The sequence below is a fragment of the Lentzea sp. NPDC092896 genome (genome assembly GCF_044754905.1).
Lineage (GTDB): Bacteria > Actinomycetota > Actinomycetes > Mycobacteriales > Pseudonocardiaceae > Lentzea.
Genome location: NZ_JBIVPX010000017.1, coordinates 115,343 through 162,937 on the forward strand (window position 1 = coordinate 115,343; position 47,595 = coordinate 162,937).

At 69.5% G+C, this 47,595-nt stretch carries 58 protein-coding genes (1 of these 58 running past the window's edge); 23 read left to right on the forward strand and 35 right to left on the reverse strand.

What is annotated here, in order from left to right; all coding sequences use genetic code 11:
* Positions 1 to 12 carry the 5' end (the start) of an integrase core domain-containing protein gene (locus ACIQF0_RS46395; protein WP_401041266.1) on the reverse strand. The gene continues 1,059 nt to the left of window position 1, outside the view, so the window shows 12 of its 1,071 coding nt (coding positions 1-12); it begins with the start codon at positions 10 to 12; its stop codon lies beyond the left edge, outside the window.
* A gap of 56 nt (positions 13 to 68) precedes the next feature.
* Here ACIQF0_RS46395 and ACIQF0_RS46400 point away from each other — a divergent pair, with 56 nt between their 5' ends.
* The gene (locus tag ACIQF0_RS46400) at positions 69 to 674 is read left to right on the forward strand and encodes a transcriptional regulator (protein WP_401041267.1); all 606 of its coding nucleotides are present in this window, start codon (positions 69 to 71) and stop codon (positions 672 to 674) included.
* Here the strand turns inward: ACIQF0_RS46400 and ACIQF0_RS46405 are convergent.
* The 5 genes from ACIQF0_RS46405 to ACIQF0_RS46425 form a co-directional block, all read right to left on the reverse strand.
* On the reverse strand, positions 650 to 874 hold the full coding sequence (locus tag ACIQF0_RS46405) for an Atu4866 domain-containing protein (RefSeq protein ID WP_401041367.1): 225 nt from the start codon (positions 872 to 874) through the stop codon (positions 650 to 652). The two genes, ACIQF0_RS46400 and ACIQF0_RS46405, sit on opposite strands and share 25 nt — an antisense overlap.
* A gap of 153 nt (positions 875 to 1,027) precedes the next feature.
* Positions 1,028 to 2,368, reverse strand: a complete 1,341-nt coding sequence (locus ACIQF0_RS46410; RefSeq protein ID WP_401041269.1) for an adenylosuccinate lyase family protein — start codon at positions 2,366 to 2,368, stop codon at positions 1,028 to 1,030.
* A complete protein-coding gene (locus tag ACIQF0_RS46415; RefSeq protein ID WP_401041271.1) occupies positions 2,368 to 3,819 on the reverse strand; it encodes an NAD-dependent succinate-semialdehyde dehydrogenase in 1,452 nt (483 codons plus the stop codon). Before ACIQF0_RS46415 ends, ACIQF0_RS46410 begins: the two co-directional genes overlap by 1 nt.
* A 1-nt stretch (position 3,820) precedes the next feature.
* Positions 3,821 to 4,522, reverse strand: coding sequence for a type 1 glutamine amidotransferase domain-containing protein (locus tag ACIQF0_RS46420; RefSeq protein ID WP_401041273.1), 702 nt, complete (start codon positions 4,520 to 4,522; stop codon positions 3,821 to 3,823).
* Positions 4,523 to 4,546: 24 nt separating this feature from the next.
* Positions 4,547 to 5,398: an SDR family oxidoreductase gene (locus tag ACIQF0_RS46425; RefSeq protein ID WP_401041275.1), complete on the reverse strand. Its 852-nt coding sequence runs from the start codon at positions 5,396 to 5,398 to the stop codon at positions 4,547 to 4,549.
* A gap of 127 nt (positions 5,399 to 5,525) precedes the next feature.
* Between ACIQF0_RS46425 and ACIQF0_RS46430 the strand changes: the two genes are divergently transcribed.
* On the forward strand, positions 5,526 to 6,407 hold the full coding sequence (locus ACIQF0_RS46430; protein WP_401041277.1) for a helix-turn-helix domain-containing protein: 882 nt from the start codon (positions 5,526 to 5,528) through the stop codon (positions 6,405 to 6,407).
* A 218-nt stretch (positions 6,408 to 6,625) separates the two neighbouring features.
* Here the strand turns inward: ACIQF0_RS46430 and ACIQF0_RS46435 are convergent, their stop codons facing one another.
* Positions 6,626 to 7,399 (reverse strand): NADPH-dependent F420 reductase, encoded by a 774-nt coding sequence (locus ACIQF0_RS46435; RefSeq protein ID WP_401041279.1) that lies wholly within the window; start codon positions 7,397 to 7,399, stop codon positions 6,626 to 6,628.
* A gap of 70 nt (positions 7,400 to 7,469) precedes the next feature.
* Between ACIQF0_RS46435 and ACIQF0_RS46440 the strand changes: the two genes are divergently transcribed.
* Entirely contained in the window at positions 7,470 to 8,336 is an 867-nt protein-coding gene (locus tag ACIQF0_RS46440) for a LysR family transcriptional regulator (protein WP_401041281.1), read from the forward strand.
* 248 nt (positions 8,337 to 8,584) lie between these two features.
* Complete coding sequence (locus ACIQF0_RS46445; RefSeq protein WP_401041283.1) at positions 8,585 to 9,016, forward strand: FadR/GntR family transcriptional regulator; 432 nt, start codon at positions 8,585 to 8,587, stop codon at positions 9,014 to 9,016.
* A 142-nt stretch (positions 9,017 to 9,158) separates the two neighbouring features.
* On the opposite strand, the gene ACIQF0_RS46450 is transcribed toward ACIQF0_RS46445, so the two are convergent.
* Together ACIQF0_RS46450 and ACIQF0_RS46455 are read right to left on the reverse strand one after the other, a co-directional pair.
* Positions 9,159 to 9,809 (reverse strand): hypothetical protein, encoded by a 651-nt coding sequence (locus ACIQF0_RS46450; protein ID WP_401041285.1) that lies wholly within the window; start codon positions 9,807 to 9,809, stop codon positions 9,159 to 9,161.
* 150 nt (positions 9,810 to 9,959) lie between these two features.
* Positions 9,960 to 10,412, reverse strand: coding sequence for a hypothetical protein (locus ACIQF0_RS46455; RefSeq protein ID WP_401041287.1), 453 nt, complete (start codon positions 10,410 to 10,412; stop codon positions 9,960 to 9,962).
* Between the two features lie 103 nt (positions 10,413 to 10,515).
* Here ACIQF0_RS46455 and ACIQF0_RS46460 point away from each other — a divergent pair, with 103 nt between their 5' ends.
* The 4 genes from ACIQF0_RS46460 to ACIQF0_RS46475 all read left to right on the forward strand — a co-directional run bounded on the left by ACIQF0_RS46460 (position 10,516) and on the right by ACIQF0_RS46475 (position 13,564).
* Positions 10,516 to 11,205: a response regulator transcription factor gene (locus ACIQF0_RS46460; RefSeq protein ID WP_401041289.1), complete on the forward strand. Its 690-nt coding sequence runs from the start codon at positions 10,516 to 10,518 to the stop codon at positions 11,203 to 11,205.
* Positions 11,202 to 12,470, forward strand: a complete 1,269-nt coding sequence (locus ACIQF0_RS46465) for a HAMP domain-containing protein (protein ID WP_401041291.1) — start codon at positions 11,202 to 11,204, stop codon at positions 12,468 to 12,470. Before ACIQF0_RS46460 ends, ACIQF0_RS46465 begins: the two co-directional genes overlap by 4 nt.
* Before the next feature lie 85 nt (positions 12,471 to 12,555).
* Complete coding sequence (locus ACIQF0_RS46470) at positions 12,556 to 12,915, forward strand: hypothetical protein (RefSeq protein ID WP_401041293.1); 360 nt, start codon at positions 12,556 to 12,558, stop codon at positions 12,913 to 12,915.
* Positions 12,916 to 13,108: 193 nt separating this feature from the next.
* Positions 13,109 to 13,564, forward strand: a complete 456-nt coding sequence (locus ACIQF0_RS46475) for a hypothetical protein (protein WP_401041295.1) — start codon at positions 13,109 to 13,111, stop codon at positions 13,562 to 13,564.
* A 230-nt stretch (positions 13,565 to 13,794) separates the two neighbouring features.
* Here the strand turns inward: ACIQF0_RS46475 and ACIQF0_RS46480 are convergent, their stop codons facing one another.
* The gene (locus tag ACIQF0_RS46480; protein ID WP_401041297.1) at positions 13,795 to 15,342 is read right to left on the reverse strand and encodes an ATP-binding protein; all 1,548 of its coding nucleotides are present in this window, start codon (positions 15,340 to 15,342) and stop codon (positions 13,795 to 13,797) included.
* A 351-nt stretch (positions 15,343 to 15,693) separates the two neighbouring features.
* On the opposite strand from ACIQF0_RS46480, the gene ACIQF0_RS46485 reads away from it, so the two are divergent.
* From ACIQF0_RS46485 to ACIQF0_RS46495, 3 genes are read left to right on the forward strand one after another with little or no spacing between them, the layout of a single operon-like run.
* Positions 15,694 to 15,906 carry a hypothetical protein gene (locus tag ACIQF0_RS46485; protein ID WP_401041298.1) on the forward strand — a complete coding sequence of 71 codons (213 nt, stop codon included), beginning with the start codon at positions 15,694 to 15,696 and terminating at the stop codon, positions 15,904 to 15,906.
* Complete coding sequence (locus tag ACIQF0_RS46490) at positions 15,903 to 16,337, forward strand: YkvA family protein (protein ID WP_401041300.1); 435 nt, start codon at positions 15,903 to 15,905, stop codon at positions 16,335 to 16,337. Before ACIQF0_RS46485 ends, ACIQF0_RS46490 begins: the two co-directional genes overlap by 4 nt.
* A 50-nt stretch (positions 16,338 to 16,387) precedes the next feature.
* Positions 16,388 to 16,603, forward strand: a complete 216-nt coding sequence (locus ACIQF0_RS46495) for a LuxR C-terminal-related transcriptional regulator (protein WP_401041302.1) — start codon at positions 16,388 to 16,390, stop codon at positions 16,601 to 16,603.
* Positions 16,604 to 16,732: 129 nt separating this feature from the next.
* On the opposite strand, the gene ACIQF0_RS46500 is transcribed toward ACIQF0_RS46495, so the two are convergent.
* The 7 genes from ACIQF0_RS46500 to ACIQF0_RS46530 form a co-directional block, all read right to left on the reverse strand.
* Entirely contained in the window at positions 16,733 to 16,981 is a 249-nt protein-coding gene (locus ACIQF0_RS46500; protein ID WP_401041304.1) for a hypothetical protein, read from the reverse strand.
* Positions 16,981 to 17,973: an ornithine carbamoyltransferase gene (gene argF, locus ACIQF0_RS46505; protein ID WP_401041306.1), complete on the reverse strand. Its 993-nt coding sequence runs from the start codon at positions 17,971 to 17,973 to the stop codon at positions 16,981 to 16,983. The genes ACIQF0_RS46500 and argF overlap by 1 nt, the downstream gene beginning before the upstream one ends.
* A gap of 13 nt (positions 17,974 to 17,986) precedes the next feature.
* Positions 17,987 to 19,231: an arginine deiminase gene (locus tag ACIQF0_RS46510; protein ID WP_401041308.1), complete on the reverse strand. Its 1,245-nt coding sequence runs from the start codon at positions 19,229 to 19,231 to the stop codon at positions 17,987 to 17,989.
* The gene (locus ACIQF0_RS46515; RefSeq protein WP_401041310.1) at positions 19,228 to 20,601 is read right to left on the reverse strand and encodes an APC family permease; all 1,374 of its coding nucleotides are present in this window, start codon (positions 20,599 to 20,601) and stop codon (positions 19,228 to 19,230) included. The genes ACIQF0_RS46510 and ACIQF0_RS46515 overlap by 4 nt, the downstream gene beginning before the upstream one ends.
* A gap of 193 nt (positions 20,602 to 20,794) precedes the next feature.
* The gene (locus ACIQF0_RS46520; RefSeq protein WP_401041311.1) at positions 20,795 to 21,013 is read right to left on the reverse strand and encodes a PLDc N-terminal domain-containing protein; all 219 of its coding nucleotides are present in this window, start codon (positions 21,011 to 21,013) and stop codon (positions 20,795 to 20,797) included.
* Positions 21,013 to 21,633, reverse strand: a complete 621-nt coding sequence (locus tag ACIQF0_RS46525) for a CBS domain-containing protein (RefSeq protein ID WP_401041313.1) — start codon at positions 21,631 to 21,633, stop codon at positions 21,013 to 21,015. Before ACIQF0_RS46525 ends, ACIQF0_RS46520 begins: the two co-directional genes overlap by 1 nt.
* Before the next feature lie 7 nt (positions 21,634 to 21,640).
* On the reverse strand, positions 21,641 to 22,327 hold the full coding sequence (locus tag ACIQF0_RS46530; protein WP_401041315.1) for a CBS domain-containing protein: 687 nt from the start codon (positions 22,325 to 22,327) through the stop codon (positions 21,641 to 21,643).
* Positions 22,328 to 22,488: 161 nt separating this feature from the next.
* Here ACIQF0_RS46530 and ACIQF0_RS46535 point away from each other — a divergent pair, with 161 nt between their 5' ends.
* From ACIQF0_RS46535 to ACIQF0_RS46555, 5 genes are all read left to right on the forward strand, one after another.
* A complete protein-coding gene (locus tag ACIQF0_RS46535; RefSeq protein ID WP_401041317.1) occupies positions 22,489 to 22,908 on the forward strand; it encodes a universal stress protein in 420 nt (139 codons plus the stop codon).
* 98 nt (positions 22,909 to 23,006) lie between these two features.
* Entirely contained in the window at positions 23,007 to 24,002 is a 996-nt protein-coding gene (locus ACIQF0_RS46540) for an Acg family FMN-binding oxidoreductase (RefSeq protein WP_401041319.1), read from the forward strand.
* The gene (ppsA, locus tag ACIQF0_RS46545; RefSeq protein WP_401041321.1) at positions 23,999 to 26,245 is read left to right on the forward strand and encodes a phosphoenolpyruvate synthase; all 2,247 of its coding nucleotides are present in this window, start codon (positions 23,999 to 24,001) and stop codon (positions 26,243 to 26,245) included. The genes ACIQF0_RS46540 and ppsA overlap by 4 nt, the downstream gene beginning before the upstream one ends.
* A gap of 166 nt (positions 26,246 to 26,411) precedes the next feature.
* Positions 26,412 to 27,422, forward strand: coding sequence for a type I glyceraldehyde-3-phosphate dehydrogenase (gap, locus tag ACIQF0_RS46550; RefSeq protein WP_401041323.1), 1,011 nt, complete (start codon positions 26,412 to 26,414; stop codon positions 27,420 to 27,422).
* Positions 27,419 to 27,874 carry a Crp/Fnr family transcriptional regulator gene (locus ACIQF0_RS46555; protein ID WP_401041325.1) on the forward strand — a complete coding sequence of 152 codons (456 nt, stop codon included), beginning with the start codon at positions 27,419 to 27,421 and terminating at the stop codon, positions 27,872 to 27,874. The genes gap and ACIQF0_RS46555 overlap by 4 nt, the downstream gene beginning before the upstream one ends.
* Before the next feature lie 40 nt (positions 27,875 to 27,914).
* Here ACIQF0_RS46555 and ACIQF0_RS46560 read toward each other — a convergent pair whose 3' ends face one another.
* On the reverse strand, positions 27,915 to 28,439 hold the full coding sequence (locus ACIQF0_RS46560) for a flavodoxin domain-containing protein (RefSeq protein WP_401041327.1): 525 nt from the start codon (positions 28,437 to 28,439) through the stop codon (positions 27,915 to 27,917).
* Positions 28,440 to 28,547: 108 nt separating this feature from the next.
* On the opposite strand from ACIQF0_RS46560, the gene ACIQF0_RS46565 reads away from it, so the two are divergent.
* Entirely contained in the window at positions 28,548 to 29,042 is a 495-nt protein-coding gene (locus tag ACIQF0_RS46565) for a flavodoxin domain-containing protein (protein WP_401041329.1), read from the forward strand.
* Positions 29,043 to 29,046: 4 nt separating this feature from the next.
* On the opposite strand, the gene ACIQF0_RS46570 is transcribed toward ACIQF0_RS46565, so the two are convergent.
* The 3 genes from ACIQF0_RS46570 to ACIQF0_RS46580 are packed head-to-tail and all read right to left on the reverse strand — an operon-like array spanning position 29,047 to position 31,823.
* Entirely contained in the window at positions 29,047 to 29,349 is a 303-nt protein-coding gene (locus ACIQF0_RS46570) for an HPF/RaiA family ribosome-associated protein (RefSeq protein ID WP_401041330.1), read from the reverse strand.
* Between the two features lie 12 nt (positions 29,350 to 29,361).
* The gene (locus ACIQF0_RS46575) at positions 29,362 to 30,939 is read right to left on the reverse strand and encodes an ABC transporter permease (RefSeq protein ID WP_401041332.1); all 1,578 of its coding nucleotides are present in this window, start codon (positions 30,937 to 30,939) and stop codon (positions 29,362 to 29,364) included.
* Positions 30,936 to 31,823, reverse strand: coding sequence for an ATP-binding cassette domain-containing protein (locus tag ACIQF0_RS46580; protein ID WP_401041333.1), 888 nt, complete (start codon positions 31,821 to 31,823; stop codon positions 30,936 to 30,938). The genes ACIQF0_RS46575 and ACIQF0_RS46580 overlap by 4 nt, the downstream gene beginning before the upstream one ends.
* 109 nt (positions 31,824 to 31,932) lie before the next feature.
* On the opposite strand from ACIQF0_RS46580, the gene ACIQF0_RS46585 reads away from it, so the two are divergent.
* The gene (locus tag ACIQF0_RS46585) at positions 31,933 to 32,289 is read left to right on the forward strand and encodes a spore germination protein GerW family protein (protein WP_401041335.1); all 357 of its coding nucleotides are present in this window, start codon (positions 31,933 to 31,935) and stop codon (positions 32,287 to 32,289) included.
* Between the two features lie 9 nt (positions 32,290 to 32,298).
* On the opposite strand, the gene ACIQF0_RS46590 is transcribed toward ACIQF0_RS46585, so the two are convergent.
* Positions 32,299 to 32,550 carry a hypothetical protein gene (locus ACIQF0_RS46590; RefSeq protein ID WP_401041336.1) on the reverse strand — a complete coding sequence of 84 codons (252 nt, stop codon included), beginning with the start codon at positions 32,548 to 32,550 and terminating at the stop codon, positions 32,299 to 32,301.
* 273 nt (positions 32,551 to 32,823) lie between these two features.
* Between ACIQF0_RS46590 and ACIQF0_RS46595 the strand changes: the two genes are divergently transcribed.
* Together ACIQF0_RS46595 and ACIQF0_RS46600 are read left to right on the forward strand one after the other, a co-directional pair.
* Positions 32,824 to 35,439: a cation-translocating P-type ATPase gene (locus ACIQF0_RS46595; RefSeq protein WP_401041338.1), complete on the forward strand. Its 2,616-nt coding sequence runs from the start codon at positions 32,824 to 32,826 to the stop codon at positions 35,437 to 35,439.
* 88 nt (positions 35,440 to 35,527) lie between these two features.
* Positions 35,528 to 36,079 carry a hypothetical protein gene (locus tag ACIQF0_RS46600; protein ID WP_401041340.1) on the forward strand — a complete coding sequence of 184 codons (552 nt, stop codon included), beginning with the start codon at positions 35,528 to 35,530 and terminating at the stop codon, positions 36,077 to 36,079.
* 57 nt (positions 36,080 to 36,136) lie between these two features.
* Here ACIQF0_RS46600 and ACIQF0_RS46605 read toward each other — a convergent pair whose 3' ends face one another.
* Together ACIQF0_RS46605 and ACIQF0_RS46610 are read right to left on the reverse strand one after the other, a co-directional pair.
* A complete protein-coding gene (locus ACIQF0_RS46605; RefSeq protein WP_401041342.1) occupies positions 36,137 to 37,090 on the reverse strand; it encodes a universal stress protein in 954 nt (317 codons plus the stop codon).
* Positions 37,054 to 37,647: a hypothetical protein gene (locus ACIQF0_RS46610; protein WP_401041343.1), complete on the reverse strand. Its 594-nt coding sequence runs from the start codon at positions 37,645 to 37,647 to the stop codon at positions 37,054 to 37,056. The genes ACIQF0_RS46605 and ACIQF0_RS46610 overlap by 37 nt, the downstream gene beginning before the upstream one ends.
* A gap of 165 nt (positions 37,648 to 37,812) precedes the next feature.
* Here ACIQF0_RS46610 and ACIQF0_RS46615 point away from each other — a divergent pair, with 165 nt between their 5' ends.
* Positions 37,813 to 38,208 carry a hypothetical protein gene (locus ACIQF0_RS46615; RefSeq protein WP_401041345.1) on the forward strand — a complete coding sequence of 132 codons (396 nt, stop codon included), beginning with the start codon at positions 37,813 to 37,815 and terminating at the stop codon, positions 38,206 to 38,208.
* Here the strand turns inward: ACIQF0_RS46615 and ACIQF0_RS46620 are convergent.
* From ACIQF0_RS46620 to ACIQF0_RS46655, 8 genes are all read right to left on the reverse strand, one after another.
* Positions 38,187 to 38,597: a hypothetical protein gene (locus tag ACIQF0_RS46620; RefSeq protein ID WP_401041346.1), complete on the reverse strand. Its 411-nt coding sequence runs from the start codon at positions 38,595 to 38,597 to the stop codon at positions 38,187 to 38,189. The two genes, ACIQF0_RS46615 and ACIQF0_RS46620, sit on opposite strands and share 22 nt — an antisense overlap.
* Before the next feature lie 5 nt (positions 38,598 to 38,602).
* Entirely contained in the window at positions 38,603 to 38,941 is a 339-nt protein-coding gene (locus ACIQF0_RS46625; RefSeq protein WP_401041347.1) for a cation-transporting P-type ATPase, read from the reverse strand.
* Positions 38,922 to 39,317 (reverse strand): HPP family protein, encoded by a 396-nt coding sequence (locus ACIQF0_RS46630; RefSeq protein ID WP_401041348.1) that lies wholly within the window; start codon positions 39,315 to 39,317, stop codon positions 38,922 to 38,924. Before ACIQF0_RS46630 ends, ACIQF0_RS46625 begins: the two co-directional genes overlap by 20 nt.
* Positions 39,314 to 39,766, reverse strand: coding sequence for a universal stress protein (locus ACIQF0_RS46635; protein ID WP_401041350.1), 453 nt, complete (start codon positions 39,764 to 39,766; stop codon positions 39,314 to 39,316). The genes ACIQF0_RS46630 and ACIQF0_RS46635 overlap by 4 nt, the downstream gene beginning before the upstream one ends.
* A gap of 22 nt (positions 39,767 to 39,788) precedes the next feature.
* On the reverse strand, positions 39,789 to 42,368 hold the full coding sequence (locus tag ACIQF0_RS46640; protein WP_401041352.1) for a GNAT family N-acetyltransferase: 2,580 nt from the start codon (positions 42,366 to 42,368) through the stop codon (positions 39,789 to 39,791).
* Complete coding sequence (locus tag ACIQF0_RS46645; RefSeq protein ID WP_401041353.1) at positions 42,365 to 42,868, reverse strand: universal stress protein; 504 nt, start codon at positions 42,866 to 42,868, stop codon at positions 42,365 to 42,367. The genes ACIQF0_RS46640 and ACIQF0_RS46645 overlap by 4 nt, the downstream gene beginning before the upstream one ends.
* A gap of 77 nt (positions 42,869 to 42,945) precedes the next feature.
* Positions 42,946 to 44,160, reverse strand: coding sequence for an MgtC/SapB family protein (locus ACIQF0_RS46650; RefSeq protein ID WP_401041354.1), 1,215 nt, complete (start codon positions 44,158 to 44,160; stop codon positions 42,946 to 42,948).
* Positions 44,161 to 44,163: 3 nt separating this feature from the next.
* A complete protein-coding gene (locus tag ACIQF0_RS46655) occupies positions 44,164 to 44,361 on the reverse strand; it encodes a DUF1918 domain-containing protein (RefSeq protein WP_401041356.1) in 198 nt (65 codons plus the stop codon).
* Positions 44,362 to 44,508: 147 nt separating this feature from the next.
* Here ACIQF0_RS46655 and ACIQF0_RS46660 point away from each other — a divergent pair, with 147 nt between their 5' ends.
* Entirely contained in the window at positions 44,509 to 44,934 is a 426-nt protein-coding gene (locus ACIQF0_RS46660; protein WP_401041358.1) for a universal stress protein, read from the forward strand.
* On the opposite strand, the gene ACIQF0_RS46665 is transcribed toward ACIQF0_RS46660, so the two are convergent.
* The 3 genes from ACIQF0_RS46665 to ACIQF0_RS46675 are packed head-to-tail and all read right to left on the reverse strand — an operon-like array spanning position 44,931 to position 47,088.
* On the reverse strand, positions 44,931 to 45,806 hold the full coding sequence (locus ACIQF0_RS46665) for a universal stress protein (RefSeq protein ID WP_401041359.1): 876 nt from the start codon (positions 45,804 to 45,806) through the stop codon (positions 44,931 to 44,933). The genes ACIQF0_RS46660 and ACIQF0_RS46665 overlap by 4 nt on opposite strands.
* Positions 45,803 to 46,369, reverse strand: coding sequence for an HPP family protein (locus ACIQF0_RS46670; protein ID WP_401041361.1), 567 nt, complete (start codon positions 46,367 to 46,369; stop codon positions 45,803 to 45,805). The genes ACIQF0_RS46665 and ACIQF0_RS46670 overlap by 4 nt, the downstream gene beginning before the upstream one ends.
* A gap of 26 nt (positions 46,370 to 46,395) precedes the next feature.
* Complete coding sequence (locus tag ACIQF0_RS46675; RefSeq protein ID WP_401041363.1) at positions 46,396 to 47,088, reverse strand: hypothetical protein; 693 nt, start codon at positions 47,086 to 47,088, stop codon at positions 46,396 to 46,398.
* A gap of 118 nt (positions 47,089 to 47,206) precedes the next feature.
* Here ACIQF0_RS46675 and ACIQF0_RS46680 point away from each other — a divergent pair, with 118 nt between their 5' ends.
* Positions 47,207 to 47,434, forward strand: a complete 228-nt coding sequence (locus tag ACIQF0_RS46680) for an SHOCT domain-containing protein (RefSeq protein WP_401041365.1) — start codon at positions 47,207 to 47,209, stop codon at positions 47,432 to 47,434.
* The last annotated feature ends 161 nt before the right edge of the window (positions 47,435 to 47,595 follow it).

Genomic DNA, 47,595 nt, shown 5'->3' on the forward strand with positions numbered 1-47,595 from the left:
TCGCAGCGCCACGCCCACGATCATGCCGACCGAACGACAGCACCCGACCACCGCAGCTCAACGCATGTGTGCAGAGTTGTGGCACCCCACAGGCCGCGCCCATCTCCCGCCGGACCGCGGGCTCCTGGTCCTCGCCCCAGCGCCCGGAACCGGGCCTGCTGCGCGTGATGACGAGCGTCGACCACCTCCCCGCGCTCCTGCTCGGCAGGCGCGCGGAAGTACTGGCGCGCAACGCCTTGCTCACCGAGGTGCTGGGCCAGGACCTGCGGCCCGGCAGCTCGTTCCCGCGGTACCTGTTCACCGACCGCAGCGCCCGCGAGCGCATCACGAACTGGCAGGACTTCGCCGCCGCGGCGGTCGGCGGGCTGCGCCTGGAACTCGGCCGCAACCCCGGCGACAGGCTGCTGACCGCGCTCGTCGACGAGCTGCGGGCCGCGGATCCGCAGGTGGCCGGATGGTGGGACGAGCGGGGCGTGGCGGACCGGACGTCCCTGGTCAAGCAGATCGCCCACCCGGTGGCGGGAGACCTGCGGTTCCACATCGAGGCCGTCTCGGTGCCGCAGGCCCCGCACCAGCGCCTGGTGATCTACACCGTCGAGCCCGGCTCCCCCACCGCGCAGGTGCTGCCGATGCTCGCGTCCTGGGCCGTTCAGGACCCGGCGACCTCGCGGTAGAGGATCAGGTGCTCGTGGTGGAGCACACCGTCCCGCACGTCGCCGGTGGCGGTGAACCCGGTGTCGTCGACGTAGTCCAGGTGCGCGCCGGTCACCGTGTAGCTGCCGGTGTACGCACTGGCGCGGCTGCCACGGGCCTCGTCGTACCGGCCGTCGGCGCGCAGCTCCTGGCGGATGTGGCCGTCCGCGGTGACCCACATGCCCACCACGTCGACGTTCTCCTGGATCGTCTGGTCGTTCACTCGGTGCCTCGCTTCTCGTTGGGACACTGCCGATCGTGCGAGCCCGCTGCCCCGGCGGCCAGGCCTTGGTCTTCCTGGGTGTGGCGCACCCTGGAAGAACGACCGGCAGCTCTACCTCTCCACGACGGACCTGGTCATGGCCTGGGCGCTGCCCAGGTACGTGGAGGGGTCGCAGAGCTGGTCCATTCGTTCCGTACCAAGGCTTTCCACGACGACCGGGTGCGTCCGGAGCTCGGTGGCGAGGTCGCTGCCGGTGTCGATCACCCGGCTGCAGGCGGCGTAGACGAGCTCGTGGGCCTGCTGGCGGCCGAGGACCGGCGCGAGCGCCATCATCACCGCCTCCGCCATGATCAGACCACCGGTGAGACCAAGGTTCGCGCGCATCCGGTCCTCGTTCACCCTCAGACCGGCCATCAGGTGCGTGGCCTGGGCCAACGAGGACGAGAGCAGCAGGAACGCCTCGGGGATGACAGCCCACTCGACGTGCCACGGGCCGGTGGCCCGCTCGAAGTCCTGCACCATCGCGTCGAGCATCGCCGATGCCTTGTCCCGCAACAGCTTGGCCGCGGCCACCACCAGTTCGCTGGAGATCGGGTTGCGCTTCTGCGGCATGGTGGAGCTCGCGCCCCTGCCCGGGGTGAAGGGCTCGGCCAGCTCACCGAACTCGGTCGAGCAGAGCAACGCCACGTCGGCTCCGATCTTGCCCGCCGAGCCGCCGATCGCGGCGAGGAGGCCGACGATCTCGACCAGCCCGTCGCGAGCGACGTGCCAGGTGATCTCCGGGTCGCGCAGGCCGAGTTCCGCAGCCAGTTCCGCGCGCACCCGCAGGCCCTGTGAGCCGAGCGAGGCCAGAGTGCCTGCGGCGCCACCGAGCTGGACCATCAGGTCCCGTTCCCGCACGGCGGCGAGGCGCTCTGCGTGGCGGTCGAGCGCCGAGAGCCACACGGCCACGCGGTAGCCGAAGGTGATCGGCAGGGCGTGCTGCAGGTGCGTGCGCCCGGCGGTGACGGTGTCGACATGGGCCTCCGCGAGGTCGCGCAGGCACGCACGGAGCCGGTCCAGCTGTGTTTCGACCAGGTTCAACGCGCTGGCGCACTGCAGCATCAGCGCGGTGTCCATGACATCCTGCGTAGTGGCTCCCCAGTGCAGGAACCCGCCCGCGTGACCGCACTGCCCGGCGAGCTGGGTGACGATCGGCAGTACGGGATAGCCGACGTTCTCGGTGTCCACGCGGAGCCGTTCGTGGTCCAGCAGCGCGGAATCGCACGATGACGCGATCTTCTCGGCGGCCTCTCGGGGGATGACCTGGACTCGTGCCTGGGCCGCCGCCAGCGCGACCTCGGTGCGCACGATCGCGTCCACAAAGGACCGGTCGTTGAACACCTCGCGCATCGCCTGCGTGCCGAACATGTCGCGGAACAGGAACGAGTCGAACACCGTGCTGCTCGCCATCACACCCGCTCCCCCACGTCGATGGCGACGTACTTCTGTTCCAGGTACTCGTCGATGCCCGTGGCGCCTCCTTCGCGACCGACGCCGGACTGCTTCATCCCGCCGAACGGGGCGCTGGGATCGGACACGTAGCCGCGGTTGAGGCCGATCATGCCGGTCTCGAGCTGCTCGACCATGCGCAGCGCACGGCCCAGGTCCCGCGTGTAGAGGTAGCTGACGAGGCCGAACTCGGTGTCGTTGGCCACCCGCAGCACTTCGGCCTCGGTGGTGAAGGTCTGGATCGCCGCGACGGGGCCGAAGATCTCCTCACGGCTGATCCGCGCGCCCGCGGGAACGTCGGTGAGCACGGTCGGCGGGTAGAAGTACCCCGGACCGTCCGGAACCTCTCCCCCTGCCCGGAGCCGGGCACCTGAGCCGACCGTCTCACTGACCAGATCAGCGACACGGGACCGCTGGCGGGCGTCGATCATCGGGCCCATGTGGGTTGCGGGGTCCGAGCCCGCTCCCACCACGATCGACCCCATCCGTGCCACGAGCTTCTCGGTGAACTCCTCCGCGACGTCGGCGTGGACGTGGAAGCGGTTCGCCGCGATGCACGCCTCGCCCACGTTGCGGAGCTTCGCGGTCATCGCGCCCTCCACCCCGGCGTCGACGTCCGCGTCCCGGCAGACGATGAACGGCGCGTTGCCGCCCAGCTCCATCGAGGTGCGCAGGACAGTGCCGGCCGCCTGGGCCATCAGCAGCCGCCCCACCGGCGTGGATCCGGTGAACGACAGCTTGCGCAGGCGTCCGTCCCGCAGCAGCGGTTCGGTGACGGCGGCCGCCTGCGTGGTCGGGATGACGTTGAGGACGCCGTCCGGCAGCCCGGCCTCCGTCAGCACCTGCGCCAGCGCCGCTGTCGTCAGCGGAGTCTGGGCGGCGGGCTTCACGACCATGGTGCAGCCCGCCGCGACGGCCGGGCCGATCTTGCGCGCGGGCATCGCCAGCGGGGCGTTCCACGGTGTGATCAGCAGGCAGGGCCCGACCGGTTGACGGGTGACCAGCACGCGGGCCGTCCCGTCCTCGCTAACCTTCCAGGTGCCGTCGATGCGGACGGCTTCCTCACCGAACCAGCGCAGGTAGTGGGCTCCGTAGGTGACCTCTGCCCTGGACTCGGCCAGTGACTTGCCCATCTCCAGGGTGATGAGCCGCGCGAACTCGTCGATCCGCTCGATCAGCAGGTCGTGTGCCCGGCGCAGTACCTCACCACGGCCGCGCGGGGGCACCGCGGCCCAGCGACGCTGTGCGGCGTCGGCGGCGTCGAGTGCGGCCAGGGCATCGGCCGGCGTCGCGTCGGCCACCTCGCACAGCGTCTGTCCGGTGGCGGGGTTCTCGACCGCGAAGGTCCCGCCACCCGCGGCCGGTCGCCATCGCCCGGCGACGAGCAGTCCTTTCTCGACCAGGTCGATCACGTCACTTCTCCTCGGCCAGTGCTGCGACGATCTCCTGGGCCATCGGGGCGCTCGACGCGGGGTTCTGGCCGGTGAAGAGATTGCGGTCCCGGACGGTGTAGGCCTGGTAGGCCGGTCCGCCGGAGTGCGCCGCGCCCCTGTCCCTCAGCGTGGCGGCCAGTAGCCACGGCGCGTTGTCGGCGGTGCCGAACAGCTGTTCCTCCTCGTCGGTGAACGCCGCCATCCGCCGGCCCTCGAACACCCACCTGCCCTCCGCGTCGATCGCGGAGAGCAGTCCGGCGGGTCCGTGGCAGACCGCACCGATGACCTTTCCCGCGGCGTCGGCCTCCGTGAGCAGCCTGCCCAGGTCGGCGTCCTGGTACAGGTCCACCACGGGACCGTGGCCACCGGGGAGCACGAGAGCGACGTAGTCGGCGACGTCGACCTCGTCGAGCTTGAGCAGCGGGCCGAACTCCCGCAGTGCGCGCTCGGCGTGCTGGACGTGGTGCGCGCAGTCCGGACCCGCGACCTCCGGGTTGGCGCTGTGCGCGTCGAGCGGCTGGAGCACGCCGCCGGGAGAGGCGAAGTCGACGGTGAAACCCGCCTGGACGAACTTCTCGTGCGGCGCGGCCAGTTCCTCCGCCCAGTAGCCCGTCGGATAGGCGGAGCCGTCGGCGCGCTCCCAGACGTCGGCCGCGGACATGACGATCAGGATCTTGCTCATCTGCGGTTCCTCTTCGAAGTCGGGTCAGGCGGGGAAGTCGCTCGTGGACGCGGTCAGGGCGGCGGCGTCGAGGTTCGCCCGCAGCGCCTGGACCTTGGCCGTGGCGTAGGCGTGGGAGTCCGAGCCGAGGATCTGACGCAAGGGACCCTCGCCGGACACGACGCGCTCGATCATCAGCTGTGCGCCCCTGACCGGGTCGCCTGGCTGGTTGCCCTGCAGCTTCAGGTGGTTCTCGACCATCTCGCGGATCTCCGGGTAGGCCGCGGTGGTGTCGTCGGGCAACGCGAGCGAGTCCGTGGTGAGGAAGTCGGTGCGGAAGTAGCCGGGCTCGACGATGGTGACCTTCACGCCGAAGTCGGCGACCTCACCCGCGAGCGCCTCGGTCAGGCCCTCCAGGGCGTACTTGCCCGCGCAGTACAGTCCCCAGCCCGGAACCGAGGTGAGACCGAGCACCGAGGACACGTTGACGATGTGGCCGCCGCGCTGCTCGCGCAGGATCGGCAAGGTGGCGCGCAGCACGTTCCACACGCCCACGACCTGCACGTCGAGCATGTCGCGCACGTCGCGGTCGGTGGTCTCCTCCACCGCGGCGAGGTAGCCGTAGCCGGCGTTGTTGACGACGACGTCGAGGCCGCCGAAGCGTTCGGTCGTCTTCCGGACGGCCTGGGCGACGACCGCTTCGTCGCGGAGGTCGACGGTGAGCGGCAGCAGCCGGGTGGTGTCTGCGTCGAGTGCGGCGAGGAGGCGGTCCGCCGACCGGGTCGTCGCGGCGACGTTGTCCCCTCGCTCGAGAAGCTGCTTGACGAGTTCGAGGCCGAGGCCGCGGGACGTGCCGGTGACGAACCAGGTGGCGGGACGATCAGCTGGGAAGGTCATGGCTCAAGCCTGGTGCAGCCGAAGGTCCTCTTGGGACGCATCTCGGGCCCTGTGCGACCTCGGACGCGCGAACCTAGGACTCAGAGGTCCACTCGGAAATCCGGATCCTCGACGACAATCGGATGTCATGACCGGACTCAACCGTGAACTCGCCGACTTCCTGCGCCGGGCACGCGGCCAGGTCGACCCGTCCCGCGCCGGTCTGCCTTCCGACGGCAGGGTCCGCCGGGTGAAGGGTCTGCGCCGCGAAGAGGTCGCCCTGCTCGCCGGCGTGTCCACGGACTACTACGCCCGGCTCGAGCAGGGCAGGCGCATCAACCCCTCCGCGGCCGTCGTCGAGGCCATCGGCCGCGCCCTCGAGCTCGACGAGGCGGGGCGCACCCACCTGCGGGACCTGATCGGGCTGCCCTCCAGCCCGGCGCCTCGCCGATCGCGCAGCGTGCAGCGCGTGCGTCCCGGCCTGTACCAGCTGATCGACGCGCTCGACGGAGAGCCGGCGCTGGTGCTCGGCCGCCGCACCGACGTGCTCGCGGCGAACCGGATGGCGAAGGCGCTGTTCGCGGACTTCGACAAGATCCCTCCGAAGGAACGCAACTACGCGCGCTGGATCTTCCTCGACGAGGACGCGCGTTCACTGTTCGTCGACTGGAACGACCAGGCCCGCGCCGCGGTCGAAAGCCTGCGCTTCGAGGTAGGCAGGGACCCCGCCGACGCCGCCACGACCGCCCTCGTCGCCGAGCTGCGCGACCGCAGCCCCGACTTCGACCAGTGGTGGGAACAGCACCGCGTCCACCAGCGCACCTACGGCTCCAAGCGGCTGCGCCACCCGCTCGTCGGCGACCTCACCGTCGAGTACGAATCCTTCGTGCTGCCAGGCGATCCGGACACGATGCTGTACCTATACAGCACCGCGCCCGGCTCACCTTCGAGGCAGGCCATGGACATCCTCGCCAGCTGGACGGCGTCCGGTCCCGGCACGCGGCTGAGCCGATCCGAACCGGAGACCTGATCAGGCTCCCAGTTGCCGTTTGAGATCGTCGATGGCACGCACGCTGGACATGTGCACGAATCGGCCTTCGCGGATTCGAGTGCCGACCGCGATCGGGTGAGACCAGTGACAGCCGCCGGTGCGGGCTGCTACCACGCCCTAGACGAACAGCAGGGCGATGTTGAGCAGCAGCCCGAGATCGACGTACGAGGTCATGCCCCAGCCGGTGATGCCGGTGATCACCACCGGAACCCGGCGGGGCCGCGCACGGTGTTGGCCGCCAGCTCCCGCACCCGCGCCGCGGACAGCGACACCCCCGGCGCGGACTGGACCCAGGCAACCCACTCGGCCGGGGTGAGATCAGCCGGTGGCGCGCCCACGTAGGGCGTGGCGTACAGGGGCGTGCCGGGCTCGCTGCGCCAGCTCTCGGCCAGCGGGCCCAGGTCCACCGCGTCGAAGCCGAGCGCGTCGAGGAGGCCTGCTACCTCCTTCTTGGCCACGACGTCGTCACCGGAGATCGGCAACGCGGTGCGGTCGTCGGCGCCCTTGGCGCGGAAGAGCTGGGCGATCTGTGGATAGGCGATCGAGTGGAGCGCCTTCACGACCTTCGAGCCGGAGAGGTGCCGCTGGACGAGTTCGCTGGAGGTGAACTCGTCGTTGTCCAGCTCCGGCCTTTGCCAGGCGTCGGTCACCACGTAGTTCATCGGGTCGAGGACGATCTTCCCGTCGAGCTCCGCGCGGGAAAGCCTTTCGTGCACGGCGAACGGCACGGCGGCGAGGATCACATCGGTCGTGCGTGCCACTTCGGCCGGAGTGGCCGCACGGGCGTTGGGGCCCAACGACTCGACGAGGTCGGTGAGCGTCTCCGGGCCACGCGAGTTGCTCAGCACGACGTCGAGGCCTGCGTCGACGGCGCGCCGGGCGACCCCGGCTCCGACGGATCCGGTGCCGATGATGCCCAGGATGGACGTGGTCATGTCAGTTCTCCGTTCGGTGTTCTGCCTCCATCCCACCGGCGCCGACCTGGGTGAACAACGATCAAGCGGAGAACGCAGCGATCACATCGTGTGATAGATCTGAGGTGTGGAGCTCAGGACTCTGCAGTACTTCGTGACGGTCGCCGAGGAACTGCACTTCGGCAACGCGGCCAAGCGGCTGCGAATCGTGCAGTCCGCCGTCAGCCAGCAGATCGCGCGGTTCGAACGAGAGCTGGGCGTGCGGCTGCTCGACCGCACGTCCAGGACCGTGCGGCTGACCCCGGCGGGCGAACGGGTGCTCGCGGCGGCCAGGGACACGTTGTCGGCGGCGGCCAGGGTGCGGCTCGTCGCGAGTGACCTGAACGCGAGCCTGCGGATCGGCGTGGCCTCCTGCGTCACACCACGGCTGGACCGCGCCCTCTCCCGGCTCCGCGAGGGCGAGCGCGTCCTCGAGCCGCACCTCGTCGACCTCCCGGTCGGCGCACGGCTCGACGCCGTGCGCGACGGAGAGCTGGACGTCGCGCTGGTCCGCGGAGCGTTCACGAGCACGACCGTGACGTCGGCGCACGCGTGGTGCGAACCGCTGCACGTCGTGGTGTCCCGCAAGCACAGCTCCGCCGGTGACGTGGCGATCGCGCTCGGCGACCTAGACCCGGACGGGCTGAGGCTGCCCGCCCGCGAGGTCGACCCGCCGCTGTTCGACGCGATCGTCGCCGCCCTGCCCTCGGCGCCCCGGCGGCCACCGTCCGGCGACTTCCTCTCGGTGCTGTTCGAGGTCGGGAGCGACCCGTGCGCCTGGACACTGCTGCCGGCCGAGCAGCTCAGCGGCGAGACGCCCAGACTGCGGCAGCTCCCGCTCGATCCCCCGCTCACGGTCGACGGCCACGTCGTGACGTCCCTCGCGACCCCCGAGGCGTGCGTCGCGTCCTACGTCGCGGCCTTCGCGGACTGGAACCGTGATCACCGGGCTTGACCACGTCGTCGCGATGCGCACACGCCTGCCGGCATGGTGGATGGCGGTCAGAATGCTGTTCTTTCATGAGTGGCACGCGGGGAGATTGCGTGCCACTTCGGACAACCACTCGGCGAGAAACGTGCGTTCGACCTCGTTGTCGGTGAGGGTCAGCGCCTCTTGGTACGCCGTCACCGCCTGCGGCCAGTTCTCCAGCCGAGGCAGGAAGTCGGCAGATCGGCCACCGTCACCACGAAGGGCCGCACCGCATGTCATCAAAGCGGTCGCGCAGCGACGACGCCGTCGACTGGATGAGAGATCAGATACTCAGCGGCACGTGGCCGCTGAACTCCCGGATCCCCACCCAAGCTCAGACGGCCGCGACATCAGGCTTCAGCTTCGCGATCATCCGCCAGGTGACGAGCTTGCTGATCGGCAACGGCATGCTCGAATCAGCATCTGGCCGCGGCACGTACGTCCGCGACCGGTCAGCCGTGACATCAGTTCTGCTCGACCACCTCCACGACCAACCTCCACAGTGGACACTCGCGTTGCGGCACGCCATGGAGGTCGAGGCGGCCGGTCTTGCCGCCACCAACCGCGCGGAGATCTTCAACGCGATCGAGCGTCGTGACGCGAAGGCCGCCCAGGAAGCGGCAGGCCGGCACGCCGACCGGGACCTGGCCACGTCCCACACCTGACCCCGCCGCAGACTGCTCCGGTTCGCGGGCGCCGCTGCCGGAGTGCTGGCATCCCGTTCGCCTGAGGTCGAGAACGTCGCGGTGGCGAAGGTGCCGTTCCGCGGCGACGTCCAGGCCGGCATCGCTGTCAGGCCGCGGGTCCTCAGCCCACCTGGAAATCCACGGAGCTGCTTCCCTTCTGACCTGCATCCGTGACGATGTCCACGCTGAGCCGATAGGCGCCGGGGGTGTCGAGCGAGTCTCCGAAGTTGAACATCGTGATGCCACCCGAGGTGCACCTGGTGTTGCGGAGCTTCTGCACTTCGGTGCCGGCTCTGGTGAGCACCCAGGACGGATAGCAGCCCGCACTCAACTGGCCCATGTCGTCGAAGACGTCGACGTTCGCGCCCGGCGTCGCTCCCGCCCGGTACTCGGACGGTCCGACCTTCCCGCTCGACCCCATCTTGATGTTGATCACCAGTGCGCCTGCCCGCTTCGGCTGTTCCGCGGCAGCCGTCGCGGGCTGGCGCTGCGCTGTGGTCGGCGGCCGCTGCGCGGGCTGTTCCTGGGTCTGGGGCGTCGGCTTGGTGTCCTGAAGCGTGGGTTGGGCCGCTGGGGCCTGCGTCAGGCTCAGTGCGGCGCCAGGAGTTCGCGCCGACGTGGGCTGATCACTGGTGTCCGAGGAGCCGGTGATGCGCTCGACCATCGACAGGAAGCCGTCGAGGTTCGCGGCGCCCACCACCACCGCGACGACGATCGCGATCACGCGGCCGAGCTTGCCGTACTTCGCCCAGCGATCATTGCTGGCAGTCATGTGCAGCCGCATCTTTTGCCCGTTGTGTCGAGCCCTCTATCGGCGCACATGGCCAAAAGGTTTCGAGCCTCAGCGAAGATGACGCAGGGCCGATACCGCGCAGGTTCCCGGCAACATTCCAGCTGAGATGGACGCGAGCAGGTCAGGACGCTAGTTGCGCTCGTCCACCTGTGCCTGCGGTTCGCCGTTCAGGCAGGTGATGGTCACCCTGCTCTCGCGCTTGACCCTGTCCGCCTTGAACTTGACGAACGCCTGTGCTGCCGGGCCCTGGTTCACGTCGTGCGAGCGGTAACCGGGGTCAGGGGTCCACGTCGTGAGGGTCACCAGGCCGTTCGCGCACTCCGCCACGATGCTCCCGCCCAGGACCGTCAGGCCCCTGGGGGCGCCCCTCACCTCGGTCGTGGTCGTGGGTGACTGCTGCGTGGTCGTCTGCGGTCGCTCCCCCGCTTCCAGCGCCCTCGCCACTTCTTCCTGGGTCAGCGCCTGCGTCTGCGGGCCGAGCAGTCCCTCGCCCACCAGGTCCAGCGCCACGGTGCCCACGCCCGCCGCCGCCAGCGCGGCCAGCAGCCAGGCTCCCGCCATCAGCGCTCCCCGTCGTTCCACGGCCCCACTGTGCCATCCGCGATGGTTAAGGCGCTGCTAAGAGGTGGCTAGGGAGCGGCTCGACGCGCGCGTGCGCGTCCGCCTGGTTATAGCGTTGCGCAGCATGGCCATGGTGTTGATCGTCGAGGACGACGCGACCATCCGGACGGCGGTGATCAGGGCGCTCACCGAACAGGGGCACGTCGTGTCGTCCGCCGGCACCGCCATGTCCGGTTTGCAGTCCGCCGTCACCTCACGACCCGATGTGGTGCTGCTCGACCTCGGGCTCCCCGACCTCGACGGGCGCGAGGTGCTGCGGATGATCCGCGCCGTCAGCGTCGTGCCGATCATCGTCGTCACCGCGCGCGCCGACGAGGCGGAGATCGTGCGGCTGCTCGACGCCGGGGCCGACGACTACGTCGTCAAGCCGTTCGGTGGAGCGCAGCTCGACGCGCGCATCCGGGCCGTGCTCCGGCGCACCGGGTCCGACCAGCCGGAGCCCGCCGTCACCGTGGGCTCCCTCGTCGTCGATGCCCGCGCGCGGTCGGCCTCGCTCGACGGCGCGCCGCTAGACCTCACGCCCCGTGAGTTCGATCTCCTGCACTACCTCGCTGTGCGCGCCGGTGCCGTCGTGAGCAAGCGGGAGCTGCTGACCGAGGTGTGGAAGCAGCCCTACGGGGGAGCGGACAAGACCGTCGACGTGCACCTGTCCTGGTTGCGGCGCAAGCTCGGCGAGACCGCGCAGGAACCGCGCTACCTGCACACCGTCCGCCGCGTCGGCGTCCGGCTCGCCGAACCCGGTGACCTGCCGTGAGGCGGCGGCTCACGATGCTCGTAGCGGCCGTCATGACGCTCGTCCTCGTCGCGTTCCTCGTTCCCCTGGCGATCCTGCTGCGCTCCGTCGCGGCCGATCGCGCCGTGACGGCGGCGACCGTGCGGGCGCAGTCGCTGACCTCGCTCGTCGCCACCGCCGACGCTCGCTCGCTGCAAGCCGCCGTGGACCAGCTGGCCACCTCCGCCGGCCATCCTGTCTCCGTGTTCCTGCCCGATGGCACCGTCGTCGGAGCCACGTCCGATCGCACGCCCGGTGTCCGGCTCGCCGCCGAACAGGGCAGTCTCGTCGTCGAGAACGATGGGGGCCTGGAGATCCTGCTCGCCGTGCAAGGTCTCCCCGCGGGCACGGCCGTCGTGCGCGCGTTCGTCGACTCCGGGGAGCTGAGCCGGGGGCTGACCTCGGCGTGGCTGGTGCTCGCCGCGCTCGGCGTGGTCCTGCTCGTGCTCGGCGTGCTGGTCGCGGACCGGCTGGCTCGCTCGATCATCAGACCGGTGGACGAGTTGGCCGCCGTGTCGACGCGGCTGGCGGATGGCGATCTCGATGCGCGCGCCCAGCCGAGCGGTCCGGCCGAGGTCCGGTCGGTCGCCGCCGCGCTGAACGGGCTGGCCGCCCGCATCCGGGAACTCGTGCGGCAGGAGCGGGAAGCCGTCGCCGACATCTCCCACCGGCTCCGCACACCGCTGACGGTGTTGCGGCTGGACGCGGAGTCGCTCGCCGACCCGGTCGAAGCCGAGCGGATCACCGGGCACGCCGAGAACCTTCAGCGTCAGGTCACCGCACTCATCGACCAGGCACGCAACCGCGACTCCACGCCGGGCTCCTGCGACGCGACGGAGGTCGTCGCGCGGCGAGCCGAGTTCTGGGCTGTGCTCGCACAGGACCAGGACCGCGTCGCGCGCGCGGATGTCGCGGCGGGACCGCTCCTGGTCGCGGTCGGCGAGGCCGAGCTGGGCGCGTGCCTGGACGCGTTGCTGGGCAACGTCTTCGCACACACGCCAGAGGGCACGCCGTACCTGATCTCGCTCACCGCGACGCCCGATGGCGCGAGGCTCGTGGTGCAGGACGAGGGCCCCGGCTTCGCCGACGACGCCGCGTTGGAGCGGGGCACGAGCGGCGCGGGCTCGACCGGCCTCGGGCTCGACATCGCCCGGCAGACCGCGCGATCCTCGGGCGGCGCGTTCCACGTGGCGCGGGTCGAGCCGACCGGCGCGCGGATCGTGCTAGACCTCGGCCGGTCCTCTTAGGAGTTCGTTAAACCTGGTGCAGCGCGCCGCTATCCGACGACCGGCGAAGCTCATCTCGTTGGCAGCGAACGAGAAGGAGAACATGATGCGCAGGGTTATCGCGATCGCGGCTGCGGGAGTCGCACTGGCAGCCGGCGTGACGCTGACGGCGATCGCGCAGGGCAACGACGACGGCGTGCGCTCGGTGCCCATCTCGGTGTCACCGGCGTCCTCGACGAGCACCTCCACCACGTCCACCACGGAGGACCGGACGACGTGGCCCTCCTCCCCTACGACGTCCAGCAGTTCACACCCCAGCCGCAACGACGACGACCACGGAGGCCGTCGGGACCGCGGCGGCGACGACAGCACTGCCAACCCCACCTACGACGACCACGGCGGCAGGACGGCCGAACGCGATGACGACCACCGCGGCCGAGGCAGGGGCAGCGACGACCACCGCTGACCCCGCTCGACGAGAGCCGTGCCCAGCGGGAGCGTGAGGGAGTTCAAGTCCCCCGACCGGCGGAAGCCCATCGGCACTCCGGCACCTCGCGGCGCGCCTCGTGGCGGTTCATACTGGGTGCTTCCGGGCTGGCTCATCGAGGCTGGTGGCTCACATGCGTATTCCGGGGCGTCGCCCGCAGCGAGGCGCGAACGTGACAGCTGCGAAGAATTCCGCCGCCGCACGTCTGGTCGCACTGCGGTCGCTGCTGGAGGTGGCCACCCATGCGGTCACACTCCAGCCCGCCGCCGAGCAGATCATCGGCGCCTGCGCGCAACCTGGCGACGTCCCGGCGCAGGTGGCCCGCCGGGGCGGCCGCGTCGCGTCCGACTACTGCCGGCTGCACGGATGGGCTCTGGACCTCATCGGCGACGCCGACCGCGCGTCACTGGAGTTCCGGGTGACTCAACTGCTGCACTACCACGCCCAGATGATCGACACGTGCCTCAAGCTCGCGTTTCCGAGGTTCCGGAGCCCCAGGCTCGAACAGCGACGGCTGGCATTGCGCGGACTCGGCGAGCCGGCACGCACCCTGCGCGACGCACAAGCGGCGCTCGCCTTGTGGATCTCCGACCTCGAACAGACCGACGGCGTCGTGCCGCCACCCTGAACCGCCAGCCGCACGGCCGTAACGCCCTTGACGCACCACGGACCTCTCGACGTGCCCCACGGGGGGCTACGAGGTGAGGCAGCACCGGCCAGTCGACCATCAGCAGTCGCAGTGCCACGCTCACGATCATGCCCTCAGGACGATAGAACCTGATTACCGCAGATCAGCGTATGGGTGCGGAGTTCTGTCACCCCACAGGATTGCCCGCAACGACAAACTGTCGGGGTGCGCTACGCGCTGAACGCCGGGACGTTCGCCTCCACTCGGGGCAACGTGAAGTGGATGGTCGTGCCGCTGGCGGCCTCTGTGTCCAGCCAGATGCGGCCGCCGTGGTACTCGACGATCTTGCGGCACATCGACAGGCCGATGCCGGTGCCGCTGTACTGGTCCTTGGTGTGCAGGCGCTGGAAGATGACGAAGATCCGCTCGGCGTACTGCGGTTCGATGCCGATGCCGTTGTCCCGCACTGAGAACACCCACATGTCGTCCTCGCCCGGCTCGGCGTCGATGCGCACGTGCGGGGTCTGCTCTGTGCGGAACTTCACCGCGTTGCCGATCAGGTTCTGGAAGACGCCGGCGAGCAACCGGGCCTCGCCCTGCACTTCTGGCAGAGTGCCCACCTCGACCTGGGCGCCGGACTCCTCCAGCGCCTGGGCGAGATTGCGGCGGGCTTCGTCCACCAGTTCACCGGCGGGGACGACCACCTGCTTGTCGCGGTGCCGGCCGACCCGGCTGAAGGCGAGCAGGTCGTTGATCAGCACCTGCATGCGTTTCGCGCCGTCCACCGCGAAGTCGATGTACTGGTCGGCGCGCTCGTCGAGCTGCCCGCCGTAGCGCCGTTGCAGCAACTGGCAGAAACTCGCGATCTTGCGCAGAGGTTCTTGCAGGTCGTGGGAGGCGACGTAGGCGAACTGCTCCAGCTCCGCGTTGGAGCGGCGCAGGTCCTCCGTCGCGGTGGCCAGAGCCGTGTTGTGGTCCTTGGTCTGGCCGAGTTCGTCGACGATGCGGGTGCGCATGGTGTCGACGTCGCGGCCCAGTGCGCGCAGCTCCAGCGGGCCGGTGGCGGTGACCGTGTGGGCGAAGTCGCCACCGGCGACCAGCCCGACGTGCTCGCGCAGCCTGCTCACCGGGCCGACCACGTACACGAGCACCGCGGCGACGCAGCCCAGCACGGCGATCAGCAGCACGGCCAGGGCGACAATGCAGGTGACCGCCATTCTGGTGGCCGAGTTGTTGAGCGCGGCCCGTCCATCGGTGCGCTGGAGCGCCAGTTCTGCCTGCAGTGTGGACAACGCCACGCGAACAGCGTCGAACCGCTGCTTGCCGACCGCCTCGTCCGGCACCACACCGCCCGTGCGGACCGCGGCGATCGTCGGGTCGGCGTACTGGCTGCGCCACGCGGACAGCGCCTCGTCCAGCGCGGCCACGCTCTCGGTCACCTTCGGGGTGTTCAACGCCGCGACGGTCGCACGCGCCGCGGTCTGCCGGCCCAGGCCGTTCTCGTAAGGCGCGAGGAAGTCGGCGCTGCCGCTGAGCACGTAACCCCGGAGCCCGTTCTCCTGGTCGACGAGGTCGGTGCCGAGCTGTTGCGCGCTGACCACCGCGGGGCCGACCACGTCCAGCAACCGCGAGCGCGCCCGGGACAGGTCGCCGATGGCCAGCAGGACCGCCGTGGTCGCCCCCAGCAGGACCACGACCAGCGCCAGCGAGATCCACATCGACCACCGCCTCAGCGATGGACCGCCAGGCTCCGCACCGGCATCCAGATCCGCGTTCACCGCACCTCCCCGAGTCGACGCGAAGGCGCCGTGCTCAACACGCGTTGAGCCGCGCAATCTTAGGGTCGTGCCGTCCACGCGCTCGCACTCGACCTCGCCGAGCGACGACAACGCGGTCCCGTCATGCGGCTTCAACAAGACAAGGCACCCGAACTGCGGGCGGCGATGCCACTTTGAACTGCTGGACGTCCTGGCGACTGCGCATCTCACAATGAATCGTCGGGCTAGAGCTGCCCGAGAATCTCAAGCACTTTCTGGTGGGCCAGTGCGCACACTTGCGCTTCTGTTCCGCGGGCACGCAACAATGTCGTCGTCCGCCCAGAGCACGAACGCAACCACGAGGAGCGGCCGGTGATCGCCAAGTTCAACACCACCCGCGACGCCGAGTACGCCGAGGGGCTGGAGAGGTTGCCCGCGCTGCGGGACGAACTGGCCGCAGAACGCGGGCAGGGGCGGCTGACCGACGCCGAGTTCTCCGCGTTCGAGGACACGGCCACGCGAGCCGAGGCCTCCGAATCGCCCGCCACAAAGGGCGCCGGCCGACAGCGGAAACTGGAGTCGTGACCGGCTACTGGTGGATGGATGCGCTGATCGGCCTTGCGGTGGCGTTGCTCGTGACGTGGCTGGCGTTGATCATCATGCTGGCGATCGTCCGGCCGCACGGAGGCATGTTGCGCGAAGCGATGCGGCTGTTGCCAGACGTGCTACGTCTCGTGCGCAGACTGGCCGCGGATCGCGAACTGCCCCGACGCGTGCGGGTGCGGCTGGGCCTGCTGCTCGTATACCTGGCATCTCCCATCGATCTCGTACCGGACTTCATCCCGGTGCTCGGCTACGCCGACGACGCGATCATCGTCACCGCGGTGCTGCGCTCGGTGGTGCGCCGCGCCGGCCTCGACGCGGTTCGCCAGCACTGGCCGGGAACTGACGACGGCTTTGCCGCGCTGGCCCGGATCACCGGCATCGACCGCAGGCCACCACCCTCAGACACATAAGAGTAAGAACGACAGGAAGCTACCGGCCAGCAATGTGAGGCGGCCAGCAGGTGCTGCGGCTGGCCGCGCAGGGGCGGAGCAACGCGGAGATCGCGGGCGAGTTGTTCGTCGCGGTCAGCACAGTGCGCGAGCACTGTTCGATGGACTCCTGTTCGACCAGCCGCAACGGCTCGGGTGACGGGACGACGCGGCGCCAATGCGGGCCGTCCGCGGCCATGGTCCATCCGTTCAGCTCGGCCAGCCGGTCCGCGGGCTTGCGGCCGTAGATCGGGCCGATGAACTTCGTTGGCGTGGTGAACGCCGGGTCGGCCGCGTCGACGACGGTTTGGGTGACGACGGCGAGGACTGGTTTGCGACTCCCGCGTTGCGCAGGGACTGGGCGAGCCAGTAGCCGATCATGCCTGGGTTTCGGCGCCGAGGGTGTCGAGCGGGCAGGGGCGGGTGAGTGACGGGTCGGCCTCGCTTTCGAGTGCGAGCAAACCGATCTGGGGTCCGTTGCCGTGGCAGATGACGAGTTCGTGTTCCGCGGCGAGCGGCGCGAGTGCTCGCGCCGCTGCTTCGACGTGGTGAAGCTGAACCGAGGCGTCCGCGCGTTCGCCGCGCATGAGCAGTGCGTTGCCTCCGAGCGCGACGACGATGCGCATCAGGAGGCCAGCCCGGCGACGATGACCGCCTTGATCGTGTGGAGGCGGTTCTCGGCCTGGTCGAAGACGACCGACGCGGGTGAGGAGAACACCTCGTCGGTGACTTCGGCGCCGTCGAGACCGTACTGGTCGTGGACCCGGCGGCCGACGATCGTGGTGCGGTCGTGGATCGACGGCAGGCAGTGCAGGAACTTCGTGCTGGGGTTCCCGGTGGCCTTCATCAGTTCGGCGGTGACGCGGTAGGGCGTCAGCAGGGGCACTCGGGTGTCCCAGGCCTCGGGTGAGTCGCCCATGCTGACCCACACGTCGGTGTAGATGAAGTCGACGCCGGCGACAGCCTGTTCGGCGTCGTCGGTGACGAGCACGCGGGCACCGCTCACCGCGGCCAGATCGTGGGCCTTGGCGATCACCTCGGCGGGCGGCTGCAGCTCGGCAGGTGCCGCGATGCGGACGTCCATACCGAGCAAGGCTCCCGTGACCAACAGCGAGCGGGCGACGTTGTTGTGGCCGTCGCCGACGAAGGCGAACTTGATGTCCTCGACCTGTCCGTTGAAGTTCTCGGTCATGGTGAGGACGTCGGCGAGCATCTGGGTGGGGTGCCAGGAGTCGGTGAGGCCGTTCCACACGGGCACGCCGGAGTGCTCGGCCAGCGTCTCGACCGTGTCCTGGGCGAAGCCGCGGAACTCGATGGCGTCGAACATGCGGCCTAGAACCTTGGCGGTGTCCGGAATGGACTCCTCGCGGCCCATGTGGGAGCCGGTCGGATCGAGGTAGGTGACGTGGGCGCCCTGGTCGTGGGCCGCGACCTCGAAGGCGCAACGGGTGCGGGTGGAGCTCTTCTCGAAGACAAGGGCGATGTTCTTGCCCTTCAGCAGCGGGTGCTCGGTGTGGGACGACTTGGCGCGCTTCAGCCCGCGCGCCTGGGAGACGAGGTCGAGGAACTTCTCCTTGGTGAGGTCCAGTTCCTTCAGCAGAGAGCCAGGGTGTCGCATCGAACAAGTCCTTTCAGATGCCGTCGCGCTGGATCGGGCAGGTCATGCAGCGGGCTCCGCCTCGGCCGCGGCCGAGTTCGTTGCCGGGAATGGAGATGACCTCGATGCCGTGGTCGGCGAGCATGGTGTTGGTGACGGTGTTGCGCTCGTAGCCGACGACGACGCCGGGAGCGAGCGCGAGGAAGTTGTTGGCGTCGTCCCACTGTTCGCGTTCGGCGGCGCGGGCGTCTTCGTCCGCGCTGAGCACGCGCAGCCGGTCGATGCCGAGCAGATCGGCGATGGTGGCGAACACCGAGGTTCGCTCCCGCACCCGCAGGCCGGCCGAGCTGCGTTCGACGACCTCTTCAGCGTCAGCGGGTGTAATCACCCACGTCTTGAGCGTCTCGGGGTCCAGGCCTGGGTACCGGATGAACGTGTCCAGATCGAGCATCGTCATGACCGTGTCGAGGTGCATGAGGGCGTGGGAGCGGGGCAGCTGCACTGCGATCACGGAACTCGCCTGGCCGGTGCGGAACAGTTCGCGCGCCAGGATTTCCACGCCCATCGGGGTGGTCCGCTCCCCCATGCCGATCAGCACGGTGCCGCGGCCCAGAACGAGGATGTCGCCACCTTCCAACGTCGCGGGTTGATGGTTCGCGTCGTCGGCGCCGTAGTAGATCGGGAACACGGCGTCGGCGAACAGGGGGTGGAAGCGGTAGATCGCCTGGCAGTGCAGGGATTCGCGGCGGCGAGGGGCTTTCGCCATCGGGTTGATCGTGACGCCGCCGTAGATCCACGCCGAACTGTCGCGCGGGAAGAGGGTGTTCGGCAGCGGCGGCAGTACGAAGTCGTCCAGACCGAGGCTGTTCCAGCGCAGGCTCGGCACGCCGAGTGGAGACAGGTCGGCGCGGGTCACGCCGCCGACCAGGAGCTCGGCGAGCGTCGCGGCGTCGACCTTCTCCGCGAACTCGCGCACCGGACCGGCCAGGGTCGGCCCGAGCAGCTCAGGGGTGCACACCCGGTCCAACACGAACGCACGGGCTTCCGGCAGAGCCAAGGTATCTGCGAGCAGGGTGCCAGTGTGGTGCACGGTGATTCCGCGCTGACGCAGTTCCCCAGCGAAGGTGTCGTGTTCCTCCTGTGCCTTCGAGGCCCAGAGCACGTCGTCGAACAACAGCTCGTCGCAGTTGCGCGGGGTGAGCCTGCTCAGCTCCAGCCCTGGCCGGTGCACGATCACCTGACGCAGCGCGCCGACTTCCGATCCGACGCCGAGGTTCACGACTTCACCCCGTCGTACTCACGCTGGCCCGCCTTGAGCCAGATGTAGAGCGGGACGCCCAGCAGCAGGCAGATGACGCCGTAGTAGACGGCCTGGTAGCCGCTACCGGCCAGTGCCCAGAAGGCGAAGGCGAGAGCGAGGATCGAGACGGTGCAGTCGCGCACGAGGTGCGGCCACTCGGCCTTGCGACCGCGCACCAGCAGCCAGTACAGCTGCGCGGCAGCGCTGAACAGGTACGGCACCACGGCGGTGAACACCGACAGCAGCACGAGCGTGGTGAAGACCTGTTCGAAGTTGGTGTAGCTCACGACCACCAGCGCCGAGGCGAGCACGGTGGAGCTGATGATGCCGAAGCTCGGGATATCGCCGCGGGTGCGCAGAAACGCCTTCGGGAACAACTTGTCCTTCGCCGCGGCCATCGGCATCTCGCCGATGATCAGAGTCCAGCCGACCAGGCAGCCGATGCCCGACACCACGGCGGCGATCGCCACGGCCTGACCGGCCCACTGACCGCCGAAGATGGCGTTGGCCGCCTCGGTGAAGGGCGCCGAGGTCCCGCGCAACGTCTCGTTCGGGACGGTGCCGAAGACGGTGAGTGTGCCGAGGACGTAGATGACCGCGCAGCCGATCGTGCCGAACACGGTGGCCCGTCCGACGTTGCGCTCGGGGTCGCGGACTCGGCCGGCTGCGACCGATGCGGTCTCGATGCCGATGAAGCTGAACAGCGCGATCGCGGCCGCGGCCGAGATGGCGCCGCCGATCGAGGTGCCGCTCGCGTTGAACGGACCGAAGTTCGCCAACTTCACGAAGACCAGGCCGACGGTGGCCATGAACAGCAGCGGCACGATCTTCAGCACCGTGAAGACGATCTGCGTGACGGCCATGTTCCGCAGTCCGGACAGGTTGACCAGAGCTGGAATCCACAGGCCCGCCAGCGCGATCACGATGGACCAGCCCACCTGGTGCTCGGTGTTGACGAAGACCTCGACGTAGCCCACCAACGCCACGACGATCGCCGCGTTGCCCGCCCACGCGGTGATCCAGTAGCACCAGGCGTTGAGGAATCCGGCGAACTCACCGAACGCCTCCCCGGCGTACACGTACGGGCCGCCGGAACCGCTGATCCGCTTGGCCAGCGCGCCGAACGTGAGCGCGAGTGCCAGTGCGCCGATCGACACGAGGACGAACGCCACGAGGCTGACCGGTCCGAACGCCGCGAGTGCGGTCGGCAGGCCGAACACGCCCGTTCCGATCACTGATCCGACCACCAGGGCGGTCGCGGTCGGCAGGCCGAATCTGGACGAGCGTGGCTGGTCGCTTCCCGAATCGGGCCGCGTCGCGGCCGCAGGCCCGGCTACGTCTGTGCTCACGGCGATCTCCTCACTCCGATGTGGACTGTCTGGCTGTGAGCAGCCTGCGCTTCAGCGAACCTGTCCCCCACCACCCCAGGTCTCGTCGTTCGCGGGACCTAAGTCCTCACCACCACAGGACGTAACGGCGAATGTCTCGACACAGCAGAAAGGCGCCGGGAGGGGGTGCCGGCGCCTTTCGTTCTGATCCTCTCTACGACCTCCTTCCCCAGCGAAAGTAGGAGAACGGCCCGATGAAGTTCACTGCGATCGCAAGCGCCCACCACAACTTGCGACCGCGTACGAACTCCCCGGGCCGCATCGACAGGTCCGCCCACGCCGCCGCCGCGAGCATCACCTGCACGACAGTCAGCCAAGTGAAGGACTTGCGCTGCAACGGAGTGAGATCACCCCACCGCTTCCGTCCCATCATCAGCTCCCGGCGTGTACGGGTTCGGTGGAGAACTCGACATCGGTCACGCCTGCTACCGCACGCACCAGCACGTCGACCACGTGCCGTTCGGTGGCGCTGTTCCCCTTGTCCACGATGGACACCCTGCCGCCGGAAACCGCGACCTGCCAACGCTGGGCGCCGCCGACCATGCCGAGCCTGTTGTGGATCTCGGCCTCGACGACCCAGTCCGCGCGGGTGATGGAGCGGAGCACGTCCCTGCGAGTCACGATTCCCGCGAGGTGGCCTTCACGGACGACCGGCACGCTGCGCACGTTGTGCTCCAGCATCAGGCCGGCGACCTCCGCGAGGTCGGTGTTCGGGCTCGCCACCACCGGCTCCTTGGTCATCACCTGGTCGACCACGGCCGCCGGCGACTTCCTGGCCTCGACGGGCTCACCGTGAACGAGCGACCGCGGGTCCTGTGGCAGGCGATCCTGGAGCAGGTCGGCTTCATCGACCATCCCGATCAACGCGCCGAAGGTGTCGACCACGGGTAGCGCGGTGAATCCGCGTTCGGCTAGCAGCTGAGCGGCATCGCGCGCCGGCGTGCCTGCTTCGACGACCACGACGTCCGTGGTCATCACATCTCGAGTCCTCATGACGCTCCTAGCCGAAGATCTCGGTCTGGCGGGTGTGTGTGGTGTCGTTCCAACCGCAGCGCAGGTGGTTGTGCACGTCGACAACGCCCGGCAGGACGCGCACGAGGTGTTCGGCGATCTCGACCTCGCTCTGGCGTTCCAGCCGGCCCCGCATCGTCACGACGCCATCGATGACCTCGACGTCGATGGTGTTCGGGTCCACCCACAGCACCCGGCCGAAGATCTCGTCGCGGATCGTCGTGCGCAGCTCGCCGTCGTCCCGCACGAAGAGCTTCAGCAGGTCGCGGCGGGAGAGCACGCCGACCAGCGCGCCGTCGGAGTCCATGACGAACAGCCTGCGAACACCGGCTACCGCCAGCTCGCGGGCCGCGGCGCTCGCTGCGAGACCCGGCGGGACGCTCCTCACCGGCGAGGTCATCACGTCGCGCGCGATCACGCCGCTCGCCTGCTCCCACCGGTGCTTCGCCGCGCGCCCGGCGAACACACCTGGCGCGTCCTCGGTGCCGCCCCTGAACTCCTCCTTCGGCATCAGGTCGGCTTCCGAGACCACGCCGACGGGGTAGCCGCCGTCGAGCACGGGAACAGCACTGACCTTGTTGTCCTCCAGCAGCCGCACGAGCTCCTTGAACGAGCACTCGACGTCCGCGGTGATCACCTCACGTGTCATCAGCGAGGCGACTGTCGGTTCACGCATGACACCCTCCGGCGATCTTCGGTCTCTTTCCGCCTCAAGCCTTGTCGCCGGAACAGCAGGGGCCCACCTGCCAAGGACGTGGGTCAGCCGGGCGTTCCGACCCGGTGCAGGAGGACCGAAGGGCCCTGCACACCGGGGAGCGGGCTCAACACGCTGAACACATGAGCGAGAAGTCACGCGTTGTCGTCGGAGTCGACAGGTCACCTGCGGCGCGCGCCGCGTTGTTGTGGGCGGTGCGAGAAGCCAAGCGCACCAACACGTCTGTGCTGGCGGCCGGAGTGTGCCAGCTGGGATTCGAGGCCGCGCACAAGGAGGACCTGCTGGCCGCTCTCGATTCGCTGGGCGCGGATGGCGACGGGGTTCAGGTGGATCTGCAGACGCTGCACGGCGTCCCTGGACCAGCTCTCGTGGAGCTGTCCAGGCACGAAGCCTGCCTTGTGGTGGGCGGGCACGGTGTGCGCAGGCTGGACGTACTGGTGTTCAGCTCAGTCACGGCTTTCTGCCTGCGCCACGCCCTGTGCCCGGTCGTGGTGGTGCCGGTCGGTGAGGAGCAACACGCGGGTCCGTTGATGCTGCGGTGAGTGCCGCGGGTCCCGGCCAAGCCGGGACGTAGGCCCCTCACCCGCGGCCGCCTCTGCTGCGACTTTCAAGACAGGACTTCAACGTGGAGGTGAGCGGGATGGACCGCGGTCAGCCCGACGAGACAACGGTGCGAGCGGCGGTGGCACTCGCCGGCCGCGCACCGTCGGTGCACAACTCCCAGCCGTGGCGCTGGGAACTCGGTGCGCACAGCCTGCACCTGTACGCCGACCGCACGCGCGCCTTGCCCGCGACCGATCCGCTCGGCGCCGATCTGGTCGTCAGCTGCGGGGCTGCGCTGCACCACCTGCGGGCCGCGCTCGCGGCACTCGGCTGGCACGCGAAGGTCCACCGTCTGCCCAACCCCGCACAGCCCGATCACCTGGCCGCGATCGAGTTCGAGCCGGCGGAACCGAGACAGTCCCATGTGGCCCTCGCGGCGGCGATTCCGCGCAGGCGCACCGATCGCCGCGCCTTCTCCTCCTGGCCGACCCCTGAGGAGCTGTTGCAGCAGCTCGTGCAGTTCGCTCGCGCTGAGGGGGTGGACGCGCGCATCGCGACCGGAAAAGCGCGTGACGAACTCCTGATCGCGATCGGCAAGGCCGCCCACGTCCAGGAGGCCGACCCGGCCTACCAGGCCGAGATCCACCAGTGGAGCGGTGTCTATCCCGGCGCGTCGGCCGGAGTTCCGGCTGCGAACATCCCCGCCGGCTCGCGGCAGTACGGCAACCTCAGGATGCGTGAGTTCGCGCCGGGGTCCTTGCTGCAGGGCAGCCGCAGCGTGCTCGGCGAGGACGCGGGAGCGCTGCTCGTGCTGAGCACGTCGTCCGACGACGACCTGTCCCGGCTTCGTGCTGGTGAGGCGGCGAGCGCGGTGTTGCTGGAAGCCACCGCCGCGGGCCTCGCGACCTGCCCGCTGAGCCAGCCGCTGGAGGTCGTGGAGACCAGAGATCTGGTCCGCGACGAGGTCCTCGGCGGCGCCACCTGCCCTCAGCTCGTGATCCGCGTCGGCTGGGCCGGGTTCAACGCCGACCCGCTGCCCGCCACACCCCGCCGTCCCGTCATCGACCTTCTCCGCGACCAGGAGCAGAAGTGACCACCTACATCCGCGACTTCGCCACGCTCGGCAAGAACGACACCGCCATCGCCGGCGGCAAGGGCGCCAACCTCGGCGAACTCACCCGCGCCGGGCTGCCCGTGCCCCCTGGCTTCGTCGTGACCGCGGAGGCGTTCCTGACATCCATGAGCCAGGTCCGCGACGACCTCGCCGCGGAACTCACCATCGCGCTCGACCGCGGTACCTCACCGCAGCGGTTGGAGGAGTGCGCCGAGCGGATGCGTGAGCTCGTGCGCAAGGCCGGGATCTCCGACGACGTGCGGCACGACGTGCTGGAGGCATACCGCGGCCTCGGTCAGGACGAGTCCGTGGCGGTCCGGTCCTCGGCCACTTCCGAAGACACCGCGGGTTCGTCGTTCGCGGGCATGAACAGCACCTTCACCAACACCCGAGGCGCGCACGCCCTGCTCGACCGGCTGCTGGACTGCTGGGTGTCGTTGTTCGGCACGCGGTCGATCGCCTACCGGGCAGAACAGAGCATCACCGATGAGCCCGCGATCGCCGTCGTGGTGCAGAAGATGGTGAACTCCGAACGCTCCGGTGTCATGTTCACCGCCGATCCGTCCAGCGGCGACCGCGACAAGCTGCTGATCGAGGGATCGTTCGGGCTCGGCGAGGTCGTGGTCAGCGGCTCGGTCGAGCCTGACACGTACGTGCTGCGCCGTAACGGCGACACGGTGTCCCTTGTGGACACCAGGGTCGGCCGCAAGTCCCACAAGATCGTGCGCGGCACGAACGGCAACGACGAACGGATCGACCTCACAGCCGAGGAATCGCACGCACAGGTGCTCACCGACGCCGAGGCCATCGCGATCGGGCAGCTGGGGATGCGCGTGCAGCGACACTACGGCGAACCGCAGGACACCGAGTGGGCCATCGCCGAGGGCAAGACGTGGCTCGTGCAGTCCCGGCCGATCACCACGTTGCCCGACGAGCCGCCTGCCTCGGCGGGCCCGCTGGTCGCCGGGCTCGCCGCGTCGCCTGGCATCGCTTCGGGCCGGGTGCGCGTGCTGAGCTCCCCCGACGAGGGTGGTCGGCTGCGTGACGGTGAGGTGCTGGTCGCGGAGATGACCAACCCCGACTGGGTTCCGACGATGCGCCGTGCGTCCGCGGTCGTGACAGACGGCGGTGGCATCACCTGTCACGCCGCGATCGTGGCCCGCGAACTGCGTGTGCCGTGCGTCGTCGGCACCGGTTCGGCCACCTCGGTGCTGAAGGAGGGCCAGCTGGTCACGGTCGACGGCAGCGCTGGAGAGGTGCGAGCAGGCTCTGCTCCCATCACCACGGCACCACGCATCGTCGCCCCCGTGGTGCAGGCCACCGAAGCCCTCGGTACGCGTGTGTACGTCAACCTCGCGCTGCCCGAGCACGCTGCCGAGGTGGCCGCGATGCCCGTCGACGGCGTGGGGCTGCTGCGGGCGGAGTTCATGCTGACCGAAGCGCTCGGTGCTGAGCACCCGCGGCGGTTCCTCGCACAGCGCGGTCCTGACGACTTCATCAACGCCATGACGTCGTCGCTGCTGCAGATCACGCACGCGTTCGCGCCGCGGCCGGTCGTCTACCGGACGATGGACTTCCGCACCAACGAGTTCCGCGAGCTCAAGGGCGGCGAGGAGTTCGAGAAGCACGAGCACAACCCGATGATCGGCTACCGCGGCTGCTACCGGTACGTCGACGACCCGATGCTGTTCGGGCTGGAGCTCGAGGCGCTCGCACGGGTGCGGGAGCAGACGCCGAACCTGCACCTGATGATCCCGTTCGTGCGCACCAAGTGGGAGCTGGAAGCCTGCCTGGAGCAGATCGACCGCAGTCCTCTGGGCCACCACCGCGGCCTGCACCGGTGGGTCATGGCCGAGGTTCCCTCGGTGGCGTACTGGATTCCCGAGTACGCGCGGTCCGGCATCGACGGGGTCTCCATCGGCAGCAACGACCTCACGCAGCTGATGCTCGGCGTCGACCGCGACTCGGAGCTGTGCGCGGACCTGTTCGACGAGTCCGACCCCGCCGTGCTGGACATGATCGGACGCATCGTCGGCGCCGCGCGAGACGCCGGCATCACGTCGTCGCTGTGCGGACAGGCACCGTCCAACAAACCGGAGTTCGCCGAGAAGCTCGTCGAGTTCGGCATCACCTCGATCTCGGTCAACCCCGACGCGGTCCCTGCTGCCAGGGCGGCCATCGGATCAGCCGAACGGCGGTTGTTGTTGCGGCAAGCCCGCTAGCGCCAGAACCGGAATGCACCGCCGCACGGAGGCGGAATGCCCTGTTGCACGAAGAAGCCGTTGAGGACGCTGGAGAACGGCGGCGGCGCGCGGACGCAGATTGTCACGATCGAACCGAACCGCGTCGCCGCTCTTCTCGATGTCCTCCGACATGGAGGAGCCCCCCATGACCACACGAGTCGCTATCAACGGTTTCGGCCGCATCGGGCGAGATGTCCTGCGCGCCGCTTTCGACCGGCAGGACGCGGCGATCGAGATCGTCGCCATCAACGACATCACCACCCCGGAAGTCCTGGCGCACCTGCTGGCCTACGACTCGACGTACGGGCCGTGGAGCAAGCACGTCTCCGTCGAACACGACATCCTCACCGTGGACGGTCACAGCATTCTCGTCACCGGACAAGCGGATCCGCAGGACCTCAACTGGGGTCAGCTCGGCGTCGACATCGTCATCGAGGCGAGCGGCCGGTTCCGCACGCGTGAGACCGCGGGCGTCCACCTCGAACGCGGCGCCCGCAAGGTGATCATCACCGCGCCCGGCAAGGACGTCGACGCCACGATCGTCTTGGGTGTCAACGACGACGTCTATGACCCGAGCAAGCACCACATCATCTCGAACGCCTCGTGCACCACCAACTGCGCCGCCCCGATGGCGGCCGTGCTGGACGGGACGTTCGGCATCGTCGAGGGATTGATGACGACGATCCACAGCTACACCGGCGACCAGGCGCTGCTCGACCGCCCGCACAAAGACCTGCGCCGGGCGCGTTCCGCCGCAGTGAACATCATCCCGACCTCCACCGGCGCCGCCCGCGCGATCGGTCAGGTCATCCCGGCCCTGGACGGCAAGCTCGACGGGCTCGCCGTCCGGGTGCCCGTCGAGGACGGCTCGCTCACCGACCTCACGGTCCGACTCGCGGAGCCGGCGACCGCGGGCCAGGTCAACCGTGCGTTCGCCAGCGCCGCGTCCACCTACCTCAAGGGAATCCTGCGCTACACCACCGATCCCGTCGTCTCCCGGGACATCATCGGCGACCCGGCGTCGTGCGTGTTCGACGCCTCGCTCACCAAGGCACAGGGTCACGTCGTGAAGGTGATGGGCTGGTACGACAACGAGTGGGGCTACGCCAACCGCACGCTTGACCTCACCGACCGCGTCGCGCGGACCATGCCATGACCACCGCCGCCACCCTCGACGAACTGACGTTGCTCGCGGGCCTGTCGCACACCCAGCGCGCCGCCGTGGCCGGGATCAGCTCGGTCGAGACCTACGAGCCCGGTCATCGGCTGTTCGACGAGGGCGGCATCGCTGACCGGTGCTGGGTCGTGCTCAGCGGGTGCGTCATGATCGACCACACGACACCATCCAGCGGCCGGGTGGCGCTGCAGAGCGTCGGCCACGGCGAGTTGCTGGGCTGGTCGTGGGTCGTACCTCCGCACCGCTGGCACTTCGGCGCCACCGTCGTGTCGCCCACTCGAGCGGTCATGGTGGACGCCGTGAGGCTGCGAGAACTGGCCGACAGCGATCCCGAGCTCGGCTACCACGTCGCTCTGGTCATGGTCGGCGCGCTGGTGGAACGCCTGCAGACCACTCGGATCCGGCTGCTCGACCTGCAGCGCCAGCCGTGACACCACGGGGGCCGGGCACCTACGCGATGCCCGGCCCCCGTCAGCGGTTCGCAGCCTCGATGTCGACGAGCGCCTCGGCGATACCCGTGCTCCACTTCTCGATCGCGGCCCAGTCGCGGAAGTCGCCGAACCGACCACCCATGGCGCGGAACACCAAGGTCCCCAACCAGCCGAAAGCACCTGGCGTGACGACACCGGAGAACAGCCGGTGTTCGATCGGCTCGACGTCGTCGAGCAACGCCGCGAGCACGTCGGCCTCCTCCACCAGGACCCACTTGCGCAACGGCCCGCGCAGTGCTCCCGGCAGGCCGACGCTGAACAACCACACCGGCTTGCCGTACAACGCCTTCCGGTGCTCGGCGAGGAAGGCGGCGCCGGCAGGAAGCCACGCCTGGTCGTGCACCGCGCTGCCGACGACGTAGGCGTCGTAGGCCTGGGCTTCGGCCGCCTCCTCGACGGTACGCACCACCACCTCGTGGCCGCCCGTCCTCAGTGAGCCCGCGATCCGCTCGGCGACACCGGCGGTCGAGCCCGCCGCGGTCGCGTACGCCACCAGTACCTTCATGGCGACCAGCCTCGCGCACGCACGAGAGCGTCACGAGTATCCGGCGACCCGTTGCCGCTGAGCACAAGGGCTCTGTCCCAGGCGGAACAGCGCACCGATGGTGTTGATATGACTGAAATTCTCGTCGCCTACGCGACCAAGATGGGCGCTACCAAGGAGATCGCCGAGGCGATCGGCGCCCGGATCCGCTCGGCGTCGCACGAGGTCGTCGTGCTCGACGCCGCGGACGTCCACTCCGTCGAACCCTGCAAGGCAGTCGTTCTCGGCAGCGCGCTGTACGCGGGCGGGTGGCGGCGGGAAGCGGTGAAGCTGCTGGCCCGCAACGAGAAGCTGCTCCACTCCCGCCCGTTGAGGCTGTTCCACAGCGGGCCGCTCGGCGCCGACATCACGGCGCAGCAAGCCCCGCGCAAAGTGCGAGAGATCGCCGCACGCCTCGGGGCAGAGGAACCCTTCACCTTCGGCGGCAGGCTCACACCGCAGACCGCTGTCGGCTTCTTCGCCAAGAAGATGGCGCTGGGGCCTGCGGCGGGTGACTTCCGGGACTGGGACGAGATCGACCGCTGGGCGTACACGATCGCCCAGCGGCTGGTCGCGGCGCGCTGACAGCTCAGTTGTGCATCTTCAGCAGTTGGCGGTGCAGGTGGTCCCGTACGGCGTCGACCGCCTCGGTGACGGTGGCCGCCTCCGCCTGCGCCACCACCTGGGTGCCGTTGACGTCGAGGTTCGCGCGCACCTCGACCACGCGCGAACCGGGGTTCGCGATGCGGACGTGCGCGTAGTTCGTCGGCTGGGGTGCGAACCTGGCGAGCGGAGCGATCCGGTCGTGCGCGTACTGCTTGGCGTCCGGTGATGTCTGATCACCGGCGTCGACCACGACGTTGGCGATCTCTTGCTGTCCTGCGTGCTTCATCAGTCCTCCAGATCAGCCGATGTCCCTGCGCCGCAACGTGGTCAGACCTGCTACGACGAGGCCGGCGGTCGTGGCGACCAGCCACAGCAACGGCGTTGCCGTGATGGCGCCGCCGGGCATGTGCGGCACGTGAGCGAACGGCGAGAAGTCCAGCAGCCACTGGTCCAGGCCCAGCAGAGGACCGAGGTCACCCAGCAGCATGAAGGCCGCCAGCACCGCCCAGCTCAGTGCGGCGAGCCGCGGCACGGTGCCCACGAGCACCACGACGATCCCGGTGAGCACCCAAGCCGCAGGCACCTGCACCAGTGCGCCGACCAGCACCCGGCCGACCTGACCCCCGTCACCGGTCCGAGCAGCATGTACGACTCCCGCCGACAAACCCGCTCCAACCAGCAGGAACGCGGTGCCGGCGAGCGCGACGCCCACGTGACTCAACACCCACCTGGCGCGACTCACGCCGACCGCGAGCACGGCATCTGCGCGATGCTCCGTCTCCTCACCGTGCAGTCGTAGTGCCGCTTGCACACCGTAGCCCGAAGCGACTACGCCGAGCAGCGCGAACATCGCCGACAGCACCGCGTCGGTCAGCACGTCCCGCCCACCGAGCTGCTGGAACATCTGCTGGGCCTGCGGGCTGCCGACCATGTCGCCGATGCTGTCCGCGACGCTGCCCACCAGCAGTCCGTAGGCGACGAATCCCACCGTCCATCCGATCAGAGAGCCCCGCTGCAGCCGCCACGCCAGCGAGAACGGCCCGGCGAGCCAACGTGAGGCACCAGCAGGTCCCACTCGGTCGGGCAGCATGCCCGCGCCGTGGTCCCGCCGTGACACGAGCCGGTAGGCCGCCGCGGTCACCACGATCGCGAAGGCCGCGGCGATTCCGGCCATCCACCAGTGATCGCCCGCGTAGGGCCGGAACTGCTGTCCCCAGCCCAGCGGCGACAACCACGACAACCACTGCGGGCCGAGGGTGTCCCCGATCGCGCGGAGTACGAACACGAGGCCCAGCGCCGCGGTGGCGAGCCCGATCGCCGCGCGACGTCCCGCCATGAGCTGCACCGCCACCGCCGCGACGCAGGCGAACGTGATCCCCACGCTCATCCACGCGAGCGCGAACGTCACCGATCCGGCGACTGGCAACCCCGCGGCCGCCACCGACACCGCCGTGATGAGCCCCAACGCCACGTTCGCACCGATCGCGACCACCAGGGCGGCCGTCAGCGGCGCCCGCCGGCCCACCACGCCCGAACCGACCAGCTCGAGCCTGCCCGTCTCCTCCTCGGCGCGGGTGTGCCGCACCACGAGGACGATGGAGAAGATCGCGATCACCACCGAGCCGGTACCGAGCGCCTTCAGCATCGCGAGAGCGCCGATCGACGTCAGGTCGTAGATGTGCCCGTACACCGCGACCAGCGCCGGAGTGCCGTTCATGAGCGAAGCGGCCTGGACCACCGAGTCGACGGTCGGGAACAGGTCCTTCGTCGCGGCCGCCGAGGTCACGGCGAGCAGCACGAACGCCGCGATCCACGACGGCAACAGGATCCGGTCACGCCTCAGTGCGAGGCGCACGAGCTCGCGAGTGCCGTTCATCGCTTCACCTCGTAGTGGCGCAGGAACAGCTCCTCCAGCGTGGGCGGCCGGCAGGTCAAAGTCCGCACGCCGAGACCGGTCAGCGCGGGCAGCAGCGAGTCGAGCTGGTCGGTGTCCACCTGGCAGCGCAGGTGCGTGCCGTCCACGTGCGACTCGTGCACACCGGGCAGCGAGACGAACCCGTTGGGCGGGGTGACCAGATCGGCCTCGATCGTGGTGCGCGTGAGGTGCCGAAGGTCGGTGAGCGAGCCGCTTTCGACGAGCTTGCCGTGGCGGATGATGCTGACGCGGTCGCACACCTTCTCGACCTCGGCGAGCACGTGGCTGCTCAGCAGGATCGTGCGGCCCTCACCGCGCAGTTCCGCGAGGTAGTCCTCGAACACGGCCTGCATCAACGGATCCAACCCCGCGGTCGGTTCGTCGAGCAGCAGCAGTTCGGCGTCGCTGGCCAGAGCGGCGATCAGGGCGACCTTCTGCCGGTTGCCGGACGAGTAGGCGCGCCCCTTCTTCGTCGGGTCGAACTCGAACCGCTCCACCAGCTCAGCCTTGCGGGTGGTGTTCAGCCCGCCCCGGAGCCTGCCGAGCAGGTCGATCACCTCACCGCCGGTCAGGTTGGGCCACAACGTCACGTCGCCGGGCACGTAGGCCAGGCGACGGTGCAGGGTGGCAGTGTCGCGCCACGGGTCGCCGCCGAGGAGGGTGACGGTGCCACTGTCCGCGCGCAGCAGGCCGAGCAGGATGCGCAGGGTCGTCGTCTTTCCCGCGCCGTTGGGGCCGAGGAGGCCGTGCACTTCCCCTGCCGGGACGGTCAGGTCGAGACCGTCGAGTGCGTTGGTCCGGCCGTACGACTTCCGCACGCCGGACAGGGAGATGGCTGCTGTCATGGTTCGAAGCTAGGTACCTGGAGGAGGCCGGAAGAGGGGCCGGCGGCACGTCCACGCGGAGCCGAAGGGCCCTGCCCAGCCGGGACAGTTCATCAGATGCTGGGGACTGATGACCGACGAACCGGGAGTGATGATGAAGATCGAGGAACTGATCGCCAGCGTCAAGAACTCCGTGGAGGCCAAGAAGGTCTACGCCGAGCCGTACGAGAAGAACGGCATCACCGTCATCGCCGCCGCGTCCGTCTCCGGTGGTACCGGTGGCGGCTCGGGCAAGGACGAGAAAGGTCAGGAGGGCGAGGGCGGCGGGTTCGGGATCGCCGCGAAGCCGACAGGGGCCTTCGTGATCAACGGCGACGACGTCCGGTGGGTACCCGCCGTGGACGTGAACCGGCTGATCGCCACCATGGGAGCGGTGGCTGTCGCGGCCATCTTCGTGGCGGCGCGTTTGTTGAAGTCGCGTAGGTGACCCGCGCGGTCACGCCGCGATCAGCAAGCCCAGAACCTGTTCGCCGGACGAGGTGAGAACCGCACGAACCCGTTGCCCCGACCGCGAGCTGTGTGCCGCCGCGACCAGACCTCGCGCACACAGCTCGTTCGTCGCGGTGAAGTCGCACCACAGGCCGTCGACGGCCAAGTTGGGAACGCGGCCGCCGGACAGCTCGGCGCGGCCTTCGGCGACGGCCTTCAACATCGACCGGTGCCGCGCGGTGTAACCGTGGATGCCCATCTGACTTCCCCTTCCCTCAGCCGTTTTCGTGTTGAGGGAAGGCTGCTCTTCCTGCTGGAGTGTGATGCAGATCCCAACGCGGTGAGTGGGTCGGGACCAACGTCTCACGGCGGTCAGGACCTGTACCGGAGATGGTGCGGCTGGTTCCAGCAGACGAGCGGACGAGTGGAGGGCGATTGCCCATCGCAGGAGTGTCCAACGCGGACTTCCTGCCCACCTGACGTGCCCCAAGGTCCCTGGGGACCATGCCATCCGCTGGTGATGCTCGAACCCATGGCGACCACGACTGCGACCGAGCCCGACAGTGATCCGCGAGAACCACTGGAGCGGCTGTTCCGAGACCTGCGGACGAGGGCGACCGGCCTGTCGGGTCGCGAGGCGGCCCGGCGGCTTGTCGCGCACGGGCCGAACGAGCTCACACGTCGCAAACGGCGTGACTGGCCCAAGCAGCTTCTGCGGCAGTTCACCCACCCGCTGGCCCTGCTGCTGGCGCTGGCCGCTGCCCTTGCGATCGTCGCCGGCACGACGCCGCTCGGTATCGCGATCATCGCCGTCATCGTCCTCAACGCGGGCTTGGCGTTCGTCCAGGAGCAGCAGGCGGAGAAGGCCGTCGAGGCGCTCGCCGCGTACCTGCCGGCCAAGGCGTCCGTGCTGCGTGACGGCGTGCGCACGTCGATCCCCGCGAGTGAACTCGTGCCGGGTGACGTGCTGATCGTCGAGGAGGGCGATCGCGTCTCGGCCGACGCACGGCTGATCGACGGCGGTGTCGAAGTCGACCTCTCGACGCTCAACGGCGAGTCGTTGCCCGCCTACCGTTCCACGGAGCTCACTGACGTCGCCGGACCCCTGCTGGACGCGCGGGACCTGGTGTTCAGCGGCACCAGTTGCACCGGCGGGGAGGCGAAGGCGGTCGTCTTCGCGACGGGTATGCGCACCGAACTGGGCCGGATCGCCGCACTGTCGCAGCGGGTCGGCCGGGACGAGAGTCCCCTGGAACGTCAGGTGAAGCGGGTGGCCTGGCTGATCGCCGCGGTGGCGGTGGGTGCCGGGCTGGCGTTCCTGCCCATCGGGGTGTTCGTCGCCGGGCTGCCGTTGCCCGACTCGTTCAACTTCGCGATCGGACTGCTCGTCGCGAACGTCCCGGAAGGTCTGCTGCCGACCATCACACTCGCCCTGGCCGTCGGGGTTCGGGCGCTCGCCCGCGGCGGAGCCGTGGTGAAGCGGTTGTCCGCGGTCGAGACGCTCGGCTCGACCACGGTGATTTGCACCGACAAGACGGGCACGCTGACGCAGAACCGCATGACGGTCACCGACATCTGGACGCCCGATGGCGATCGCGCCGCCCTGGCCACATCGGTCTCCGCGTGCAACAACGCTGATCTGGAAGGAGGCACTGGCGACCCGACCGAGGTCGCGCTGTTGCAGGCGGCGTCGGAGATTGGTGTCGAGGTGTCCGTCAAGGCTCGCGGTGAGCATCGTGTGCGTCAGTTCCACTTCGACCCGGCGCTGCGCATGATGTCCACTGTGGATCGCCAGGACGGCGGGCTGGTGGTCAACGTCAAAGGCGCGCCCGAGGAAGTGCTGACCCGGCTGACGAACTACGACTCCGCCGACGTCGAACGCGTGATCGCCGAGTACGCCCAACGCGGCCTCCGCGTGCTGGCCGTCGCTCGACGTCGGTGCGAGGTGATTCCCGAGCGCCGGGAGGATGCTGAACACGACCTCGAGTTGCTCGGTCTCGTGGCGATGTTCGATCCGCCGCGACCCGAGGTCGCCGACGCCGTGGCGCGCTGTCACACCGCGGGTATCCGGCTCATCGTGGTCACCGGCGACCACGGGCTCACTGCGAAGGAGATCGCCCGCCAGGTCGGAATCGCCCGCAACGGCACCAAGGTCGTCACCGGTGCCGAGCTGGACGACATGACCGAGGCCGAACTGGACGAGCTGCTGCGCGGCAACGAGGAGCTGATCTTCGCGCGCAGCTCCCCCGAGGTGAAGCTGCGCGTCGCCGATGCCTTGCGCGCGCAAGGCAACGTCGTGGCGATGACCGGTGACGGCGTGAACGACGCACCCGCGCTGCGCCGTGCGGACATCGGCATCGCCATGGGACGTTCCGGCACCGACGTGGCACGCGAGTCCTCGACGATGGTGCTGACCGACGACAACTTCGCCACCATCGTGACCGCCGTGGAGGCGGGCCGGCGGGTCTACGACAACGTCCGCAAGTTCATCCTCTACATCTTCGCCCACGCGACCCCGGAAGTGATCCCGTTCCTGCTGTTCGCACTGTCCGGTGGCGCGATCCCGTTGCCGCTCACGGTGTTGCAGATCCTGGCGATCGACCTCGGCACCGAGACCCTGCCCGCGCTGGCGCTCGGTCGTGAACCCGCCGAGCCCGGCCTCATGGAGCGACCGCCGCGGCGTCACACCGACGGCGTCATCAACCGCCAGATGCTCTGGCGCGCCTGGGGCCTGCTGGGTGGTGTCTCGGCACTGCTGGTGCTCGGCGGGTTCTTCCTCACCCTGCTCGCAGGCGGCTGGTCGCCAGGTGATCCGGTCGGCGAAGGTGCGCCGTTGCACGACGTGTGGGTGCAGGCCACCACGATGTCGTTCCTGGGCATCGTCGCCTGCCAGCTCGGCACGGCCTTCGCGTCCCGCACCCAGTACGCGTCACTGCGCTCGATCGGCGTCTTCAGCAACCGGTTGTTGTTGTGGGGCATCGTGTTCGAGGTCGTCTTCGCGGCCGCCGCGGTGACCGTTCCCGCGCTGCAGCACGTCTTCGGCACCGCCGTGCCACCCGCCGGACACCTGCTCCTGCTCGCCACCTTCCCGGTGATCGTGTGGGGCGTGGACGAGCTGTGGCGCTGGTCCCGCCGCGGCAGGTCGTGACGTCCCGACTCGATCGGGACCAAGGGCTGCGTTCGCGGGCCCTGCCCCCGACAAGACTCCAACCAGAAGAACTTCCTGGGAGGTAAAGATGTCCGCTGTTCACGCCCCTGCTCGCACCCGGACCGAAACGAGTGCCGTGCCCCTCGCGGTGCTGCGCATCGCGACCGGATTGTTGTTCCTCTGGGCCTTCCTCGACAAGGCGTTCGGCCTGGGCTACGCCACCCAGTCCAAGAACGCGTGGTTCTCGGGAGGCTCGCCCACGAAGGGCTTCCTCAGCCGCGTCGCCGTCGGGCCGTTCGAGTCGTTGTTCCACGACATCGCCGGGGCCTGGTGGGCAGACGTGCTGTTCATGGCCGGTCTCCTCGCGGTCGGGGTGGCGCTGGTGTTGGGCATCGGCCTGCGGATCGCGGCGGTGAGCGGTGCGCTGATGATGCTGCTCATGTGGGCGGCGGAGTGGCCGCCGGCGCAGCACACCTCGACCGGCGAGGCGACGATGTCGACCAACCCGCTCATCGACTACCACGTCGTCTACGCCCTGGTGCTGATCGCCCTCGCGGCCACCGCGTCCGGCGTCACGTGGGGTCTGGCGCGCTGGTGGAACACCCTGCCGATCGTCAAGGCCAACCCTTGGCTTCGGTGAAAATCCGGAAGAGGGGCAGGACGCCGTGGCGTCCTGCCCCTCTTCCGTTGCACGGAATCAGGCAGTCCGGCCGGCATTCTCGATCTGCCCGGCAAGCCCAGGCCGTATGAGCAGCACGGAGGACGGCGCGTGCTGGACGACCGCGTGACTCGTCGATCCCAGGCCCGTTCCGCCAAGCCTGTCGTCACCGTACGAGCCGACGACGAGCAGCGCGGCGTGCTCAGCGAACTTCACGAGCTGGTGGGCAGGAGATCCGTGCACCACGTGACGCTCGACGGGAACATCGGGGTGGCGGTCGGCGCACGAGGCGAGTCGCTGTGCCACCACCGACGCACGGGCGGCGTCGAGCTCGGACCACCCGATCCCCACTGCCGCAGCGACCTCCTCGGTTCCCAGCGGCGGGATCCAGGCATGAACGGCCACGAGCGACGTGCCGCGCACCGCGGCTTCGTCGAACGCCCGGTCAACCACGAACCAGTTCGCCGGAGTGCCATGCACACCGACGACCACCGGTGCGTCAGGAACGGGCTGCTCGCCCTTCACGATGGCGACCGGGCACCTCGAACGCTCCGACAGCGCGACGGCGACCGAGCCGAGCCGCAGGCCGCTGAACCCACCGATCCCACGCGGTCCGACCGCGACGAGTGAGACCGTCTCGGACTCCTGTTCCAGGAAGCGGGCAGCCGTGTTCACTTCGACGCGCGCCTGGATTTCGAGACGAGGCGCGATCTCCTTCGCGGTCACGACAGCGTCGTGCATCCATCCTGTCGACTCGTCGTGCAACGCACGACGCGCCGAACCACGAAGGTCCGGCACGCCGGCGGGAAGCGGGAGCTCCGCATGAACGAGTCGCAGTTCCGCGCCCTGCCGGACGGCCTCCTCAGCCGCCCATCGGACCGCACGCAGCGCGGACTCGGATCCGTCCACACCGGCCACAACGACGTTCGAACGTCCAAAAGGAACGGTGAACCGCCTCAACGCCCGGTCCAGTCCGGCGCGGTCAGCTCCCACTCGAGCTGCCACCACCGCAGGCGAACCCTCATGCACGCGAACCTCACCAGCCCGAACAACAGGGCCATCGCACCCGCGATCAGTCCCCACAGCAGCACCGCGCTGAAGATCGCGTTGAACGCGGCTCCCTGGTTCGTCATGGGAGGCTCGGTCGGCTCGCCGCTGAGATCGACCCAGATTCGCAGAGTCGTGCCCGCCTCGGCGCCGTAGGGCGCTCGAACGACGCCGTGGCGTTCAAGGCCGTCAGGCATGCGCCAGGTCGCAACGGCGTCGGTGGTCTCGATGAGCGTCTCGCTGCCGGCGGCACCGTCCATCGACGGCACGTCCTCTGTGAGCGCCGCGTTCACCTGCAACCGGCTCTTCTGCTCAGCCACGACGCGCGACTCATGCGTCGCATACATCTCCGACCCGACTGCTCCGGCCACCGGGACGGCGAGCAGCGTCACCACGACCCCCAGCGCGAGCACCGCACCCTCGATCCGGTCGCCGAACGTGGCGAGCGGGTTGCGTCCGGGAAAGGCACTCCGGACCAGTCTGGACACTGCGTTCGCGGTCATGGTCCACCTCCACCGACAAGAATTCCGGGTGCGGGCGGCCGCCCCCAGGGACCTTGGTCTCGTCACCGATGAGCCCCTGGTCTCGTCGAAACGAAGCCTCGGTGCGGTGTTCGTGAAATGCGTCTCGGCGCAGCCTGGAGCCACGCCGGAACCCAGGAGCCCGCCATGACCACGCCACTTCTCGTCGTCGACCACCAGCCTTACGCGGACATGAAGGACCGCAGGCTCGCTGTGGTGCTCGCCGAGGAAGACGCGGCGGAGGAGCTCGGCCTCAACCCGCTGGAGCGGGTCTCGTGCCGCCTGCACCGCCGATGGCTGCACCACTGCGTGCACTCCGCAGACCACGTCATCAAAGTCACCGGACACCGCTGGTGCCGCGACTGCTCCTCGACGGCCTCCGTCGGCGTCGACGAGCTGACCGGTGACGTTCTGGTGCGGTGCGAGTCGTGCCATCGGACGCCCCGCACGTCCGCCACGCAGCAGATCGTCCGCTCATGCCGAGCGAGCTTGGCCGCGGCGAGGGGCTTCTTCTCCGATGTTCAGACGAGCTTGGCGGCGTGATCCGGCACTTCCCGCTGCAGAGCGCGGGCCGTGCGCTGGTGGCCGCTGGACGGTGGCCGCGCGGGCAGCTTGATCTTCGGCGCGGTGACCTCGTGGTAGTCGATCGTGCTGAGCAGGTGGGCGATCATGTTGATCCGCGCCCGTCGCTTGTCGTCGCCTTCGACGGCGTACCAGGGTGATTCGGCGACGTCGGTGTGGACCATCACCTCGTACTTGGCGCGGGAGTAGTCCGGCTCCTTGACGCGCAACTCCTTCGTGGTGACGAGCCGCAGATCCGCGCCGACCTGGTCGCCCGCCTCCAGCACGACCAGGTCGCCCGGCACGAGCTCTGCCGACGGGACCCGTGCGGTGAGACCGTCACGCACGACGGTCACCTCGGTGCGCACCATCGCCGTCAAGGCATCCAACGCCCGTTCGGCACGTGCCTCCTGGTGAGCCCGGCGACGGCGTGGACCACGACGACGGCGAACACGATCTCGCCGAGTGCAGCGGTGATGCCCGCGGCCACCAGCAGCACGTAGATGAGCGGGTGGCGCAGCTGTCCGAGCAGCCGCACCACCCAGCTCTGCCCGCGCACGGCGGCCAGCTCGTTCGGCCCGAGCGCGGCCAGCCGGTCCCGCCACTGGGCGGTGGACAGGCCGGCGGCCTCGTCGGTCTCCGCGATCAGGACGACCTCGGCCACCGGCAGACCGTGGTGGACAACGTCCTCGCGGTCAGCAGTGCTCAGCGGCATGGCCCACTCGCAGGTGCGGGTCGTCGTGGCTGATCGCCCGCAGCACGTCCAGCCGGTTCACCATGCCGATCACCTGGCCGTCGTCGAGCACCGGCACGCAGAGCACCTCGTAGCGGGTCATCGCCTCGAACAGCGTCGCCACGTCGAACTCCGGCCCGACCGTCAGCACCGGCTGTGACATCACACGCTCGACCTTGGGCGCCTCGTCCTCGCTCCGCCGGCAACCGGCCTTGGTGACCACGCCGCAGAAGAACCCGCGGTCCACGACAGGCAGCATGGCGAGCCCGAAGTCGTCCATCAGGCCCTCGGCGTGACGGGCGAAGTCACGCGGCCCCACAGTCACGAGCAGCGGTGCCAGCAGTTCTCTCGTCTTCACGACGTGGCCTCGGCGTGCTCGCGATCGGTCACCGGGATGACGACGATCGGGGCGTGCGCGTGCCGCACGACGTGCATGCTGGTCGAACCCAGCACCGCCTGCCGGATCCGGTGGTCGGTGTGCGAGGCGACGACGAGCATCGAGGCGCCCTCCGACGCCGACTCCAGCACCTCGGCGGCGTCCCCGCGCAGGCTGCGCCGCACGATCTCCGGCTGCTCGATGCCGCCCCGCGTCGCCCGCTGCAGCGCCTGCTCGACCAGCTGCTCGGACGCCGCGGTCTCCCGCTGGGCCGACGTCTCGGTCCAGTCCACCAGGGCCTCGTACTGCCAGGCGTTGACGACGTGCAAGGGGCAGCCGCGCACCGTCGCCTCGGTCAGCGCCCACTCCAGCGCGCGGTCCGAGGCGGGCGTGCCGTCGATGCCCACCACGATCGGTTGTGACGTGCTCATCGGTTCTCTCCTCGTCGTGTTGTCAGCTGGTCCGCAACTGGCGCAGGAACGGGTCGGCCTGGTGCACGGGTGCGACTCGCACCCGTGCGTCCACGACCAGACATCCGGTCTCCGTCACCACGAGCGGGTTGATGTCGAGCTCGACGACCTCCGGCAGCGCCGTGGCGAGTTCCGCCACGCGCAGCAGGACTTCACGCACGGCCACCGCGTCCTTTTCGGCCAGTACCCGTCCCGCGGCGCGGAATCCGTGCACGAGGTCGTCGGCGTCCGTTGTGGACAGTGGAGCGAGCGCGGCGGCCCGGTCGTCGATCACGTCGGTGTCCACGCCGCCGAGCCCGGTGACCACGAGCGGTCCGAACTTCTCGTCGGTCGCGATGCCCACCAGCAGTTCTCGTCCGCCGGCCGCCATGGGCTGGACGAACACCCCGCGCAACGTGTCGCCGAAGCGGTCCCGGAACGCGCGGAAGGCTTCCGCGACGGCAGGGCCGTCACCGATTCCGAGCTCCACGCCGCCGGCCTTGCTCTTGTGCAGCAGGTCGTCGGCGACCGCCTTGAGCGCCACCGGCGCGTCGTAGGCCAACTGGGCGGCGATCGCGTGATCCTCCGTCGTGACCAGCGTCCCGCCGAGAACGGGCAGCCCGAACGCCTTGAGCAGCACCACGACCTCGTCCGGGCTGAGCCAGCCATCAGCCCGGCGAGCCACGACACCGCGCGCCGTGTCCAGGTCGACCCTGTCCAGGCCGAGGAACTCGGCGGGCCGGGCGAGCCATTCCGCGCGTTCCACCAGGCGGGCGAGTGCTGCCGCGGCACGTGCCGGTTCGGCGTAGCAGGGCACCTCGTCCGGCAGGCGTTCCGTCTGGCCGGTCCGCACGGCGAGGACCGGTTTGCCGTCCCAGCGGTGCACGCCCTCGGTCGGGTCGCCGAGCGCGGTCGGGACGCCCACGGTGATCACCGCGTCCACAGCCGGGTCGGCCGCGATGAGGTCGAGGCAGCGGGCGAAGTTCTGCCCGTCGACCACAGCGGTGGTGTCCACGGGGTTGCAGCTGCTCGCCGTGACGGGCAGCAGTTCGCTCAGCGCCTTCACGGTGTCCACGGACAGTTCCGCCATGCGCAGGCCTTCCCTGACGCAGGCGTCCGCCGCCAGCACGCCGAGACCGCCCGCGTTGCTCAGGACGGCTACCGATCTGCCCCGCGGCAACGGTTGCCAGCTCAGCGCCATCAGCACGTCGGTGAGCTCCGGCACGCTGTCCACCGCGATCACCCCGGCCTGGCGGAACAACGCGTCCCTGATGACCGACGGCGTCGCGGTCGAGGCCGTGTGAGAGGCGGCGGCGCGCTGACCGGCCTCACTGGTGGCGGCGCGGATGGCGAGCACCGGCTTGCTCCGGGAGACCTGGCGGGCCAGCCGGGAGAACTTGCGCGGGTTGCCGAAGGACTCGAGGTAGAGCACGACGAACCGGGTGTCGGCGTCCTGGTCCCACCACATCAACAGGTCGTTGCTGCTGATGTCGAGCTTGTCCCCGGTGGAGACCAGGGTCGACAGGCCGAGGCCCAGTCGCCGCAGCTCCTCCTGCACGCCGATCGCGATGCCGCCGGACTGGGTGACCAGTCCGATGTCACCGGCGAGAGTGGCGTGCGCGGAGAAGGTGGCGTTCATCCGCACCGCGTTCGAACTCGTCGACACACCGAGACAGTTGGGGCCGACCAGGCGCATGCCGTGCGCGCTGACGGCGTTCCGCAGGGCGGTGGGTTCGACGCCCGACGAGATGACGACCAAGGCACGCACCCCACGACGTCCGCACTCCTCGGCGACCGTGGGCACCGCCTTCGCGGGCACGCACAGCACAGCGAGTTCCGGCGCCTCGGGCAGTTCCTCGATCGAGGCGTAGCAGTCGACTCCCGCGACCGACTTCGCGTGCGGGTTCACCGCGTAGAGGTCACCGGTGAAGCCGCCGTCCACCAGGTTGCGCAGCACCGCGTGCCCGACGGAAGTCTCCGACCGGCCCGCACCGACCACGGCGACCGAGCCCGGCCGCAGCACGTGGGACAGGCTCGCGACGTCGGCGACCGACTCCCGTGCGCTCACGGCGTCGAGGTACCGGTCATCGGGCTGCAGGACGAGTTCGACGTACATGACCTCGCGGTCAGGCACGATGCCGACGACGAAGCCCATGTCGGTGAAGACGCGGAGCATGCGGCCGTTGATCGTCAGCACCTCGGCGGTGAACCGGCGAACGCCCCTCGACCTCGCCAGGGAGGCGAGGTGTTCCAGCAGCAACGTGCCGAGGCCGTGGGCCTGTTCGACGTGCGACACGACGAGCGCGACCTCGGCGAAGTCGGTCTCCCGCACGACGACGTAACTGGCGGCCCCGAGCAGCCGGTCCCCGCGGAACGCGCCCAGCACCACGTGCGTCGGCTCGTCCGGCGACACCATCCGTTCGACGAAGTCCTCAAGCTGGTGCGGTGAGGTGCTGAAGAACCTCAGATACCTGTCCTCGACCGGCAGCGACCGGTGCAGCTCCAGCAGCGCGGACACGTCCGCCGGCCCCAGCTCGCGCACGGTCACCGCGGAACCGTCGGTCAGCAGCGCCAGCGCGGTCACAGCAACGGTCCGGGAGTCAGCGGCAGTGCCGCTTCGAGGGGAGCGTGCTCCTGCTCGACCTTCGGTGCGCGGATCACGACGACCGGGCACGCGGCGTGGTGCACGCAGTAGGCGCTGACCGAGCCGAGGATCGCCTCGACGATCGTGCTGTGGCCGCGGTTGCCGACCACGAGCAGTTCCGCGTCCTCGGAGGCCTTGGCGAGCGCGTCCCGGGGGTCGCCCTCGACCAAGATCCGGCGGATCTCCACGCCCTCGAACCCTTCGACCGCGCCGTCCAGGCCTTTCTGCGCCGTCTCCTTCATGACCTGCGGCGACATCGCCATGATGACCTCGGCCGGCACCGGGCCGATCATCCCGCCGTAGTCCGGGTGCCACGCCGAGATCACGTCGACCGGGCATCCACGCCGCCGCGCGTCCTCCACGGCCCATCGCAGTGCCGCCTGCGCGGCGGCGGATCCGTCCACGCCGACCACGACGGGCCGGGATTCCTTCTCGTTCATGCACTTCAGCCTTCCGACCCACGCCGGCGCCGGTGAGTGCCCGCGGTCCCGCGCCGTCCGGGACCTTCGTCCCCGGCCTACCAGGCCATGCCCAGCCCGACCGCCACGACCACGGGTGCGAGCCAGGCGGCCAGCTGGAGTGCGAACCGCGGCCCACCTGCGACCGTGGCCAGGACGAGCTTCACGACGGTGTTCGTGGCGAGGGCCGCGCCGCACGCCAGCACGGCGATGCGCACCGATATGGACTGCGGCGCAAGAGAAGCCGCCGCGATCGCTGCGGCGTGCGCATCTGCCATCCCGCCCAGCGCCCCTGCGGCCACGACTCCCCCGCCGCCCAGCCAGTCCGCCGCGGCGCGCGTGACGACCAGGAACAGCACCAGGACCGCGGCGAGCGACAAGGCCGCTTTGAGCGACATCGGCCTGCTCACCACAGGTTCGTCGTTCTGGGGTTCAGCGGGTTTCGTGCGCCACACGAGCCACGTCACCTCGGCCAGCAGCACCACCGCTCCCGCTCCAATCGCGGGCAACAGCCTCAGCGCGACCGGTGGGCTCGCGATCGCCGTCACCGCGACGATCTGCGCGAGAGTGGCGAGGTTCACCGCGACCGCACCGGGAAACACAGCAGCACCAACGGTTCGGTATTTGCGAGCCATCACCGCAGTCGTGGCCGACCCGGACACGAAACCGCCGGCGAACCCGGTGACCAGCAGGCCCCAGCGTTCCCCGAACGCCCGCGCGGCAACGTATCCGGCCCATCCGATGACCGTGACCGCGATGACCAGCCACCACACGCGGGCTGGGTTCAACACCCCGTAAGGCCCGAGCGGCCGGTTGGGAAGCAGTGGCAGCACCACGAACGCGACGACGAACAGGATCATCGCGTCACGCACGTCCTGGTCGCTCACCACCTTGCGCGCGAACCGGTGCAGCGGCCGTTTGGCGGCCAGAAGCGCGGCCGCGGCAACGCCGACCGGGACCGCGAGTTCGGGCCGCTGCCACGCCAGCGCGCCCAGCAGGAACGTCGCGATGGCCGCGATCTCCGTCGTGGCACCGGGTTCGGAGGTGCGCACGTACCAAGCGATGACGAGCGCGGCAACGGCGGCGAGTGCGACGCCCAGCGCGACCGGCGACAGTGCCGCACTCACCGCTCCCGCGAGCGCGATCAGCGGGAACGTCCGCGACCCGGCGGGCCGGGTCGAGTCGTGCGCGTTGTCGTGCTCGCGCTCCACCCCGAGCAACAGACCGATCGCGAGCGCCGTCGCGAGATGGCCGAGTGCGACAACCGTGTCCATGGCTCAGCTCGCGTTGAGGCGCGCGGCCTCGTCCTCAGCCGAGACGACGTGCGCGTCCGGGCCGGGGAACACCAGGGCCTCGTGCTCGGTGTCCAGCCACCGCACGACGTACGGCGGACTCCCGTCCTCGTGCCGGGTGTCCGCGATCAACCCGCGCCGCCCATCGGGTTCGACCAGCCAGTCGCCTGTCTTCGCCTTCATCACGTCCTCCATCCGATCCGTGCGATCGAGGGTTCGCCTCGCGCGTGCAGGCCAGCAGTGCGGATGGGCTCGCCCGGCTCGTGACGTTGGTCCCTGCCGACGTCTGAGGGCCGCGTCGCACTCTGGTTCCGAGTGAGAGGAGCGGTCATGAGGACACCCGTGATCCTGGTCGGCGTCGACGGCTCGACGGAGTCGTGCGCGGCGTTGCGGTGGGCGATGGAGGAAGCGGCGCACCGGGGCGCCAGGGTGGAGGCGATGTTCTCGTACCGGCAGGAGCCAGTGGTCGTGCCGGCCGTACCGATGGGCCTCAACCCGTACGGCGAGATGCCACAACGCCACCCGGCGCGGGAGCTCCACAACACCGTCCAGCAGGTGCGCGCCACGATGCTCCACCCGCCCGACGTTGCCGAGTGCGTCGTCGTGGGCGATGCGGCCGACCAGCTGGCAGAGGCTTCGAAGCACGCCGAATCGCGGCTGAGCCACGAGCTGCGCGGCCTTGGCATCGAGCTGCAGTTCGCCGACATCCCCTTCATCGCCAAGACGAAGGGGAAGTCGGCCGGCAACGCGGCCTAGTCGGGCCGCACGATCGCCAACGGGCACGGCGCGTTGTAGACGAGTGCCTGACTCGTCGAGCCGAGCAACATGCCGGCGAACCCGCCGTGCCCGTGGCTGCCCACCACCACGAGCTGAGCCTCAGCCCCGTACCGCATCAACGCGCGCACTGGCCGGTCGCGCACGACCACCTGGTGCACCTGCACGTCCGGATACTTCTCCTGCCACCCGGCGAGCCGCTGCGCGAGCAACTGGCGCTCGTCGGCCTCCACCTGGGCCCAGTCGACCGTGAACCTCGACGCCGAGTAGGCGCTCTCCATCATGAAGTCCTGCCAGCACATCACCACGGTGAGCGAAGCGTCGCGCATCGAGGCCGTCTCGAAGGCGAACGCGAGCGCGGCCTCGCTCGTCGGGGACCCGTCGATCCCGACGACGACCGGGCCGCCGGGCACGGCGATGCCGCGCACCACGACCACCGGGCTCTTGCCGTGCGCCGCGAGCGCCAAAGCCGAGGAGCCGACGACCATTCCCGTCACCGTGCCGAGGCCCTGTGAACCGACCACGATCAGTCGTGCCGCCTTGGACTCCTCGATCAGCAGCGCGGACGCACCGCAGCAGGCGATTCCCGTCGTGACCTCGACGTCCGGTGCGGCTGCCCGCGCGGCCGCGGTGGCCTCGTCCAGCTTGTCGCGGCCCAGTTGCTCGATCGCGTCGCGGATCTCGTTGCCGGTGAGGATGACCTCGGGGTAGCCGCGTGTCGGCAACGAGTAGGCGTGCACGAGCCGCAGCGGCACCTTGTGGCGGGCGCTCTCCTGAGCGGCCCAGGTGACGGCGGACAGCGCCGAGGCGGAGCCGTCGACGCCGACCACGATCGGGGCGGATGGGGCCTTCATCGTTGTCCTCCCACGAGAATTCGAGTGTGCAGCACTCCTGGCACGGCGTCGGCGAGCGCGGTCAGGACCCGTTCGGTGTCCTCGTCGGTGGTGTCCGCGCCGATCACGACCTCACCGTCCCGGACCGTGACCGTCCACTTGCGACCGCCGCCGTAAACGTCGAGCACCCGTTGGACGTCCGCCGTCACCGTCGTGTCGGTTCTGGCGATGGCGCGCACCAGATCACGTCGCGTGACGACGCCGATGACCGCCGAGCCGTCCACGATCGGGACGCAGCGCCGTTGGTCGTCGACCATGACGCGGGCCAGCATCTCGGCCGGCGCGGCGGCATCCATCGCGACGGCGGGAGTGGTCATCACGTCGGCGACCACCGTGCCGCCTTCTTCCAGGTATCCGCCGCGCACCAGGTCGGCCTCGGTCACGATGCCGATGAGCTGCTTGTCGTCGTCGACGACGGGCAGCGCGGTGAACCCGTGCGAGACCATCAGCGCGGCCGCGCCTTTGAGCGGTACGACCGGTGTGACGGTGATCGCCGGGCTGGTCATGATGTCGCGAGCTCGCATTGCCGAACTCCCTTCCGGCTTCAACGCTAGGAATCGGAGCGTGCGGTGGACGCTGTCGTAGGTCCCGTGCCGACCGGGTCCTTGGCACCGACGATCGCCAGCGCCTGTGGGAAACCGGCGAACTCGTGCTGTTCGATCAGGCCCGCCCTCCATGCGCTGCGGTGGACCAGGTGCACCACTGGGCGGATCGCCACACCGGCGCTTCGGCCGGCCAGGATCGCGGCCTGCAGCGCCGCGCCACCCCGGACGTGGTCAGGACGGCGGTCGTCGGTGGTCAGCACGACGAGTTCGTGGTCGTTCAGGGCGCGCAGTTCCGTGCCCGCCCAGTGGTTGGCCCGTACGAATGCGCGAGCGTCGCCTCCACCGGATGCGTCGGCCATCCTGATCGCCCGGTGCAGGTCGAGGTCCTGCGGGTCCGGTGGCTCGCGGCGGTCCGCGTGCACGACGGCGAGCAGGTCTGGGCTGGCGCGGTCGGTCGGGAACACGACGTGCGGGTGCCAGCCCGCGTTCCGGACGGTGAGCACGACGTGCTCCAGGGCCGCCCCGCACGAGAGCATGCGGTCGAAGCCGAGGGGGTCGTGCTCGGAGCGCCCGCCCGCTTCGAAGAGGTAGACCGACCTGCCGTGCAGCTCCAAGGCCCATGGCCGGTCCGCGCTGTACACGGGCGCGTTGGTCGCCGTTTCGACGATCTCCGCGGCCTCTGCTGGGTTCCATCGCATGTCTTGACGATTCCGCCGCAAGCCGTCGGGTGGACAGGGCGGTCCTGCTCACGGGGGTCGGGCACTTGGACTCTCCGCACAGCGGTCCGACCGGAAGAGCCTGGACACATTGGAGGCGATGAAGATGTACGGGTACTACGGGAGCCCGATGGGCTGGGGCGGATTCGCGATGATGGCGTTGACCATGGTGCTGTTCTGGGGAGGTGTGGTCGCACTGGTCGTCGTACTGCTGCGCAAGGTTCCACACGCGGGGTCGGCGCACCGCATACTGGAGGAACGGCTGGCCAAGGGTGACATCGACGCAGAGGAGTTCGAGCGGGTGCGGAGGACACTCGATTCCCGGTGACAGGGTCTTTGGTCCCTGTGTGCCGGTGGTCTGCTGAGAGATCGTGATCCAGGAACGATCGAGGAGAGGTGGTTGCGGTGGTGTCGCGAGTCTTCCTGGTGGACGACCACGAGATCGTCCGGGTCGGCATCAGGGAGCTGCTCAGCGCCTCCCCCGACCTG

What these genes read in the sequence shown, in the direction of transcription:
- ACIQF0_RS46555 (WP_401041325.1), top strand. Translation starts at nt 27,419, where the DNA reads ATGACCACCGCCGCCACCCTCGACGAACTGACGTTGCTCGCGGGCCTG.
- ACIQF0_RS46595 (WP_401041338.1), top strand. Translation starts at nt 32,824, where the DNA reads ATGGCGACCACGACTGCGACCGAGCCCGACAGTGATCCGCGAGAACCA.
- ACIQF0_RS46535 (WP_401041317.1), top strand. Translation starts at nt 22,489, where the DNA reads ATGAGCGAGAAGTCACGCGTTGTCGTCGGAGTCGACAGGTCACCTGCG.
- ACIQF0_RS46580 (WP_401041333.1), bottom strand. Translation starts at nt 31,823, where the DNA reads ATGACAGCAGCCATCTCCCTGTCCGGCGTGCGGAAGTCGTACGGCCGG.
- ACIQF0_RS46450 (WP_401041285.1), bottom strand. Translation starts at nt 9,809, where the DNA reads ATGACTGCCAGCAATGATCGCTGGGCGAAGTACGGCAAGCTCGGCCGC.
- ACIQF0_RS46615 (WP_401041345.1), top strand. Translation starts at nt 37,813, where the DNA reads ATGACCACGCCACTTCTCGTCGTCGACCACCAGCCTTACGCGGACATG.
- ACIQF0_RS46405 (WP_401041367.1), bottom strand. Translation starts at nt 874, where the DNA reads ATGTGGGTCACCGCGGACGGCCACATCCGCCAGGAGCTGCGCGCCGAC.
- ACIQF0_RS46430 (WP_401041277.1), top strand. Translation starts at nt 5,526, where the DNA reads ATGACCGGACTCAACCGTGAACTCGCCGACTTCCTGCGCCGGGCACGC.
- ACIQF0_RS46530 (WP_401041315.1), bottom strand. Translation starts at nt 22,327, where the DNA reads ATGCGTGAACCGACAGTCGCCTCGCTGATGACACGTGAGGTGATCACC.
- ACIQF0_RS46470 (WP_401041293.1), top strand. Translation starts at nt 12,556, where the DNA reads ATGCGCAGGGTTATCGCGATCGCGGCTGCGGGAGTCGCACTGGCAGCC.
- ACIQF0_RS46590 (WP_401041336.1), bottom strand. Translation starts at nt 32,550, where the DNA reads ATGGGCATCCACGGTTACACCGCGCGGCACCGGTCGATGTTGAAGGCC.
- ACIQF0_RS46460 (WP_401041289.1), top strand. Translation starts at nt 10,516, where the DNA reads ATGGCCATGGTGTTGATCGTCGAGGACGACGCGACCATCCGGACGGCG.
- ACIQF0_RS46500 (WP_401041304.1), bottom strand. Translation starts at nt 16,981, where the DNA reads ATGCGCATCGTCGTCGCGCTCGGAGGCAACGCACTGCTCATGCGCGGC.
- ACIQF0_RS46420 (WP_401041273.1), bottom strand. Translation starts at nt 4,522, where the DNA reads ATGAGCAAGATCCTGATCGTCATGTCCGCGGCCGACGTCTGGGAGCGC.
- ACIQF0_RS46575 (WP_401041332.1), bottom strand. Translation starts at nt 30,939, where the DNA reads ATGAACGGCACTCGCGAGCTCGTGCGCCTCGCACTGAGGCGTGACCGG.
- ACIQF0_RS46645 (WP_401041353.1), bottom strand. Translation starts at nt 42,868, where the DNA reads ATGAACGAGAAGGAATCCCGGCCCGTCGTGGTCGGCGTGGACGGATCC.
- ACIQF0_RS46410 (WP_401041269.1), bottom strand. Translation starts at nt 2,368, where the DNA reads ATGGCGAGCAGCACGGTGTTCGACTCGTTCCTGTTCCGCGACATGTTC.
- ACIQF0_RS46425 (WP_401041275.1), bottom strand. Translation starts at nt 5,398, where the DNA reads ATGACCTTCCCAGCTGATCGTCCCGCCACCTGGTTCGTCACCGGCACG.
- ACIQF0_RS46570 (WP_401041330.1), bottom strand. Translation starts at nt 29,349, where the DNA reads ATGAAGCACGCAGGACAGCAAGAGATCGCCAACGTCGTGGTCGACGCC.
- ACIQF0_RS46655 (WP_401041356.1), bottom strand. Translation starts at nt 44,361, where the DNA reads ATGAAGGCGAAGACAGGCGACTGGCTGGTCGAACCCGATGGGCGGCGC.
- ACIQF0_RS46625 (WP_401041347.1), bottom strand. Translation starts at nt 38,941, where the DNA reads ATGCCGCTGAGCACTGCTGACCGCGAGGACGTTGTCCACCACGGTCTG.
- argF (WP_401041306.1), bottom strand. Translation starts at nt 17,973, where the DNA reads ATGCGACACCCTGGCTCTCTGCTGAAGGAACTGGACCTCACCAAGGAG.
- ACIQF0_RS46675 (WP_401041363.1), bottom strand. Translation starts at nt 47,088, where the DNA reads ATGCGATGGAACCCAGCAGAGGCCGCGGAGATCGTCGAAACGGCGACC.
- ACIQF0_RS46445 (WP_401041283.1), top strand. Translation starts at nt 8,585, where the DNA reads ATGTCATCAAAGCGGTCGCGCAGCGACGACGCCGTCGACTGGATGAGA.
- ACIQF0_RS46665 (WP_401041359.1), bottom strand. Translation starts at nt 45,806, where the DNA reads ATGAAGGCCCCATCCGCCCCGATCGTGGTCGGCGTCGACGGCTCCGCC.
- ACIQF0_RS46650 (WP_401041354.1), bottom strand. Translation starts at nt 44,160, where the DNA reads ATGGACACGGTTGTCGCACTCGGCCATCTCGCGACGGCGCTCGCGATC.
- ACIQF0_RS46585 (WP_401041335.1), top strand. Translation starts at nt 31,933, where the DNA reads ATGACCGACGAACCGGGAGTGATGATGAAGATCGAGGAACTGATCGCC.
- ACIQF0_RS46560 (WP_401041327.1), bottom strand. Translation starts at nt 28,439, where the DNA reads ATGAAGGTACTGGTGGCGTACGCGACCGCGGCGGGCTCGACCGCCGGT.
- ACIQF0_RS46520 (WP_401041311.1), bottom strand. Translation starts at nt 21,013, where the DNA reads ATGATGGGACGGAAGCGGTGGGGTGATCTCACTCCGTTGCAGCGCAAG.
- ACIQF0_RS46635 (WP_401041350.1), bottom strand. Translation starts at nt 39,766, where the DNA reads ATGAGCACGTCACAACCGATCGTGGTGGGCATCGACGGCACGCCCGCC.
- ACIQF0_RS46525 (WP_401041313.1), bottom strand. Translation starts at nt 21,633, where the DNA reads ATGAGGACTCGAGATGTGATGACCACGGACGTCGTGGTCGTCGAAGCA.
- ACIQF0_RS46565 (WP_401041329.1), top strand. Translation starts at nt 28,548, where the DNA reads ATGACTGAAATTCTCGTCGCCTACGCGACCAAGATGGGCGCTACCAAG.
- ACIQF0_RS46660 (WP_401041358.1), top strand. Translation starts at nt 44,509, where the DNA reads ATGAGGACACCCGTGATCCTGGTCGGCGTCGACGGCTCGACGGAGTCG.
- ACIQF0_RS46610 (WP_401041343.1), bottom strand. Translation starts at nt 37,647, where the DNA reads ATGACCGCGAACGCAGTGTCCAGACTGGTCCGGAGTGCCTTTCCCGGA.
- ACIQF0_RS46540 (WP_401041319.1), top strand. Translation starts at nt 23,007, where the DNA reads ATGGACCGCGGTCAGCCCGACGAGACAACGGTGCGAGCGGCGGTGGCA.
- gap (WP_401041323.1), top strand. Translation starts at nt 26,412, where the DNA reads ATGACCACACGAGTCGCTATCAACGGTTTCGGCCGCATCGGGCGAGAT.
- ACIQF0_RS46680 (WP_401041365.1), top strand. Translation starts at nt 47,207, where the DNA reads ATGAAGATGTACGGGTACTACGGGAGCCCGATGGGCTGGGGCGGATTC.
- ACIQF0_RS46670 (WP_401041361.1), bottom strand. Translation starts at nt 46,369, where the DNA reads ATGCGAGCTCGCGACATCATGACCAGCCCGGCGATCACCGTCACACCG.
- ACIQF0_RS46600 (WP_401041340.1), top strand. Translation starts at nt 35,528, where the DNA reads ATGTCCGCTGTTCACGCCCCTGCTCGCACCCGGACCGAAACGAGTGCC.
- ACIQF0_RS46620 (WP_401041346.1), bottom strand. Translation starts at nt 38,597, where the DNA reads ATGGTGCGCACCGAGGTGACCGTCGTGCGTGACGGTCTCACCGCACGG.